Origin of the sequence: Vannielia litorea (assembly GCF_019801175.1) — a bacterium.
Classification (GTDB): Bacteria; Pseudomonadota; Alphaproteobacteria; order Rhodobacterales; family Rhodobacteraceae; genus Vannielia; species Vannielia litorea_B.
The window spans coordinates 1-51,186 of the sequence record NZ_JAHVJR010000003.1 but is presented as its reverse complement, the minus strand read 5'-3'; the positions used below and the strand labels follow the sequence as shown (position 1 = coordinate 51,186).

Below are 51,186 nucleotides of genomic sequence, written 5' to 3'. Positions count from 1 at the left end.
ACGCAGGCGTGGATCTTTGCGCTGGAGGCCGGTGTGCCGGAGGCGGAGAGTTACGGCGCGCGGCTGCGAGAACAGGGGCTGGCCTGAACGAAAAGGCCCCTGCCGGGGAGGGGGCAGGGGCCTTAAGACCTTTGAGGGAACAAGGTCCGGCGCCGCGAGGTTCAGGCGCGGTCGCCTCTCTAACGCACGAAGCGTCGATTTGGTTCAACCGAATTATGCACGGTCGTCGATCACGAGGGTCACATTGCCCTCGCCTTCGCTTTCAAAGCCCACCACGTCATCGGCGGTGAAGCCCTCGGCATCGAGCGCGGCGGTCAGGCTGGTGTTGGCTTCGATGGCATCATGGAAGCCCGCCATCGCATCGGCTTGGGTGTTCAGCGCGTTGTCGAGCGCCTGAGCCTGCTCGGCTCCTTCGACTTCGCTCAGCAGAACGGTGTCGATGGTGATCTCGGCATCCAGCGCCTCGATCTCGGCGGCAGCACCAGCGGTCGAGCCGTTGTTGAGGCCGGAGATGACGGTGCCGTAATTCACCGAGGCATCGGCGCTGGCGCCGCCTTCGGTGGCATCGGCAAGGTCGCTCGCGCCATCTTGCACGGCCTTGGCGGTGCTGTTGACCGCGTCGTTGACCTGATCGGCAGTGCCTTGGGCGGTTTCGACTGCGCCGCTCACGCCGGCCTCGACATCGGCGCTGGCATCGACCCCGAGGGAGCCGGCTGCGGCAGCGGTGCCAAGGGAGCCAGCCAGAAGAGCGGCGACAGCGGTTTTGGTGAACATGTTGGTCATGTGGTCCTCCTGAGAGTTCTACGCGGCAGGATCGCCGCTGTGTGGGGCCACAACGGCGCGGCGGCGGGGCTGTTCCCGCCTCGGGCGGCGCGCCGAAATCTCGCAAATTCCTGCCGAAATTCAGCTCGGCGGCCCGCGGCGATCCGCACCTTCACGGGGGCTTGCGTTGAACGTGTGCGCCCGCTTCCCCAAGGCCGCGGTTTCTGGCATATGCAGCGCCATGCTCGACGAGAATGACGATATTCATCCGCTGTTTCATGGCGCGCCGGCGACGACGGAGTTCAAGAAGCTCCGCAAGCGGATCGTGCGCGATTGCCGGGAGGCGATCGAGCAATACGGGATGATTGAGCGGGGCGCCCGCTGGCTGGTCTGCCTGAGTGGCGGGAAGGACAGCTACACGCTGCTCGCCGTGCTGCACGAGTTGCAATGGCGCGGGCTGCTGCCGGTGGAGCTGCTGGCCTGCAACCTCGATCAGGGGCAGCCGGGCTTTCCGGCGACCGTGCTGCCGGAGTTCCTCGAGCGGATGGGGGTGCCGCACCGGATCGAGTATCAGGACACCTACTCCATCGTGAAGGAGAAGGTGCCGGCGAACCGCACCTATTGCGCGCTCTGCTCGCGGCTGCGGCGTGGCAACCTCTACCGGATCGCGCGGGAGGAGGGCTGCTCGGCGGTTGTGCTGGGCCACCACCGCGACGACATTCTGGAAACCTTCTTCATGAACCTCTTCCACGGCTCCCGCCTGGCCACCATGCCGCCGAAGCTGGTGAACGAGGAGGGCGACCTCTTCGTCTATCGCCCGCTGGCCCATGTGGCCGAGGCGGATTGCGAGAAGTTCGCGCGCGACATGAACTACCCGATTATTCCCTGCGATCTTTGCGGCAGTCAGGACGGGCTGCAACGGCAGCAGGTGAAAGGGCTGCTCGACCAGTGGGAGGCGAACCATCCGGGGCGGCGGCAGAAGATGTTCCGCGCCCTGATGAACACCCGGCCCTCGCACCTGCTCGACCCGGCGATCTTTGATTTCGTCGGGCTGGAGCGGCGCAGCGCGGCTGACATGCCGGGCGATGTTCAAGGCGATAGCGAAAATTCGACAGAAACTCCGCCGCCGCTCTTAAGAAACTGATCACGCCAATTGCCTAGCTTGCCCGCGTGGCGGCTCCGACCGGGCCGCAAAGGGCAAGAGGCATCGGGATGCAAGGGCTCAAGGCCAGCTATGTGAGACTGCGGCGGATATTGCGGCAGGGGTTTTTCCGGCCACAAACCATCACCTTTCTGCCTGCGCTGCTGCTGGCGGGCTACTGGTTTGGCGGCGAGGGGGTGATTCTCATCGCCGCGCTGCTGTTTCCGGTGCTGGCGATCATGGGCGGGCTGTTTGACACCCACGGCGCCACCCGGCGCGACGGGGCGACGGACCTGCTGCTGCGCGAGGATTTTCTCGACCTGCTGGGCGAGGCGATTCCGCGCGCAGAGGCCCAGAACTGGACGACCGCCTGCTTCGTGCTGGAGATCGACGACTGGCAGACCCTGATGGAGCGCGTCGGCAAAACGGCGGCGGAGACTGTGCTGCGCCGCACCGGAGAGCGGATCGAGAGCGCGATGCGCGGGGCCGATTTTGCCGCAAGGCTCGATGGGCCGCGCTTTGCCGTGGGGCTGGACCCGGTGCGCCGGATCGATCTGGATACTGCACTGGGCATTGCCGAGCGGCTGCAAGGCACCGCGGGGCAGGCGGTGAGCATTGATGCAACATCGGTACATGTGAGCGTGTCGGTGGGCTTTTGCCTGAATACCCGCGCCCCCAAACGCACCGCCGAGGGGCTGCTGGGCGCGGCGGAGGTGGCCGCGGACGAGGCCCGCACCAACGGGCCGGGCGGCACCCGCGCCTACTCGCGCGAAATGCAGGCCCAGATCAGCGCGCGGCACGCGCTGGTCGACGATCTGCTCAGCGCCTTCACCGAAGGCCAGATCAAGCCGTGGTTTCAGCCGCAAATCTCCACCGATACAGGCCGGATTACCGGGATGGAGGCGCTGGCCCGCTGGCTGCACCCGGAGCGCGGCATGATCGCCCCCGGAGACTTTTTGCCCGCCATCGAGCAGGCCGGGCTGATGGAAAAGCTCGGCGAGGTGATGCTGCACCGGAGCTGCGCCGCGCTGAAGGCCTGGGACAGGGCTGGGGTGGAGGTGCCGACCGTGGGCGTCAACTTCTCCGCTGCAGAGCTGCGCAACCCCAAGCTGGGCGACAGAGTGAAATGGGAGCTCGACCGGTTCGACCTTGCGCCGGAGCGGATCACCGTGGAGGTGCTGGAGTCGGTGGTGGCAGAATCCGATGACGATACGATCACCCGCAACATCGCCAATCTCGCCACCATGGGCTGCCCAGTGGACCTTGACGATTTTGGGACCGGCCACGCCTCGATCAGCTCGATCCGGCGTTTCGCGGTAAGCCGCCTGAAGATCGACCGTAGCTTCGTGATGCGGGTGCATGAGGACCGCGAGCAGCAAAAGCTGGTGTCCGCAATCCTGCTGATGGCCGAGCAGCTCGACCTCGACACGCTGGCCGAGGGGGTGGAGAGCATTGGCGAGCACGCGATGCTGGCGCAGCTTGGCTGCGGCCATATCCAGGGGTTCGGCCTTGCCCGGCCGATGCCGTTTGAAGACACAGTAAGCTGGATCGAGAAGCACAATGCCAAGATCGTGGAGACCCCGATCCTGAAAGGCATCGGGCGAGACTGACGGGCTCTGACGCCGGAGGCCATTGCCGCCCTGCCCGCTCAGCGCCCCGCGCGGGCCATGCCGCGCCATAACTGCGATGGGCCTCGGAGGGGCGAAGAGCACCCCCGCGGAATCGCCTTACTCGCCGCGGCAAAGGTAACATTTCCGCCCTTTCGTCTTGACCTTTCGGCCCTTGAACGATTGAACCCTCGCAACCTGAAACGAGCGAGCGGTGCCCCTGCATGGACGACCAGAACAAGAACCTCATTCTCGCCACGGCGCTGAGCTTTCTGGTGATCCTCGCGTGGTTCATCATCTTCCCGCCCGAGCAGCAGGTGACGCCCGAGGCGCCCGCCGCCGAGCAGGCGGCTGACGGCACCCCGACCACTGCCGATGGCACCACCGCGCCCGGCGCGGCCGATGGCTCCGCCCCCGCGACCGGCAACGGCGCTGCGCCCGAGGCCGTGGCCGATGCCCCGCGCCTGACCATCGACACGCCCAACCTCGACGGCTCGATCAACCTGATCGGCGGCCGTATCGATGACGTGAGCCTCAAGCGCTACACCGTGTCGGTCGACAACGATGAGACCGTGCGCCTGCTCTCCCCGGTGGGCGAGACCAACCCCTATTACGCGCTCTACGGCTGGGCCCCCGGCGCTGGCCTGACCCCTGCCGACGTGCCGGGCGATGACACCGAATGGTCGGTCGAAGAGGGCGAGGCGCTGACGCCTGCCACCCCCGTTACCCTGCGCTGGGACAGCCCCGCGGGCCTGATCTTCCGCCGCGTGATGAGCGTGGACGAGGAGTTCCTGATCACCATCGAGCAATCGGTCGAGAACCCGACCGAGACCGCCGTGCGCGCCCAGCCCTACGCGCTGATCAACCGCCACGGCCTGCCCGAGCTGACCAACTTCTTCGTGATCCACGAGGGGGTCATCGGCCAGCACGAGGGCGAGCTGGTGATCGAGGATTACGACAACGTCACCGACTTTGCCGGCAAACCCGAGACCTTCACCGATGTCACCAACGGCTGGATCGGCTTTACCGACCACTACTGGATGACCAACCTGATCCCCGACCCGGGCGAGCCGGCCACACTCTCTGTCAGCTACCTCGCGCGCGGCGACATCTACCAAACGCTCACCAAACAGCCGACGCAGGACATTGCCGCCGGTGCCACCGTGACCAATCGCAGCCACCTCTTCGCCGGGGCGAAGGAGTGGGAGGTGATCAAGCACTACCAGGACGATCTGGGCTTCGTCGATTTCGTGAACACGGTCGACTGGGGCTGGTTCTGGATGCTGACCAAGCCGATCTTCCGCGGTCTGCACTTCCTGAACGGCCTCATCGGCAACATGGGCCTCGCGATCATCGCGCTGACCTTCATCATCAAGGCGATCCTCTTCCCGCTGGCCTACAAGAGCTACGTCTCTATGGCCAAGATGAAGGAGCTTCAGCCCGAGATGGAGAAGCTCAAGGAGAAGGCGGGCGACGACCGGCAGAAGCTGCAGCGCGAGATGATGGCGCTCTACAAGAAGGAAAAGGTGAACCCCGCCTCGGGCTGTCTGCCGATACTCTTGCAGATCCCGATCTTCTTCAGCCTCTACAAGGTGATCTTCGTCACGCTCGAACTGCGGCAGGCGGCTTTCTTCGGCCCGTTCCGCGACCTCTCGCAGCCTGACCCGACCTCGCTGTTCAACCTCTACGGGCTGCTGCCCTGGGCCAACCCCGAGCCGGGCACGATCCTTGCGCTGATCTTCATCGGCATCCTGCCGCTGCTGCTCGGCATCTCGATGTGGCTCCAGCAGAAGCTGAACCCGGCGCCCACCGACCCGACCCAGCAGATGATCTTTGCCTGGATGCCTTGGGTGTTCATGTTCATGCTTGGCGGCTTCGCCTCCGGCCTCGTGGTCTACTGGATCGCGAACAACACGATCACCTTCATCCAGCAGTACACGATCATGCGCAGCCACGGGCACAAGCCCGATGTGTTTGGCAACATCAAGAAGAGCTTCAAGAAGAAGCCCAAGGGTGATGCGGCGAAGGCGGCCAACTCGACGGCCAAGCCGGGCGGCAAGAAGTGACGGCGCGACTGGCCGAAATCTGGCGCTATCCCATCAAGAGCCATGGCCGCGAGCGGCTGGGCGGGGTGGTGCTGGAGGCCGGTCAGGCGCTGCCGGGCGACCGGAAATGGGCACTGGCGCTGGACGGCGCCGAGGCCGAGGCGGGCGCGTGGGCGCCCTGCTCCAACTTCGCCCGCACCTCGCGCAACCCCGCCCTCGCACCTTTCTGGGCGCAGACGGGCGCGGATGACACGTTGGTGCTGACCCACGACAAGCTGGGCGAGGCGGCGTTCCGCATGGATGACCCCACCGATCAGGCGCGCCTGCTGGACTGGATCGCGCCGCTCCGCCCCGAGGGCCAGCCCGCCGCAACGCGGGTGCTGAAGCTCGCGGGCCGGGGCTATACCGACAGCGACTTTCCATCCGTCACCCTCTGCAACCTAGCCAGCCATGCGGCGGTGGAGCAGCAGCTTGGCCAGAAGATCTCGCCCCTGCGCTGGCGCGGCAACCTCTGGGTCGAGGGGCTGGAGCCTTGGGCCGAGTGGGATTGGGTCGGCAAGGAGATTCGCGTGGGCGACTCCCTGCTGCGCGGCGTGGAGCGGACAGACCGGTGCCCGGCCACGATGGCCAACCCGGAGACCGGCGCGCGTGACGTGCCCACGGTGATGGCGCTGCGCGAGGGCTGGGGGCACAAGGATTTCTCGATCCGCTGCGAGGTGATCGAAGGCGGCGAGATCAGCGAAGGTAGCGAGGTGGCCCCGGCATGAGCACGCCCCTGCCCTTTCCGCTGGCCGAAGCCCCCGATGAGGTGAGCGAAGAGGCCGCCCGCAAGCTTTTTGCCGGTGAGATCGACTTTGTGAAGGGCGTGGTGGCGATGGACGGCCTGCCGCCCGCCGACCGCCCCGAGGTATGCTTTGCCGGACGCTCGAACGTGGGCAAGTCCACGCTGATCAATGCGCTGACCGGCCGCAAAGCGCTGGCCCGCGCCTCCAACACGCCGGGCCGGACGCAGGAGATCAACTACTTCGACCTCGCCGCGCAGGCCTATCTCGTCGACCTGCCGGGCTACGGCTTTGCCAAGGCGCCGATCCCGGTGGTCGAAAAATGGCAGCGGCTGCTCAAGGCCTACCTTCAGGGCCGCGTCACCCTGCGCCGGGCCTTCGTGCTGATCGACTCGCGGCACGGCGTGAAGGCGGTGGACGACGAGATCATGAGCTTGCTCGATACCGCCGCCGTGACCTTTCAGGTGGTGATGACCAAGGCCGACAAGGTGAAGGAGAAGGACCGCGAGAAGATGCTCACGCAGACCCGCGCGGCCCTGCAAAAGCACCCGGCGGCCTTCCCCGAGATTGTCTCGACGAGCTCCGAGAAGGGCGACGGCATTGCCACGCTCCGTGCCATCGTTCGGCGGATCACGCTCGAAGGCTAGGCACCGCCCCTGTTCATTTTCTTGCTCCAAATATCTCCGGGGGTCGCCACTGTGGCGCCACTGGTTCGAGCCCCGTGGCGACTGGGGCTGCCCCCCCCAATCCGACGCGCGGGCTTGGCACTGCCGCCGCGGCAGCATAGGAATGTGGCACCCCGCATAGGCCCAAAGAGATGAAGACCCAAAGCATGAACCGCGACTGGATCGCCACCGCCCGGACCCTCTCCGAGGCCCTGCCCTACCTCAAGCGCTACGTCGGCGCGACCGTTGTGATCAAGCTCGGAGGCCATGCGATGGGCTCCGACGAGGGCATGCAGAGCTTTGCCCGCGACGTGGTGCTGATGAACCTCGTTGGCGTGCACCCGGTCGTGGTGCATGGCGGCGGGCCGATGATCAACGACATGTTGAAGCGCCTTGGCGTGGAAAGCACCTTTATCAAGGGCAAGCGCGTCACCGACGAGGCCACGATGGAGGTGGTCGAGATGGTTCTGTCGGGCACCGTGAACAAGCGGATCGTGCAGGCGATCAACGCGCAAGGGGGCCGGGCCGTGGGCCTCTCTGGCAAGGATGCCAACATGATGGTCTGCGACCCGACCGACCCGGAACTGGGCCTGGTGGGCGAGCCGGTGGAAGTGGTGCCCGACGTGATCCGCCAGTTGCATGAGGACGGGTATATTCCGGTCGTCGCGCCGCTGGGCGCAGGGCGCGATGGCGAGACCTTCAACGTGAACGGCGATACCGCAGCGGGCGCGATTGCCGCCGCGCTGAAAGCCGACCGGCTGCTGCTGCTCACCGATGTTTCCGGCGTGAAGAACGCCGAGGGTGAGGTGATGACCCAGCTCACCCCGGAGAACGTGAAGGAGCTGACCGAGAGCGGCGTGATCGCGGGCGGAATGATCCCGAAGACGCAGACCGCGCTCGATGCGATCAGCGGCGGGGTGCGCGCGGTGGTCATCCTTGACGGGCGGGCGCCCAATGCCACTCTGCTGGAGCTGTTCACAGACCACGGGGCAGGCTCGCTCATTCGCCGCGAGGTGAAGTGACCTACAAGGCAGCGGCCCGTCTGGCGGCGCAGCATCACCTTGAAATCTATGGCGGGTTCCACCCCGAAGGCGGCGGCACGCTGCTGCTGCTCGGCCCTGGTGCGGGCGTTTGGGAGCATGTCACCGCCGCGCCCGAGTTCGCCCATGGCGATGACCCGATGGACCGTTGGTCGCGCCGGGTGATCGGCAGCATGGCCGAGGCGCTTGGCGCGGAGCCGCTCTTTCCCTTCGACGGGCCGCCTTGGCACCCGTTTCAGAGCTGGGCGCAGGCCACGGGCCGCTGCTGGGAGAGCCCGGTGCGGCTGCTGGTGCATGACCGGGCAGGGCTTTGGGCGAGCTTTCGGGGCGCGCTGCGCTTTGCCGAGACGCTGGCCTTGCCGGAGGCAGACGCCCCCCGCCCCTGCGAGGCCTGCGCCGCGCCCTGTCTGAGTGCCTGCCCGGTTGGCGCGCTCTCACCCGAGGGCTACGACACCGCCGCCTGCCACGCCTATCTCGACACCGCTGAAGGGGCCGATTGCCTTGGCCGGGGCTGCAAGGTCAGAAGGGCTTGCCCTGTCTCCGCGACCTTCCCTAGGGTGGAGGCGCAATCGGCATTTCACATGGCTCATTTTCACAGACCCGGGACGAATTGATGCGTCAGCTCATGCTTCTCCGCCACGCAAAATCTAGCTGGGATGACCCGCTTGCCGATGACTTCGACCGCGCGTTGAACGACCGCGGGCGGCGCGGGGCGCAGGCGATGGGCGACTGGATTCGCGCCAAGGATCTTGCCCCTGATGTGGTGCTCTGTTCCGCCGCCGCACGGACGGTAGAAACATGGGAGCGGATGATGCTGGAGGCGGATGTGAAGTATTCGCCCGGGCTCTACCACGCCGGGCCGGACAGGATGCTGACTGCGCTGCAGGGGGCCAAGGGCAAGCGGCTGATGATGGTGGGCCACAACCCCGGCATGGGCGCGCTGGCGGCGATGATGGTGCGCAATGCGCCGGTTCACAGCCGGTTTGGCGATTATCCGACCTGCGCGCTCACCGTAGCGGAGTTCGACATCGACGACTGGGCCGATCTGGCGCCGCGGCAGGGCCGGGTGCTGCACTTTCTGACCCCGCACGACATCGAGAACTCCAGCCCCCACGCCTGAGGGCAGAGGTCAGCCGAAGATCCTCTGCCAGAGGCCGAGCGGCAGAGCGCGCCCTGCGGTGAAGAGCCATGCGAAGGGCGCGGGGAAGCTGGTGGAGAAGCGGCCGGATTTCATTGCGGCGACGACCCGCTCGGCGGCGGCCTCGGGCGACATGATCTGCGGCATGTCGAACTCGTTCTTCTCCGTGAGCCGGGTGGCGATGAAGCCGGGGTTTACCCGCTGCACGGTGAGGCCGGTGCCCTTGAGGTCGGCGCGCAGATTCTCGGCGAGGTGCATCAGCCCGGCCTTGGAGGCGCCGTAGCCAACCGCGCCGGGCAGGCCGCGAAAGCCCGAGAGGGAGCCGATGAGGGTGATCTGGCCGGAGCCGCGGGCGAGCATGGCGGGCAGGGCCGCCCCCAGCACGCGGAGCGCGCCGGTGAAGTTGGTATCGGCCATCTTCACCACCGCCTCGCTTTGCCAGTCGGTGGCCTCGACGGGCTCGTAGAAACCCGCGCAATAGACCAGCACATCGGGGGCACCCGCTGCCTCGGCGGCCTTGGCGGTTGCGGCGGCATCGGTCACGTCGAAGGGGATGACCCGCGCCTCGCCCAACTCGCCTGCCAGCTCCTGCAGTGGCTCTTCGCTGCGGGCGGAGAGCAACAGGCTGGCGCCTTCGGCAGAGAGGGCGCGGGCCAGCGCGGCGCCTAGGCCGGAGCTGGCGCCGATGATCCAGATACGTTCGCCGGAAAGGCTCATGCTGCGGCCTCGGCTTTGGCCTGCCTGGGCTCGACGGCACGTTCTTCCGCGCGGGCGGGGCGCATGGTGGCGGTCAGCTCGGCGACCTTGAGGCCGAACTTGCGCATCTCGGAGCGGTTGAGGATGACGCCGCTGGGCGTGAGGTAGAGCCAGTCGGTCACGTTCAGCACATGGCCGCCGGCATCCTCGGGCAGGCGCAGGCGGTAGCGCATGAGCAGCGCGCCACCAGAGATGCGGCCCTCGGCGGCGCCGATGATGTCGTCGGCGGTGGCTTCGAACCTCTCATCGTCGATCATGTTGATCGCCCATTCGCGCTCCTGTGTGGAGCCGTCTGCATAGGTGAAGTGCTCGCGGAGGGTGCCGGCGCGGCCAGTCCAGCTGCCTTCCATCCGGGCGGTGAAACGGCTCACCACGCGGCCGCGCGGGCCGTGAATGAGGCCCTCGCATTCCATCGCGCCGCCGAGGTGGCGGGTGATCTTGAAGGCGGGGGTGGTCTCGGCATAATCCTCGACCCGCTGGGCGCGGAAGCTGGTGAGGCGGCCCAGCACGAAGCGGACGAGGAGGGCGACTGCGAGGCCGATGAGGATGCCCCAGACGAGATCAGGCATGGGCCAGCTCCACCTGTGACACGCTGGTTTGCCCGGCGGTGAAGGCCCCGGCGCAGATGGCGAGGTAGTAGTGCCACGTGCGCAGGAAGCGCTCGCCGTGGCCGAGCTGCATGATCTTGCCTCGGTTCTCCTGCATCCGATCGGCCCAAGTGGCACAGGTGCGGGCGTAGTCGGTGCCGAAATCGAAGCTTTCGACCACCCGCAGCCCCGCCGCCTGCGCCTGCTTGGCGATTTGCCCGGGGGAGAGCAGCATGCCGCCGGGGAAGGTGTAGTGGCGGATGTAGTCGGAGCTCTTGCGGTAGATGTCGAAGTAGCTGTCGGGCACGGTGATGGCCTGGATCACAGCGCGGCCCTGTTCGGAGAGGCTCTGCTTTAGAGTGGCGAAGTACTGCGGCCAGTAGCGCTGGCCCACGGCCTCGATCATCTCGATGGAAACGATGTTGTCATAGGTGCCGCGCTCGTGGCGGTAATCTTGCAGCACGATCTCGGCGCGGCCATCGAGCCGGGCGTCGGCGTAGCCTTTTTGCGCGGGCGAGATGGTGAGCCCCTTCACGTTATGGCCCCGGTCGGCGGCGCGTTCGGCAAAGCCGCCCCAGCCGCAGCCGATCTCGAGCACGCGGTCGCCGTGGCCGGAGAGACGGTCGAGAATACGATCATACTTGCGATGCTGGGCGCGCTGGAGGTCAGTTTCGCCCTCGGCGTAGAGGGCGGAGCTGTAGGTCATGCTTTCGTCCAGCCAGAGCTGGTAGAACTCGTTGCCCACGTCGTAGTGCGAGCGGATGTTGCGGGCGGCCTGCCGGGGCGTGTTGGCGCGCAGGAGCGTGTCGACGAGGCGGTAACGCAGGGTGGCCCAGAAGGACGGGTAGGCGAAGGCCTCGACCTCGGTGAGATTGAGGCAGGCGAAGTGGATGAAAGCAGCGATGTCGGGGCTGTCCCACAGGCCCTCGACGTAGGTTTCGCCAAATCCGATATCGCCCCGTGCGGCCAGCGCGGTGACCACGGACCAGTCGTGCAGGTGCAGCTCGGCCTCGGGCTGGCCGGAGCCGAAGTGCAGCACTTCGCCCTCGGGCGTGCGCAGTGTCAGCGACCCGCGCGCGATGCTTTCGCAGGTGTCCAGAAATTCGCGCTTCACGCGGTTGGTCAGGAAGAGCATGGGGTGATTTCCTTTTCGGGCGGCAAGGGGCGGCGACGGTAGGGTGCGCCTTTCAGCCGGAGTTTGAGGGCCTGCCAATGGATCAGCGCCATGGTCCGGGCGGCGCCGAACGGGCGGCGCAGGGTGGCGGCGGCAATGGCGCGGCTGGTCAAGGGGGCACGGGGGCCGCTGAGGGTGGCCGTGAGGCCGCGGTTGCCGTTGGTGTGGATGATACGAATGGTGAGGCGGTCGGGGCGGAAGGCAAACTCGAAGGCGTAGCCGCCTTTGACCTCTTGGAACGGCGAGACGTGCAGCGCCTTGGGCGTGGTGATCCGGTCGCCGGGGGTGATTGGCGCGAAGTCAGGGCGGTGGCAGAGGTAGCTGTGGCGGTCGCCAAAGGGCGTTTCGACCTCGGCGATGACGGCGCGGAGGTGCTCGCCCTCCAGCGCCAGCCAGAAGCTCACCGGGTTGAAGCCATAGCCCAGCCAGCGCGGCTGGGTCAGGAGGCGGAGAGCAAGGCCCTCGGGTGCCCCGGCCTCGGCCAGCCGGGAGCGCACCCATGCCGGGCCGTGGCCCCTGCCCCGCTCGGTGCCGCCGCCATGATCGGCCCGGCGCACGGACCACAGGTTGAAGCGATCGCGCGAGAACAGCCGGGGACCGGGCGCCTCGCCCTTGGGGTCGATCAGCACGTAGTCGACGCCGTAGGTAAAGCGATGCTCCGGCCCGCCGTGGCGGATGTGCGTGGTGGAACCGCGCAGGTGTTCGGGTGCCGTCATGCGGCCACCAGAGCGCGGCTACGCTCCATCTCGCGGGCGATGCGCACGGCGGAGGCGAAACCGTCTTCGTGGAAGCCGTGACGCGTCCATGCTCCGGCGAACCATGTGCGGTTGCGGCCCTGCATCCGGCGGAGTTGCTGCTGGGCATTGAGCGCCGGGCCGTCGAAAACAGGGTGGCGGAAGGTCTTTTGATCGTAGATCAGGTGCTCGGCCACCGAGCGGGCGGGGTTGAGCGAGACGAAGAGCGGATCGGCAGGGTCGATGTTTTGCAGCCGATTCATCCAGTAGGTCACGCCGATGGCAGGCTCGTCGCGGCCGGTTTCGGCCTTGTAGACCCAGGACGACCACACGGCACGGCGCTGGGGCATCTGCGATGTGTCAGCGTGCAGAGTCATCTCGTTATCCTGGAAGCGGATGGCGGAGAGGGCGGCCTGCTCGGCGGCATCGGGCTGGGCGAGCAGTTTGAGCGCCACGTCGGAATGGGTGGCGAGGATCACCTCGTCATAGCGGGCGGGGTCGCAGCCCTCGGCGTGAATGGTCACGCCTGCCGGGTCGCGCTGCACGCTGGTGACGGGGGTGCCGGGGCGCAGCGCCACGCCCTGCGCGGTGAGATGCTCGGTGACCCGCTCGACATAGCTGCGGGAGCCGCCCGAGACGGTGTACCACTGGTGCTGGCCCGACGCGGAGAGCAGCGCGTGGTTGCGGAAGAACTGGAGCAGGGCGCGCGCCGGAAAGTTGACGATCTCGGAGGGCGGGGTGGACCAGATCGCGCCGCATAGCGGCGTCAGGTAGTAGCGGCGGAACCAGTCGCCCAGCGCGAGATCATCCATCAGATCGGCCACAGTGGCGGCCTCATCCTTGGCGGTGGCTTCGGCGCGGGAATTGAAGCGCAGGATATCGCGGATCATCTGCCAATAGGCGGGCCGGGCGAGGTTGCGCTTTTGCGCGGTCAGCGCAGAGAGGTCGCGCAGGCCATATTCGATGCGCCCGCCGTCGATGGTAGCGCCGAAGGACATGTCGGACGGTTCAACCGGAACCTCGAGATCGCGGAACATTGCGGTGAGGTGCGGGTAGGTCACGTAGTTGAACACGATGAAGCCGGTATCGACCGGTTGGGTGCCGTGCCGCCCGGCGTTCACGGTGCGGGCATGGCCACCGAGGCGCGGCGCGGCCTCGTAGAGCGTGACGTGATGGTCGCGGGCGAGCAGGTAGGCGGAGGCGAGCCCCGAGATGCCGCCGCCGACGATGGCGATGCGGCGGGCTGGCTGGCGTGTGGCGTCGAGCGACATGGGGCTCCCCGGTTTCTGCTGTTGTCCAAAGGGTTACGCAGAAGTCACGGGGTTGGTTCAGAAATAGTTTCGGCCCGTGCTCAACCCGCGCCCCATGTGTCGGTCAGGCGGTAACCCTCGGGCCATGGATCGGTTGGATCGATGAAGTGTTGGTGTGTGCCGGTGACCCAGCCGCGCCCCGAAATCTCGGGCCGGATGGCAGGTGTGCCGCCGAGGGTGGTGGTGCCGAGGATGCGGCCGGAAAAGGTGCTATCGATCACCGAGGAGACGGTGAGGCGCTCGCCCTCCTTCATCTCGCCGCGGGCATGGAGCAGGGCCATGCGGGCGGAGAGCGCGGTGCCGGTGGGCGAACGGTCGATCTTGCCGGGACGGATGGCCACGGCGGCGCGGGAGGTGAGCGCACTGCCCTCACGCGCGACCGGCGCGGCGAAGAGGCAGAAGGAAATGTGCTGCCAGTCGGGCAGCGTGGGGTGGGTGAAGCCGAGCTGCTCGGTGGCGGCGTCGGAGAGCTTTGTGCCAAGGCGGGCAAGGTCGCGAGCCTCATCGGGGGTGAGCGCGAAACCGAGGGCCTTTGCATCGACCACCACGAAGCTGTCGCCGCCGAAGGCGGTATCGACGGTGAGGGTGCCCATGCCCTCGACCTCCAGCGGCGCATCGAGCCGGGCGGCAAAGCTGGGCAGGTTCTCGACAAAGATGCGCCGGGCTTTTCCGCCGGAACACTCGGCCCGCACGCGGACAAGCCCGCCCGGAGCCTCCAACGTGATATGGGTTTCGGGCTCGGTCATTGGAAGGATGCCGGTATCGAGCAGCACGGTGGAGACGCAGATGGAGTTGGAGCCGGACATCGGCGGCGTATCCTCCGGCTCCATGATGATGAAGGCGGCGTCAGCCTCAGGGTGCTTGGGCGGGACCAGCAGGTTGACGTGGCGAAATACCCCGCCGCGCGGCTCGTTCAGCATGAGGTTGCGCAGGGTGCCATCCGCCGCGATCCAGCGGGACTGCTCCCAGAGCGTCTCGCCCGGTGGCGGGGATACGCCGCCGGTGATGACATCGCCCACCTCGCCCTCGGCGTGGGCGGAAACGGTGTGGATGATCCGTCTGGTCTGCATGGGCCGACCGTGAGGCCGCCCGGGCCGAGGTGCAAGTTTTTTTGATCCGGGAGGCGAGGTAGTGCGTAGACGGTGCATGTTGAATGCCTTGCCCGATCTTGCAGAGCCATGTGAGCCTGCGATGATGCCCCCACAGAACCGGGGACGTAACGGGGCGCGGGTGGAAACGATTGGAGAAGAGACACGGCTGATGCTTGCGGTGCGCGACCAGCGCGACCGGGCTGCCTTTGCCGCGCTTTTCCGGCGGTTCGCGCCGCGGGTGAAGGGCCTCGTGATCAAGGGCGGGTGCAGCCCGGCCATGGCCGACGAGGTGGTGCAGGAGGTGATGCTGCGGGTCTGGCACAAGGCGCGGCTGTTCGATCCGCACCGGGCCGGGGTGGCGGCGTGGATCTTTACCATCGCGCGCAATGCGCGGATCGACATGCTCCGGCGCGAGGCGCGGCCGATGCCGGAGGAGTTGAAGGAAGAGCCCGGGACCGAGCCTGATGCAGGGCAGGTCGTGGCGCTGGAACAGGAGGCCCGCAAGCTGAGGGTGGCGCTGGAAACGCTGGCCCCGGCGCAGCGGGAAGCGATTGAGCGCGCCTATTTGGGCGAGCTGACGCATCAGGAGTTGTCGGAGGCCACCGGGCTTCCGATGGGAACGATCAAGAGCCGCATCCGGCTGGGACTGGAGCGGTTGAGGCATGAACTGAGGGGGCTTAGGAGCCCGGACGATGGACAAGATTGAGCATCACCTGACGGAGCCGCTGATCGCGGCCTATGCGGCGGGCACCCTGCCCGAGCCGTTTGCGCTGGTAGTGGCCACACATATCTCGATGTGCGACGACTGCCGCGCGGCGGTGGAGGCCCATGAAGCGATGGGTGGCGCAGTGCTGGAAACCAGCGCCAATGTGGCGGTGGACGACGCGGTGCTGGAGGCCACCCTTGCGGGGCTGGATCTTCCGCGCAATGAGGCGCCTGCGGCTGTGCGCAACGGCTGCTACCCCGGCCCGGTGATGGAGGCCCTGAAGGGCCGCGCGCCGCGCTGGCGGTTTGGCAATGCGATGGTGCGGCAGCGGATCTTGCACGCGGGGCCAGAAGGCTCGGTGCGGCTGCTGCACATTCCGGCGGGCGTGGCGGTGCCGGACCACGGGCACAATGGGCTGGAGCTGACGCTGGTGCTCTCGGGCAGCTTCTCGGACGAGACGGGGCGGTTTGGCCCCGGTGATGTGGAAGTGGCCGATGATAGCCTCGAGCATACGCCGGTGGCTGACGCGGGCGCGCCCTGCATCTGCCTTGCCGCCACCGATGCGCCGCTGCGGTTTTCCGGCTGGATGCCGCGGGTGGCTCAGAGGTTCCTGCGGATTTGAAGCTGCGGGCGGCGAGACGTGTGCTGCCCTAGAGGGTTTCGACCGAAAGAATGGTGGGCAGGTGGCGGGCGATCTCCTGCCATGTGTCGCCCTCGTCGGTGGAGGCAAAGACCGAGCCGCTGTTGGTGCCGAAGTAGACACCGGCCCGCTCTTCGGTATCGCCCGCCATCGCCTGCCGCAACACGGTGAAGAAACAGCCCTCCTGCGGCAGCCCCTCCCGCATCGCCTGCCAGCTTTGCCCACCATCGCGCGAGCGCCAGACGGCGCAGGCGGCATCGGGCGGGAAGCGGCCCTGGCTGTCGCCGTTGAGCGGCAGCGTCCAGAGCGTTTGCGGGTCGGCCGGATGCACGCGTATCGGGAAGCCGAAGGTGGAGGGGAGGCCGGAGGTGATATCATCCCAGCTACGCCCGCCATCCGTTGAGCGCCAGACGCCGTGGTGGTTTTGCTGGTAAAGCAGATCGCCGCCACCGGGCGCGCGCATCATGTTGTGAACGCAGTGGCCCACGTCGCCGTCGCGCGGCGCTGCGGGGTGCTGATGGCCCTCGCAGGCCTCGGCGTTGGAGAGGCGGTTGCGCCGCTCCCAAGTGGCCCCACCATCCTCGGTGGCAAAGACCCCGGCGGCGGAGATGCCGACCCATGCGCGCTTGGCGTCTTCCGGGTGGCTGACGATGGTGTGCAGCACGAGGCCTGCGGCGCCGGGGTTCCAGCTGTCGGCGGAAGGGTGGTTGGTGAGGCCCTCGATGCGGGAGAAGCTCGCGCCCTTGTCGCTGCTGGCAAGCAGTTGCGCAGGCTTGGTGCCGGCGTGGAGCGTGCCGTGGGCGTGGTTCAGGCTCCAGATTTGCTGGAAGTCGCTCTCGAAGGGCAACGGCTCGCCGGTGATGCCGAAGAAGGCGGCGGTGTCGGGGTCGTTTTCGGCCCAATCATCCATTTCGCCCTTGGTCAGGCGGGTGAGCTGCCAGCTCTCGCCGCCATCCTCCGAGCGCCAGACGCCCGCACCGGTGAAGGCGTTGCCGCCCCCGGCCCAGATGGTGCCGCTGGCCGGGTCGCCAATGGCGTGGTTGATGCACCAGCCGTCACAATGCGGGCCGGAGACCTTCCACCCCATCCGGTTTGCGCCGCCGTCGAGAATAAACGCGCCTTTGGTGGTGCCGAGCAGAACTTTGACCATGGAATCGCCCTCCCTGTTGGAGCGAGGGTATCACTGCAAGGCGGCCACGGGAAGTTAAGTTGATATGCACCTATATGTCGGCGGTGGGCTGCCCATAGAGGTAGCGCGGCGAATATGCCTGCCTTGAAATGACAAAGGAGGGGCAAGGTTGCCCCTCCTTCCAATCGGTCATCAAAGAGTTTAGTGCCCGAGGATCTGGCTGAGGAACAGCTTGGTCCGCTCGCTCTTGGGGTTGTTGAAGAACTCTTCGGGCTCGTTCTGCTCCACAATCTGGCCGGCATCCATGAAGATGACGCGGTTCGCGACCTGGCGGGCGAAGCCCATCTCGTGGGTCACGCAGAGCATGGTCATGCCCTCTTCGGCCAGCTCGATCATGGTGTCGAGCACCTCCTTGATCATCTCCGGGTCGAGCGCCGAGGTGGGCTCGTCAAAGAGCATGATCCGGGGCTTCATGCAGAGCGAGCGGGCGATGGCCACGCGCTGCTGCTGGCCGCCCGAGAGCTGGCCCGGATACTTGAGCGCCTGATCGGGGATCTTCACCTTCTCGAGGAAGTGCATCGCCGTGGCCTCGGCCTCTTTCTTCGGCACCTTGCGGACCCAGATGGGCGCGAGGGTGCAGTTTTCGAGGATGGTGAGGTGCGGAAAGAGGTTGAAGTGCTGAAAGCACATGCCGACTTCGGAGCGGATCTTGTCGATGTTCTTGAGGTCCGAAGTCAGCTCGGTGCCGTCGACGATGATCTGCCCTTCCTGATGCTCTTCCAGCCGGTTGATGCACCGGATGAGAGTGGATTTACCCGAGCCCGAAGGCCCGGCGATTACGATCCGCTCGCCGCGATAGACCGTCAGGTCAATGTCGCGCAGCACGTGGAAGGTGCCATACCACTTGTTCATCTTGTTGATTTCGATGGCGACCTCGTCGCTCACCTGCATCTTGGAGCGGTCGATTTCGCGGTCTGTAGCAAGGTCAGACATTGTGAGGTCTCCTTAGCGGTGGCCAGTCTGAAGCTTGCGCTCCAGATACATGGAATAGCGGGACATGCCGAAGCAGAAGAGGAAGAACAGCGCGGCGATGAACATGTAGAGTTCCCAGACGATGCCGTTCCAGGCCTGGTCGGCGCGGATCGAGTTGGAGAGGCCCAGCGGGTCCAGAAGGCCGATGACCGAGACCAGCGTGGTATCCTTGAACAGCCCGATGAAGGTGGAGACGATCCCGGGGATCGAGATCTTCAGGGCCTGGGGCATGATGATCAGCCGCTGCGCCTGCCAGTAATCCAGACCGAGCGAGTCGGCCCCCTCGTACTGGCCCTTCGGCAGGGCGGCGAGACCACCCCGGATCACCTCGGCCATGTAGGCGGCCGAGAACAGCGTGGCCATGATGATGACCCGCAGGATGATGTCGAAGTTGGTGCCCGGCGGAAGGAAAATGTTCAGCAGGGTCGAGGCCACGAAGAGCAGGGTGATCAGCGGCACGCCGCGAATGAACTCGATGAATCCGACGCAGAGCGACTTGACGATCAGCAGGTCGGATTGCCGGCCCAGCGCCAGAACGATGCCAAGTGGCAGCGAGCAGGCGATGGCGACGACGCCGATGGTGATCGAGAGCATCATGCCACCGAAGTCGCGCGAGGCGACCGGCTCGATGGCCAGCGGGATGACCGAGGCCAGCCCGTCCTGCACATAGCCGGACAGGAAGAGCCACCAGACCATTGCTGCGACCACGGCAGCGATGATCGCGCCCAGTTGGCCGATTGCCTCGGAGCCGTATTTGACCACGGCGTATAGGATCACGAAGCCCAGCGCGGCGCAGATCGGCGACCAGATGGTGCCGCCCCAGAGCAGCCACGGAAAGAGGAAGGGGTAGATCGCGCTGAAAATCAGCAGCTTGCTCGGCACCTTGTCGGAGAACAGCACCGGGGCCAGCGCGGGTGCCAGCAGCACGAAAGCGAGGATTGGGCGCCAGTAGAGCTCGGCGGGGTAGAACCCGAAGAGCAGCTGGATCCAGCGTTCGCGGATCACGCCCCAGCAGGCACCGGAGGTGCCGTGCTCGCCCACTTTGCCAGCGGCTGTGAGCATCTCGCGGCATTCGCCCAGCGAGGTGGCATTCCACGTGGGCGAGAAGAACCACGGGATCAGCATCCAAAGCACATACGCGATGAAGGCCGTGCAGAGGATAGTGACGATGGTGTTGAACGGCCCGGTGAAGAGGTTCTTCTTGCCCCAGCCGAGGAGGCCGACGGTCGAGGCCGGCGGCTCCTTTTGCGGGAGCATGGTATCGCGCACGAAGGCGACGGTATCGGCGTGCAGGTTGCTCATCTTACCTCTCCACCAGTTTGACGCGGTTGTTGTACCAGTTCATCAGCGCCGAGATGCTCAGCGAGATGATGAGGTAGATCAGCATGCCCAGCAGGAGCGTTTCGAGCTCCTTGCCGGTCTGGTTGAGGGTGATCCCCATCAGCGTGCCGGTGATGTCCATGTAGCCCACGGCGATGGCCAGCGAGCTGTTCTTGGTCAGGTTCAGATACTGCGAGATCAGCGGCGGGATGATGACCCGCAGCGCCTGCGGCAGCACCACCAGCCGCATGATGCGGTTTGGGCGCAGGCCCAGCGCACCGGCGGCCTCGGTCTGGCCTGCGGAAATGGCGAGGATGCCGGCCCGCACGTTCTCGGCGATGAAGGCCGCGGTGTAGAGCGAAAGCGCCAGCCAGAGGGCGATGAGCGAGTTCCGCAGGTAGGTGCCGCCCTGGAAGTTGAAGCCCTTCAGCTCCGGGTAGCCGAGGTGGAAGCCGAGCGCGACCAGCACCACGAGCAGCGGCACCACGAGGGTGCCGAGGGTCAGATACCATGTGGTGGGGCGCTTGCCGGTCTTCTCCTGCGTGGCATCGGCGTTGCGCTTGATCGCGCGGACGCCGAAGATCGAGGCCACCACGACGGCGATGATCAGCAGCAGGTCGAGGCTGATATCGAAGTTCATTGAGCTGGTGCCGAAGAGGTGAATGTCACCCAGCGAGCGCGAGAAAAGCGGCTCGGGCACGTAGACGCCGCGGTTGGTGATAGCGACGGTGTCGAAGATCTTCATCGTCGCTTCTGGATCGTCGCCGCGGAAGGCGCGGGGCGCGGGCAGCGTTTCGATCAGGATCGCCATGGCGAAGACGATCCAGAGCAGCACCGGCACGTTGCGGAACATCTCGACGTAAACCGTGGTGAGCCGGGCGATCAGCCAGTTGGGCGAGAGCCGGAGCACACCGATGATCACCCCGATCACCGTGGCGGTGATGCAGCCCAGAACCGCGACCAGCAACGTGTTCAGCAGGCCGACGAAGGCGGCGCGGAGGTGGCTGTTTTGGTTGTTGTATTCGATCAGGACCTGGTTGATGTCGTATCCCGCAGGCTCGGTGAGAAAGCCGAAGCCCACTGTCTTGCCGCTGGTGGCAAGGTTCTGCACCGTGTTGCTGATCAGGAAGCCGACAAGCAGCAGGAACCCGATCAGTGCCACCACCTGAATCGTCATCGACCGGTAGCGGGTGTCGTAGATGAGCATGGAAAGCCGGAATTCGGCCTTCGGCGGATCCGTGACAGTTGCCATTGTGGCGCTCCCCCGAGCTGTGAGTTGCTACACCTTCCCCGTTTGCGGACGCGGGTCCGCAAGCCACTGGGTGCAGCTATTTTGAAATTTCATATCCCCGATTGCGAAGGGGCGCGGCCTTGCGGTCGCGCCCCCTGCTTTGATCTTACCGGAACGGCGGTGCGTAGAGCAGGCCGCCTTCGGTCCACTGGGCGTTGAGCCCGCGGCTCAGGCCGATCGGAGTGGCCGAACCGATGTTGCTTTCGAACACTTCGCCGTAGTTGCCGACGCTCTCGATGACCATCTTGGCCCAGCCAGCGTCGAGGCCGAGCATCTCGCCGAGGTTGCCCTCGGTGCCGAGCAGGCGGTTCACTTCCGGGTTGTCACCGGCAGCGGCCGACATCTCGCCGACGTTGGCGGAGGTCACGCCATACTCTTCGGCAGCGATCATCGCGTTGAGCGACCAGCGGACGATATCGCCCCACTCGTCATCACCGTGCCGCACGAGCGGGCCGAGCGGCTCTTTCGAGATGATTTCGGGCAGGATCACGTGATCGGCCGCGTTCTCGAAGGTGGAGCGCGTCGCGGCGAGGCCGGAGGCGTCGGTGGTGTACACGTCGCAGGCGCCAGCGAGATACTGCTGCTGGGCTTCGGCGTTGGTTTCGATCGGCACCGGCTCGTAGCTGATGTTGTTCACGCGGAAGAAGTCCGCGAGGTTCAGCTCGGTGGTGGTGCCGGTCTGGATGCAGACGGTGGCGCCATCAAGCTCTTTGGCCGAGGACACGCCCAGCTCTTTGGGGACCATGAAGCCCTGACCGTCGTAGTAGTTCACGCCGACGAAGGTGAACTTGAGGTCCACGTCGCGCGAGAAGGTCCAGGTGGTGTTCCGGGCCAGCATGTCGATCTCGCCGGAAGCGAGCGCGGTGAAGCGGGTTTTACCGGTGGTGGGCACGAACTCGACAGCGGTCGGGTCGCCAAGCACGGCAGCGGCAACGCCACGGCACACGGCCACGTCGAAACCTTCCCATTCGCCCGAAGCGTTCGGCGCCGCAAAGCCCGGCACGCCGGTCGCAACGCCGCAGTTCAGCTTGCCGCGCGCTTTCACGTCGTCAAGCGTCGCCGCAGCGCCGGCGGTGGCGGCAAGGCCAGCGACGGTCAGTGCGCCGAGAAATACGGATTTTTTCATGTTTACCTCTTCCTGATCGTCCGGTGCCGTTTTGTTACGGCTTTCCGGAGTGAATACCGGCAGGGTGTGCCGATGTGCGTGAGTGCGATGCCCAACCCTCAGGACACCGCAGAAGTGCGTCAAGTTGGCCGAATTCGTCAGGGGACGTCAAGGGCGCGAGGGCGTGCTTCCTTGGCGTAAAACAGTTTTTTGCCCGTTTTTTGGGCGAAAGCCCGGCGGCGTTCGCCCTGAGGGCGAAGCGGCGCGATTCACTTGGCAAGTCTGGAAAGCCGGAAGAGCTCTGCCGCGTGCAAGAAATCGCCACGTTTGCGGGCGGCCACTTCGGCGGCCTCTTCATCCTCGCCCCATTGCTCGATCTGCCAAGCCTCATCGACCCGGCTACGCTCCCAAAGATCCTCAGGCGCGGCGTGGCCTGCCTGCACGGCAAGTCCCATGATCAGCGAGCCGGAGAGAGCGGTGAGATCGTGCAGCGCGGTGAGCGCGAAGGCATCCTGACGCTGGACCAGCGCCCGCAGCGCCTCGATGGAGGTGGCGGGCTGGGGCACATGCATTACCCCGGTGGCGATGACGAGGGGCGCATCGAGTGCGTCACTGGCCCAATCCACCAGCGGATCCCACGCCACGGCCTGACGTTCGACCAGTGCAGTGGGGCTTTCGGCCCGGTAGCAGATGAGATCGCTCTCGCCATAGGCGGCCACGATCTCTGCCACGTCGGCGTGCTGCGGCGCAACCCGGTCGAGCGCGGAGTTGGCGGAGCGGGTGAAGGGCATGGAGAGCGGATCGATCTTTTCGCCCTGTGCTTGCCACTCGGCAGCCACGGCGCGGGCAAGCGCCTCGGTGGGCAGCAGCAGCGGGGCCTTGGCCGGGGTCTTCACCGGGCGGCCATCGAGATGCACGGCGAAGCCCGCGCCCTCGGGCACGGCCTGTGCCTCGGTCCAGAACCGTTTTGCCGCCCATTCCGCCATTTGCGTCAGCCTCCTGTTGCCCGGAAAATCGCCCGGCCCAACGCGGCAGCGTCCTGCACCACCTCTGCGGCCCCGGCCTCTGCCAGCGCGGCGGGCGCATGATAGCCCCAGCTCACACCGATCCCGGTGATGCCCGCGTTGCGGGCCATGTCCATGTCATAGCTCGTGTCGCCAATCATCACGGCCTGATGCGCCTCGCAGCCGGTCTCCCGCAGGGCCGCCTCGAGCATCGAGGGGTGCGGCTTGGAGGGGTGATGGTCAGACACCTGCTCGGAGATGAACATTCCCTCGAGGCCGGAGGATTTGACCAGCGCATCGAGCCCCCGCCGGGACTTGCCGGTGGCAACGCAGAGCAGGTTCTCAGGTGTTTGGGCCAGCTCATCGAGCAGCTCGCGCATGCCGGGATAAAAGATCGCCGCCGGGGAGGTTTTGCGAATCTCGACGAAGCTGTCCTTGTAGGCGGCGGTCATGGTCGCGACCTCGCCGGCATCGGCCTCGGGGCAGAGTCGGGCGATACCCACCTCGAGCGAGAGGCCGACGATGGAGAGCACCTGCGCGCGCGGCGGGGCCGTGCGGCCGGTGGCGGCAAAGCCCGCGGTCATCGCGGCGACGATCTCGTTCTGGCTGTCGATGAGCGTGCCATCCACGTCGAAGATGATGCAGCGCAGCTGGCTCAATGGTAGTCCTCGAAGGGGTCGTCGGCGGCGAGATCCTCTGTCCAACCGAAGGTGTCAAAGGTCTCGGCCATATGCTGGGGCAGCGGGGCGGTCACGGTGACGGGCTGCTTGGTGACCGGGTGCAGGAAGGTCATCGAGCGGGCGTGCAGATGCAGCTTGCCCGATATGATGCCGCCCATTCCAGCGCCCCATCCGTCGCCCATGTTCTCCTGTGCCGAGCCGCCGTATTTGCCGTCGCCCGCGATCGGATGGCCGATCTCGGCCATGTGGGCGCGGAGCTGGTGAGTGCGGCCTGTGATCGGCTCCAGAGCAACCCATGTGGCGCGGCCCGCCACGCGGTAGAGTGCGGAATAGAGCGTGTGCGCCCGTTTGGCGCCCTCGGTGCTCTCGACTTCGCGGGGGTGGACACAGAGCATCTTCTCCCCTGCCCCCTTGCCACCCGGCGCTTTGACGAGGCCAAATTTGATCTCGCCGTTGTAGGGCGAGGGCACACCGGCCACCACGGCCCAGTAGATCTTGCGGGTTTCCTTGTGGCGGATGGCTGCAGTCAGGTCGGCCGCGATCTTGCGGGAGCGGGCGAGCAGCAGGACGCCGGAGGTGTCCTTGTCGAGCCGATGGACGAGGCGGGGCTTGTCCTCGGTGCCGAAGGTCAGCGCCTCGGCCAGCCCGTCGACGTGGCGCGTTTGGCCGGAGCCGCCTTGCGTGGGCAGGCCCGGGGGCTTGTTGAGGGCGATGATGTAATCGTCCTTCCAGATGACCGCATCGCGGATCATCTTGGCATCGGCGTCGGAGACCGTGCTGCGCTTGGTGGGCGTGGGCGCGGCCCCCTCGGGGAGCGGCGGGATGCGCACCTCCTGCCCTTCTTCCAGCCGGGTCGAGGCCTTCACCCGCCCGCCATCGACGCGAATCTCGCCCTTGCGGCACATCTTCTCGATCCGGCCCTGAGGGACGTGCGGGAAGATGCGGCGGAACCAGCGATCCAGCCGCTGGCCAGCATCGTCGGCGGAGACGGGAAGGGTTTGCACGCGGCTCATGCGAAGACTCCCCGGCCCAGCGCCAGCCCTGCGATGAGTGCGAGGATGGAGAGGGTGACCGAGGCCACCACGTAGAGCGCCGCCGTGCCCATCTGCCCACGCTCGAAGAGGGTGACCGCATCGAGCGAGAAGGCGGAGAAGGTGGTGAAGCCACCGAGCAGGCCGGTCATCACGAAGGGCGAGAGGGCGTGACCGCCGCGCAGGCCCACGAGGGCAGCAAAGAGGCCCATCAGCAGCGAGCCGGCCACGTTGACCGTGAGCGTGCCCCAAGGAAAGCCCGGCCCCATCACGCGGATCGCCGCCACCCCTGTCAGGTAGCGGGCCGAGGCCCCGAGGGCGCCACCGAGGGCGACTTGTGCCAGCGTTGAAATCATGGGCGGCGTGTTGCGCCGGAGGCGGGGGAGAGTCAAGCGGAGTGGCCGGGCGTGACACGGCGGCAAGGGCACGACATTGCGGCACGGCGAAGGGCCTTGAGCCTCCGCGAAGGATTGTTTCTTCGCTGCTTCAAACTTACCGAAAATGCCGCCTAAAGATGGCGAAAATGGAGCGGGAGCCTTGGCTGAACCTCGATTCAGGCCAGATTTTTCAGGCAATTAGGCATTTTCTTCAACGGTCGTAAAAACCCAATTATCCGGATGATCCGGCCCGATTATTGTCACGAACGGGGAACAAATCATTGAGCATCGACACCTTTCCTGGAGAAACGAAATCATGAGCACTGACCTTTCCAACCTCACAAATCTCGACGGTTTCATCGGCGCCTGCCTAGTGGACAGCGAGTCCGGCATGATGCTGGCTTCCGAAGACGGCAACGGCATCCTCGATCTCGAAACCGCTGGCGCGGCCAACATGGAAGTCGTTCGCGCGAAGAACGCGGCGATGCAGTCGCTCGGTCTTGAGGACCGCATTGAAGACATCATGATCTCGCTGGGCAGCCAGATCCACCTGATCCGCCCGCTGGCGTCCAACCCCGATGTGTTCATCTATGTCGCGCTGGATCGCGCCAAGGCCAACCTCGGCATGGCGCGCCTGAAGGTGCGTGAGACCGAAGGCACGCTCAAGGTCTGACGACGTCAGCAGCCGGGGCAACCCTTGGCAGAGGGTATGCCCCGGCTGGCATCGTGCCATCGCCGTCGGCGCGCCAGCCGGGTCGTGGGGATGCTTTCCTGGAGCGGTCCCACGGCCCGGCGTGTCGCCGTCGGCGACGACAGATCACTTTTGGGGAAGACTCTCGAACGGCGGCTGGTAGCCGTTGGCCTCGTACCGCTCACGCGGGATGCCGATTTGAGTGCCCACACCCTTGTCAATGAATGCGATCTCCATGCCGCTGGTACGCACGGTACGATAGACCCCGGTTGCTTCACTCATTTACGTTAGTCCTTCCTGTTCTCTCCGCCCCTCACTGTGGCAAAATGATCCGGAAAATGTGTCGTGAATTGGAACGGCAAAGGGTTTTGTCCCGGCATTATGCGGGCCTGATTGTGCGCTGCTGCGCAGGAATGTGGTGCGGCCCACGGCTCCGCTCGGAGCGCCGCAAGCCTCAGCCCTTGTTCCGCTTGGCCCTGAGGCCTGCGAACCACTCCACCCGCTTTTTCAGCTCGCGCTCGAAGCCGCGCTCGACCGGCTGATACCAGACCGGGCGCTTCATCCCGTCGGGGAAGTAGTTTTGCCCTGAGAAGCCATCTTCGGCGTCGTGGTCATACTGGTAGCCGTCGCCATAGCCCTGCTCGCTCATCAGCTTGGTGGGCGCGTTGAGGATGTGTTTGGGCGGCGGTTCGGAGCCTGTCTTCTTGGCCGCCGCGCGCGCGGCCTTGTAGGCAACGTAGACCGCGTTCGACTTGGGCGCGAGCGCGATGTAGGTGAGCGCCTGCGCAAGGGCCAACTCGCCCTCGGGGCTGCCGAGCCGCTCGTAGACCTCCCAGGCGTGGAGGCAGTGGGTTTGCGCGGAAGGGTCGGCGAGGCCGATATCCTCCACCGCCATGCGGGTGATCCGGCGGGCCAGAAAGCGCGGGTCTTCGCCGCCTTCGAGCATCCGGGCGAACCAGTAGAGGGCGGCGTCAGGGTCGGAGCCTCTGACAGATTTGTGCAGGGCGGAGATGAGGTTGTAGTGGCCGTCGCCCGACTTGTCGTATTGTGCGGCGCGGCGCTGCAGGCGGGCGGCAAGGGCCTTTGGGTCGAGCTTGGCCTCGGCCTTCCAGCCAGCGACCTGCTCGACGAGGTTGAGAAGCGCACGGCCATCGCCATCGGCCATGCCGAGCAGGGTCTCGCGGGCCTCTCCGGTGAGCGGCAGGGCGGCGCCAAGTTCCTTTTCGGCCCGGAGCAGCAGCTTCTCGAGCGCCTTGCCGTCAAGCCGGTTGAGCACCAGCACCTGCGCGCGGCTCAGGATAGCGGCGTTCAGCTCGAAGCTGGGGTTCTCGGTGGTGGCGCCGACGAGCACGATGGTGCCGTCTTCCATATGCGGCAGGAAGCCATCCTGCTGGGCCTTGTTGAAGCGGTGGATCTCATCGACGAAGAGCAGCGTGCCCTGCCCGTTGGTGCGGCGCAGCTTGGCGGCCTCGAAGACCTTCCGCAGTTCGGGCACGCCGGTGAAGATCGCGCTGATCTGAACGAATGCGAGATCGGTCTCATGGGCCAAGAGACGGGCGATGGTGGTTTTGCCGACGCCGGGCGGACCCCAGAGAACGAGCGACGACAGACTGCCGGAGGCGAGCATGGCCCCGAGAGGCGCATCGGGGGCCAGAAGGTGCTCTTGCCCGATCACATCGGCCAGCTTTGCCGGGCGCAGCCGGTCGGCCAGCGGGCGCGGGGCATTGCCGCCAGCGGCGGGCTCTGTAGCAGCGGTGTCGAAGAGATCGGCCATGGGGCAGATGTAGGGCCTCGGGGGACCGAGGGGAAGCGTTTCGCCCAGGGCGGCGCGGGGCCGCCCCGGGCGGGGCACCGGTCAGTGCATGTTGTCGCGCAGGTCGATCGAGACGCACTGGTTGAGATGGCCGTCAAAGTCCATCACCCGGCCCGCCGCCTTGGCCTTCAGCCCGCAGCGCCCGGCCCAGCGGGGCCAGTTGGCGGGAATCAGGCCCAGCACCTCGGAGGCGCCAAGCTCGCGGGCGGAGCGGGTCATCTCCATGATCAGGTAGGCATGGACCCGGCGCCGGATGTTCATCGGCGTGGTGTGGCTCACGAAGACGCGGCTCGATTCCCAGATCGTGTCGGAGATCGGGGCCTCGTAATCCAGCAGGTCTGCGGGAATCGTATCAAGCAGGTGCCTTTGGGCGTCGCGGATCATGTAGCTGTAGATGCCGCAGCGCGCCGTGGTTGGCGTGAGCCGGATGCCCGCGAGAATCTCGGTGCCGTCATGCACCGCGACCCAGCGCGAGGCGGGGGTATCATACTGGTCGTACTCCATTCCCAATGCCTCGGGCAGATCCCAGTTGTTCTGCACGATGAAGCTCTGCCGCCGTGCGCGGAAGAGATTGGCAAAAAGTTCGCCGTGGTTGTGAAGGTTGGCGAAGGAAAGGGTGGTGGTTTGCATCGCAATTCTCCTGCTTGCTGGGGTGGTGTGAAAAGCAAGCCCTGCGCCCAGCAGGAGATCGGCACGCTAAAGCAGTCTGTATTCCTTTGCCCGCTGAAGCGCTTCGGCCGTGGTTCGGGCGTGGAGCCTTTCCCTTGCGGCTGTCAGCCGTGCTTTGAGCGCACTTTCGGAGATGTTGAGTTTGGCAGCTGCAGCAGTGTGACGATCCCCCGCTGCAATCAGGCGCAGAGCATCTATCTGTGCCTGGGTGAGACTCTCCGGAGGTTCGGTCAGGTCGTGCAGCTTGCGGATGATATCGCCTATCGCGGCCATCTCATCTGCCTCGAATTCTCGGTCTGCCCGTGCTGCCCCTGCGATCGTGCGTGAAGAGATCGGACCGCAGGAGACCTGCATCCCGAACTTCAGGCCAAATTCCGCGGCTTCGTCGAGAATGCCGAACGGATCCGGCAATTCTATCTCGCTCCACCGCGTTTCCCCTTCTGTGGAAAACCCCCAGGCGATCATCGGATCACGCATGGCATAGGCCTGCGCTGTATAATGATCATTCCATGCCTTGTCATACGTCTGGAAGACGTGAAGCGGTGAGGCAAAGCGGATATGCAGCCCTGCGAAATATCCCGCAGGGGCCAGCTTCCCGAGGGCCTCGAGCTCCCTATCTATCCTCTGTTTGTCAGACATGTCTTTTTAGACAAGTTGCCACAAATCCAGTCAACCTTAAATTGAGCGCAATGAAACACACCGATTGGAGTGTCATTTCGTGCAACAAATGAGGCCGGAAACCTTTGCGCAGCTGATGCGCCTGCCGGTTCCGCTTCGGGCTGACCTGCTGGAATTCATCGGGTCGACCCCGGTGGCCGACGGAGAGATTCGCAGCTTGATCGAACGGTTGGCCGGGGGCGAGATCCCCGGGCTGGGCCGCGCCGCCTGAGGCGCCTACGGAGCCGGAGAATCGGTTTCGCCGCGCGTAGCGCGGACACAAGAAAAAGGCCCGCACGAGAACCGTGCGGGCCTTTTCTGTTCCACGAATCGGCACAGCTTACTCGGCTGCGGCCTCTTCGGCCTCAAGGCGGGCTTTGTCGCCAGCGCCTTTTGCGGCCGGGTCACGGTCGACCAGCTCGATGATGGCCATCGGGGCCATGTCACCGTAGCGGAAGCCGGCTTTCAGCACGCGGGTGTAGCCGCCGTTGCGCTCGGCGTAGCGCGGGCCCAGCACTTCGAAGAGCTTGGCGACGTAGGCATCCTGCTTCAGGCGCGAAGCGGCCTGACGGCGGGCGTGCAGATCGCCCTGGCGTTTGCCGAGAGTGATGAGCTTGTCCATGATGCGCTTGAGTTCTTTGGCCTTGGGCAGGGTCGTCTTGATCTGCTCGTGCTCGATCAGCGAGCCGGCCATGTTGGCGAAGAGCGCCTTGCGGTGCTCATGGGTGCGATTCAGGCGGCGGTATCCGCGGGCGTGACGCATGTTTCTTCTCCTAAAAGGTGCCCTCTACGGGCGGTTTTGCTTTGTCTGGCCGGCGTGCGTAGCGCCGACTCTCCTTGGGGCAGGATGCCCGGGTCTTATGCGGGGCGCACCGGAACGCGCCCCGCGAATTGATCAGAACTGGTCTTCGAACTTCTTGGCCAGGTCTTCGATGTTCTCCGGCGGCCACTCTTCGACATCCATGCCGAGGTGCAGGCCCATGCCCGACAGAACCTCTTTGATCTCGTTCAGCGACTTGCGGCCGAAGTTCGGGGTGCGGAGCATCTCGGCTTCGGTCTTCTGGATCAGGTCGCCGATGTAGACGATGTTGTCGTTCTTCAGGCAGTTCGCGGAGCGCACCGAAAGCTCCAGCTCGTCGACCTTCTTCAGCAGAAGCGGGTTGAACTCGAGGCCATCGTCCTCTTCCTGACGGCCAGCGGCTTCGGGCTCGTCGAAGTTGACGAAGATCGAGAGCTGGTCCTGCAGGATGCGGGCGGCGTAGGCCACGGCGTCATCCGGGGTCACGGACCCATCGGTTTCGAGCTTCAGGGTCAGCTTGTCGTAGTCCAGCACCTGGCCCTCACGGGTGGGCTGCACATCGTAGCTCACCTTCTTCACGGGCGAGTAGATCGCGTCGATCGGAATGAGGCCGATGGGGGCATCTTCGGGGCGGTTCTTGTCGGCCGCCACGTAGCCCTTGCCGGTGTTCACGGTCAGCTCCACGTAGAGATCGGCACCGTCATCGAGGTGGCAGATCACGTGGTCCTTGTTCAGGATCTCGATGCCAGCGCTTTCAGAGATGTCACCAGCGGTGACAACGCCCGGGCCCTTGGCGGAGATCGAGATGCGCTTGGGGCCGTCGACTTCCATGCGGATGGCGACGCCCTTGAGGTTCAGCACCACGTCGGTCACGTCTTCACGCACACCGGCGATGGAGGAGAACTCGTGCAGCACGTTGTCGATCTGGACGCTGGTGATGGCCGCGCCCTGCAGCGAGCTCAGCAGAACCCGGCGCAGCGCGTTGCCGAGGGTGAGGCCGAAGCCCCGCTCCAGCGGTTCCGCAACAACGGTGGCCTGACGCGCGGGATCATTGCCCGGCTTCACGTCAAGCTGCGTGGGTTTGATGAGTTCCTGCCAGTTTTTGTGGATCATGTGTATGTCGCCTCCATACCAGTTCGCGGCCCATGTCCGAGGCTTGCGAACGCCCGAGGATAAAATGACGGACCGGAGGGCGGTGAGGCCCTCCGGCTAATGCGTGGTGATCAGACCCGGCGACGCTTCGGCGGGCGGCAGCCGTTGTGGGCGATCGGGGTCACGTCGCGGATGGACGTGATGTTGAAGCCGATCGCGGCCAGCGCACGGAGCGCCGACTCACGGCCAGAACCGGGGCCCTGCACTTCGACCTCGAGGGTTTTCACCCCGTGGTCCTGTGCCTTGCGGCCGGCGTCTTCGGCGGCCATCTGGGCGGCGTAGGGCGTGGACTTACGGGAGCCCTTGAAGCCCATGGTGCCAGCCGAGGACCAGGCAATCGCGTTGCCCTGGACGTCGGAGATCAGGATCTTGGTGTTGTTGAACGAGGAGTTCACATGAGCAACGCCAGCGGCGATGTTCTTGGAAACCTTGCGCTTGGTCGCGCCACGACGGGTATCACGTGCCATTGGTCGAGCCCTCCCTTACTTCTTCTTGCCGGCAATGGCCTTTGCGGGGCCTTTGCGGGTGCGAGCGTTGGTGTGGGTCCGCTGGCCACGGACGGGCAGGTTGCGGCGATGACGCAGGCCACGGTAGCAGCCGAGGTCCATCAGGCGCTTGACGTTCATCTGCACGTCGCGGCGCAGGTCGCCTTCGACGGTGTAGTTGGCGTCGATGTGCTCACGAACGGCGAGCACTTCGGCGTCGGAGAGTTCGTTCACACGGCGGGTGACTTCGATGCCGACGGCTTCGCAGATCTTGCGTGCCGAATCCGGGCCGATGCCATGAATGTAGGTGAGCGCGATCGGAACGCGCTTTGCGGTCGGGATGTTTACCCCAGCGATACGGGCCAAAATGGTCTTCCTTCGGTTGCGGTTCCGTGTTGCCAGAACCTTTTTTCACAACAGAGGCCCGAAGGGTGGCTGCCCCCGGGCCGATGCATTCTCCGGCCGAGTCGCAAAAGGCGATTCCCGGTTGAGAAGCGCCCAAGTAAGGGGATTTGGACGGCGCGTCAAGGGCACGTTCAGGAATTGTCAATCCTGACGTGCCAGACATCGCGTCTCCGAGCAGGATGCCGCAAAATCCCCCCGGTGAAAAGCCTGCTCCGCCCGATGTGATGACTGCGCCGGGTTGTCGGCGGGTCGGGCGATACGTGCTCGCCTTATGATGCCCAAGGGTGCGGCGGTCTGCGGTGATCAGGGTTTTCGGGCAGCGGGGCCGTGGCGCCGCAGACCGGGCACGCCTCATCGACGGATTGCAGGACGAAGATCAGCTCGCCTTGCAGCGCTTCGGCGCTGCCCTCGAAGCCATTCTCGGAGAGGGCCTTTGCAAAACCCTCCCAAGCCGCTTGCTGGCGCTGCGCGAGAAGATCATCTCGGAGATCGTAAGCCAGCAGGCTCTTGGGATGGTCAGGGCAGCGGGCGAAGCAACCGGCCTCTTCGGCGGCGTGCTCGGCCAGCTGGCCCCAGTCGCTCAAGCCAGCCCCAGCTTCTCGCGGACGCCCTTGGAGACCTCTTCGATCGGGGCGAGGCCGTCGGTGCGCTGGTAGAGGCCCTTGGCGTAGTAGTAGCCAACCAGCGGCGAGGTCATTTTGTAGTAGGCCATGAGCCGGGTCTTGAGGCTCTCTTCGTTGTCGTCGGCGCGGGCTTCGCCGCCGGCGGCCACGGCCTCGCGGGCGCGGTTGAGGATGCGCTCGACGAGCGCCTCGTCGTTCACCCGCAACTCAAGCGCCAGATCGAGGCTCTGGCCCATCTCCTCGAGCAGCTCACCGAGGGCATCGGCTTGCTTCAGGGTGCGGGGGAAACCGTCGAAGATGTAGCTCTTCTCGGGGGCCTCTTCGAGTTTCTCGCGGATCAGGCCGATGACGATCTCGTCGGTCACGAGGTCGCCACGATCCATCACTTCGGCAACCTTGTTGCCCATCTCGGTGCCCGAGGTGCGCGCGGCGCGAAGCATGTCTCCGGTCGAGAGCTGCACCATGCCCTCGCTCTCGACGAGGATTTTGGCTTGCGTGCCTTTGCCCGCTCCGGGCGGTCCGAGAAGTATGATGTTCATCGCCGGGCTGTCCCCCTCCGGTTGCGACCTCCACGCTTTTTACCGCGAAGCTGCGAGCGCTCAATGAGATTTTCGTACTGGTGTGCCAGCAGATGCGACTGGACCTGCTGGATGGTGTCCATGCCGACCGACACGATGATCAGGATCGAGGTGCCGCCGAAGTAGGCGGTGATCCCGAGGCCGCCGCGCACCATTTCAGGCAGCAGGCAGACCAGCGCCAGATAGGCGGAGCCGAGCACGAGGATGCGGTTGACGACATACTCGAAGTATTCGGCGGTGCGCTTGCCAGGGCGGATGCCGGGCACGAAGCCGTTCTGGTTTTTCAGGTTGTCGGCCACGTCGTCTGTCTTGAACGAGACGTTGTGGGTGTAGAAGTAGGTGAAGAACACGATCATGGCCGCGAAGAACAGCAGGTAGAGCGGCTGTCCGGGGCCGAAGTAGGCGAGGATGGTGCTCATGACCGGGCCGGTCTGGTTGCCGGAGAAGGTGCTGACCGTGGTGGGTAGCAGCAACAGCGAGGAGGCGAAGATCGCCGGGATCACGCCCGCCGGGTTGACCTTGATCGGCAGGTGCGAGGAGCCGCCATCATAGACCTTCATGCCGACCTGACGGCGCGGGTACTGGATGTGGATCTTGCGCAGCGACCGCTCCATGAAGACCACAAAGGTCAGCACGGCGACGATCATCACCAGCACGCCGATCACCACCCCGCCCGAGATTGCCCCGGTCTGGCCTTGCACGAAAAACTGCGCCAGCGCGCCGGGCAGCTCGGCGACGATGCCGACGAAGATGATGAGCGAGATGCCGTTGCCGATGCCGCGTGCGGTGATCTGCTCACCCAGCCACATCAGGAACATGGTGCCGCCGACCAGCGTGATAACGCAGGAGGCGATGAAGAACAGGCCCGGATCGGCGACGAAGGGCACGCCGTCGGCGGAACCGTTCTGCAGCGACACGGCGAGGCCGTAGGCCTGGAAGGTTGCCAGCGCCACGGTGCCGTAGCGGGTGTATTGGTTGATCTTCTTGCGGCCCTGCTCGCCCTCTTTCTTCAGCTGCTCAAGCGCTGGCACCATCGCCGTGAGAAGCTGCACGATGATCGAGGCGGAGATGTAGGGCATGATGCCGAGGGCGAAGATGCCCATCCGGCCGATGGCGCCGCCGGTGAACATGTTGAGTACGCCGCCGAGGCCCTGCGTCGCCTGCTCCATGAAGGCCCGCAGCGCGGTGCCGTCGATGCCGGGGACGGGAATGTAGGTGCCGAGGCGATAGATGATCAGCAGCCCGATGGTGAAGAAGATCCGCTGCCGAAGCTCCGGGGCCTTGCCGATGGCCCCCCAGCTCATGTTGGCGGCCATTTGCTCTGCTGCTGATGCCATGGGGTGTGCTCTTTTCGTTATGCCGATGCGCCGCCGGGCCCTGTCAGGACCGGCGGCGCATGTGTGTCATTAGCCATGTAGGGGCCAGCGCCGCCTTGGGCAACCGTGTTACTCGGCGGCCTGCGCGGTCGTGACCGAAAGCGAGCCGCCGGCTTTTTCGACGGCCTCGATGGCCGACTTGGAAGCACCGGTGACAGAAAGCGCGACCTTGGCGGTCAGCTCGCCCTTGGCGAGGATGCGCACACCGTCGAGCTTGCGGCGCACGAGGCCGGAGGCCACCAGTGCGTCTTCGTCGATGGTGCCCTTGGCGTCGAGCTTCTTGGCGTCGATGAATTTCTGGATCAGGCCGAGGTTGATCACGGCGAACTTCTTGCGGTTCGGCTTGTTGAAGCCGCGCTTGGGAAGACGCTGGTAGATCGGCATCTGGCCGCCCTCGTAGCCATTGATGGCCACACCCGAACGCGACTTCTGACCTTTGATACCGCGGCCGGCAGTTTTGCCTTTGCCGGAGCCGGGGCCACGGCCCACGCGCTTTTTGTTGAAGGTCGAGCCGTCGGCGGGACGGAGTTCATTGAGTTTCATGTCGCTTCTCCTTGGCCGGACGCGCCCCCGAAGCGATATGGGCGGCCACGGCATTTTTGGTTTGGGTCTTGGGTCGTGAATCGGGCCCATTTCGGGCCACCGGGGGCGTATAGCGGCGGCGGGCGGGGCGTTCAAGCCTTTCCTCGCTGGGGTTCGGCCCGCCCGCGAGGGGCTTGTCGGCGCCCACCGCCGGGTTCTTTAAGGCTTGGCCACGTGCCAGACACCGCCCACGCCATCGCCGGTCATGTCGCCCGGCGCCGCGTCACCTGCCCAGAGGTAGAGCGGCGCGCCGTTGTAGGTGATCTGCTTGGTGCCGTCGCGGCGCTCGGTCAGGGCGAAGCCCTCGGGCAGAGACGCACCCTCTTCGGCCAGCACGGGCGGCCAGCTGCCAGCGCAGCCATCGTAGCAGTTGGAGGTCGAGCCCTCGTCGTTGTCGAAAGTGTAGAGGGTCATCTGCTCGGCATCGACCAGAACGGCCGTGCCGTCGATCTCGGCGCTGCCGACGGGCGCGCCACCGTGGCCGTCGGCCAGGGCGGCGCCGGGGATGAGGATGAGGGCGAGAAGGGAAAGCTTGGTCATTTGAATGTCTCCGTGTCTATGCCAAGTGGGCGCCTGCACTGTGCAGACACCTCCCTTACGTCCCGGCTTCGCGATTTATTCGGCAGGTTTGCGAATTTTCTTTTGGATCATTTTTTGTGCGCTTGACGCAATCACGGCCCAACAAGCGGGCAATGCGCGAACTGACGCATAAAATGGCAGCTTCCGAAAAGGTTGCCGCTTTTCTTTGCGCCTCTCCAAGGCTCTTTGCCCTGCAACCAAACCGAGGAGGGGACAGAGATGGTTGGTGCAGATACCGCTTGGATCATTGTGGCAACGGCTCTGGTGCTGCTGATGACGCTGCCGGGGCTGGCGCTGTTTTACGGCGGGCTGGTGCGCGCGCGGAACGTGCTCAGCGTGTTCATGCATTGCTACGCGATTGCTTGCCTGATGAGCGTGCTCTGGCTGGTGGCGGGCTACTCCATCGCCTTCGGCGAGGCCACGAGCTGGTGGGGCGGCTATGACAAGATGTTCCTCGCGGGCGTCACCACCGACAGCCTCGCAGGCACGCTGCCCGAGGTGTTGTTCTTCGCCTTCCAGATGACCTTTGCGATCATCACCCCGGCGTTGATCGTCGGCGCCTATGTGGAGCGGATCGGCTTTGGCTTCGTGCTCCTCTTTTCCGGCCTCTGGATGCTGCTCTGCTACGCGCCGGTAGTGCACTGGATCTGGGGCGGCGGGTTTCTGGCCGATGGCGGGATCTTCGGTGAGACCGGGGTTAAGGACTTTGCCGGCGGGATCGTGGTGCATGAGACGGCGGGCATAGCCGCGCTTATCCTCGCCGCGGTGCTGGGCCGCCGGAAGGATGACAACAAGCCGCCGCACAACCCCGGTTACGTGGTGATCGGTGCCTCGCTTCTCTGGGTCGGCTGGTTCGGCTTCAACGGTGGCTCGCAGCTCGCGGCGGACGGTGGCGCGGCGATGGCGCTAACCGTCACCCACCTGAGCGCCGCCACAGCAACGCTGACATGGGCCCTCTGGGAGAAGATCAAGTATGGCAAGGCCTCAGTTGTCGGAGCCGTAACCGGCACCATCGCGGGCCTCGCCTCGATCACCCCGGCTTCGGGCTTCGTGGGGCCAGTGGAGGCGCTGATCATCGGCGGCGTCGCGGGCATCCTCTGCCAAGAAGCGGTGGGGCTGATCCGCAACAAGATCCGCATCGACGATACGCTCGATGTGATGGCGGTGCACGGCGTGGGCGGCATCTTTGGCACCATCATGATAGCCGTGTTCGGCGCGGGCAGCTGGGCCGCGCAGCTGGGCAGCCTCGTGATCGTCGGCATTTTCACCACGGTCGTGACCTTTGCGCTGATCTACATCTGCCGCCTCGTCACCCCGCTGCGGGTGGATGAAGAGACCGAGTTCAACGGGCTCGACCTCGCGGTGCATGGAGAAAGCGCCTACGACCACGCCTCCTGAGGCCTCTGCAAATGCGCAACGCCCCGGCCGGATCGTGCCGGGGCGTTTGCCGTTCATTGACTTTCAACCCATTGCCCCTCATATGGCCCCCAGTGCCGCACCCGACGCGTGAGCGGGGCAGCGGGCGCCATAGCGGCCCGCACGGCAGTTTCTACCAACATGGTTCCCACATCACGCGGGGGGTCAGACGCCACGCGGTCCTTCGGGCAATCCGGCCCGGGAGAGACGCAGTTGGCGCAACCCGTGAGTGATCCCCGGCCGCAAGGGGCCGGGACGCTTTGCACGTGCGAGGGCAATAGGGCCCCCGCCGAAAGGACATTCTTTTGGATTTCGACATGCTGGGCCTTCCGCCCAAACTGCTCGCCAACCTGGCCGAGCTGAACATCACCAAGCCGACCCCGATCCAGACCAAGGCCATCCCCCACGCGCTCAACGGGCGCGACGTGATGGGCCTTGCCCAGACCGGCACCGGCAAGACCGCCGCCTTTGGCCTGCCGCTGCTGGCCACCCTGCTGCGGATGGAGGGGCGCCCTGCCCCCAAGACCACCCGTGGCCTGATTCTCGCGCCGACCCGCGAGCTTGCCACCCAGATCCTCGACAACCTGCGCGCATATGCCGATGGCACCCAGGTGCGGGTGCAGCTTGTCGTGGGGGGCAAATCGCTCAACGCGCAGGCCGACCGGCTGAGCCGTGGCTGTGACTTGCTGGTCGCCACGCCGGGCCGGCTCATCGACCTGATCGAGCGCAAGGCCATCCGCCTGAACGAGACCCGCTTTCTGGTGCTCGACGAGGCGGACCAGATGCTCGACATGGGCTTCATCCACGCGCTGCGCCAGATCGCGCCGCTGCTGAACCCCGAGCGCCAGACCATGCTTTTTTCGGCCACCATGCCGAAACTGATGGAAGAGCTCTCCAAGTCCTACCTCACCGACCCGGTGAAGGTGGAAACCGCGCCTCCGGGCAAGCCTGCCGAGAAGATCGAGCAATGCGTGCACTTCGTTCAGCAGGACGACAAGCTGCCGCTGTTGATCGAGCATCTGGCCGCCCACCCGAAGGAGGCGGCGCTGGTCTTTGCCCGCACCAAGCACGGTGCCGAGCGGCTGAAAAAGAAGCTGGAGCAGGCAGGCTTCGCTGCAGGCTCCATTCACGGCAACAAGAGCCAGGGCCAGCGTGACCGGGCGCTTACCGCTTTCCGCGAAGGCGAGCTTCTGGTGCTGGTCGCCACCGATGTGGCGGCGCGGGGCATCGACATTCCGGCAGTGCGCTACGTGTATAACTACGAGCTGCCGAACGTGCCGGACAACTACGTGCACCGCATCGGCCGGACCGCCCGTGCGGGCCGCGACGGCACTGCCGTGGCCTATTGCGCGCCGGTCGAGATGGGCGAGCTGAAGGACATTCAGAAGGTCATCGGCCGTGAGATCACCGTGGCCTCCGGCGAAAGCTGGGTGCCCGAGAAGCGCCCCGCCCGCTCCGGCAAGGGCGGCGGCGGTGGCCGACGTCGCGGTGGCGGCGGTGGTGGTGCCGGACGGGGCAAGCCCGCGCATGCTGCTGCCCCCTCGGCCAAGCCGCAGGGCCAGAAGCGCCGCAGGCCCCGGCGCCGGGGCAAAGCCGCCTCCTGAACAGCAAAACGCCCCGGGTCATCCCCGGGGCGTTTCGCGTTTCTGGGCCGTGAGGCGGCTCAGGTCTCCATCTCGTGGTACCAATCGCCAAACTTGACCTCGGAGGTGTCGGCCACGAGGGCGGCAAAGGCCTCGGGGTCCTGCGTTCCGTCATCCCGCCCGCGATAGTGGTAGGGATAGACGTAAGTCGGCGCGAACTCCTTCACCGCGGAGGCGGCCTGCTCGGCGGTCATGGTGAAGGGCAGGTTCATGCAAACGAAGGCGAGGTCGATATCTTCCAGCGCGCGCATCTCGGGGATGTCTTCGGTGTCGCCCGAGACATAGGTGCGGAACCCGTCGATGGTGAGCACGTAGCCGTTGTCGCGCCCCTCGGGATGAAAGTCGGTCCGGCCCTCGGTGATGTTGTAGGCCGGGATCGCGTCGATCGCGACGCCGTTCCACTCGGTGCTCTCGCCGTTGGCCAGCACTTCGTCGGGCGCCATGTCGGCCAGCTTTTCGGCGACCGCCGGGTTGGTGATCAGGTGGGCCTCGCCCTTGATCGCCGCCAGCGTCTCGGCGTTGAAGTGGTCGCCGTGCTCATGGGTGACGAGAATGAGATCGGGTGCGGGGAAGTCGGCGTAGGCGGCGGCATCGCCCACCGGGTCGACGTAGATGGTGCCTGCGGGGCTCTCCATCACGAAGCTGGCGTGATCAACCGGGTGGATGGTGATCGAACCGTTTGCGGTTTCGAACATGTCGCCGCCATGCGCCTCTGCGCGCAGGGCATAGGGCAGAACGGTGATGGCCCCGGCGCTGGCAGCGACGGTGGCCAGGAAGGTACGTCTGGTCTGGGTCATTTCGAGCTGTCCTCTCCTGTTGATGTCAGGAGAGATAGGGCGGCTGACCCTGCGGCAAATGACTTTTTCGTAAGTCAGGCGCAGCTTCTGTGCGGATAGGCGAAGATCAGCCGCGAGTCTGGCGCAGGTAATCGGACCAATGCGGGCAGGGCTGAGACTTGAGGCCACGGGTCATGAGGGCGACAAGAGCGAAGAGGCGGGACATGGGAGTCTCCAAAATGGTTGCTTTTCAGGCAGCCAGATACGCCGGATGCCAGCCGGGCGACCACAGTTGAAACCGCAATGCCGCATTGCAGAAAACGCAGGGCTGGACGGGATGCGCGGCCCCTACCGGAAGAGCGGAGAGTCCGTTTTCACCACGCCCTGATAGCACTCCAGCCCGCGCCGGGCGATCTCGCCCTCGACGGCGCGGCGCTCATAAGCGTTCTCGGTCTTCTCCTGCCCATGTTGGAGCTGGCAGAGATACTGGTCGGGGTAGGCCATCACAGCATCGGCGCCCCGGTCCTTGGAGCAGGCGGCGAGGGCGAGGGGGAGGAGAATGAGGAGGCGGGTCATGGTGCTGCTCGGTTTTGTTGGTTCGTTTTGGTCACCCTACAGCGAGCGTGAAACGAAAACACCCCGGCTCTTGCGAACCGGGGTGCTCTATTCTGGTCGGCGGTTGATCCGCCGGATCGCTTAGCCGCGCTCTTCGATGATCTCGACGAGGTGCGGGATCTTGGCGACCATGCCGCGGATCGAGGGGGTGTCCTCCAGCTCGCGGGTGCGGTGCATCTTGTTCAGGCCCAGACCGATCAGCGTTTTGCGCTGGATTTCGGGGCGGCGGATCGGGGAGCCGATCTGCTTGACGACGATCGTTTTTGCCATGTCTCGCTCTCCTTACGCTTCAGCGGCTTCTTCGGCCGGCGCGTCTTCGGGCTTCTTGAGGATGTCGGCCACCTTCTTGCCGCGACGCTGCGCGACCATGCGGGGGCTGTTTTCCTTCGTCAGGCCGTCGAGCGTGGCGCGGATCATGTTGTAGGGGTTCTGCGAACCGATCGACTTGGCGACCACGTCCTGCACACCGAGCATCTCGAAGACGGCACGCATCGGACCACCGGCGATGATACCGGTACCGGTCGGTGCGGTGCGCATCACGACGCGGCCAGCGCCCCAACGACCTTCGATGTCGTGGTGCAGGGTGCGGCCTTCACGGAGCGGCACGCGGATCATCTGGCGCTTGGCTTGCTCGGTGGCCTTGCGGATCGCCTCGGGCACCTCTTTGGCCTTGCCCTTGCCGAAGCCCACGCGGCCCTTCTGGTCGCCGACCACGACGAGCGCGGCGAAGCCGAAGTTCTTGCCGCCCTTGGTCGTCTTCGACACGCGGTTGATCGCCACGAGGCGATCGGCGAACTCGGGGGTTTCCTCACGGTCGCGGCGCGGGCCGCGGCGGTTGTTATCACGTTCTGCCATCTATGGCGTCCTTTTCATGGTCGGCGCTGGGCCGGTTGTCTCCGATCGCGGTGGACCTGACTTTCATCACGTGCCCCGGATCATCGGAGGGGCAAACGCGCTGCCCCTCGCAGGTCTTGTCGGATGGGCCTGAGCCCACCGCTTAGATCTTCAGACCACCCTCACGGGCAGCATCGGCGAGTGCCTTGACCTTGCCGTGGAACAGGAAGCCGCCACGGTCAAAATAGGCCTCTTCGACGCCGGCCTTCTTGGCACGCTCGGCAATCGCGGCGCCCACCTTGGTGGCGGCCTCCACGTTGTTCTTGCCGACCACGCCCAGATCCTTCTCCAGAGTGGAGGCGGAGGCCAGGGTCACGCCCTGCACGTCGTCGATCAGCTGCACGCTGATGTTCTTGTTCGAGCGGTGGACGGAGAGCCGCACGCGGCCCGCGTTCACCTTGCGAAGCTTGCTCCGGACGCGCATGCGGCGCTTCTGGAACAGTTGGCGTTTGGTGTTTGCCATGTGTCCGGTCCTTACCTCTTGCCTTCCTTGCGGAAGATGTACTCGTCTTTGTACTTGATGCCTTTGCCCTTATAGGGCTCCGGCTTGCGCCATTCGCGGATGTTAGCCGCGACCTGGCCGACGAGCTGCTGGTCTGCGCCTTCAACGATGATCTCGGTCTGCTTGGGGCAGGTCACGGTCACACCCTGGGGCACGTCGAAGTTGACTTCGTGCGAGTAGCCCAGCGACAGCTTCAGGGTGTTGCCCTGCATCTGCGCCCGGTAACCCACGCCGTTGATCTCCAGCTCCTTCTTGAAGCCGTCGGTCACGCCCTGGACGAGGTTGGCCACCATCGTGCGGCTCATGCCCCACTGCTGGCGGGCACGCTTGGAGCTGCCACGCGGCTGCACCGAAACGGCATTGTCCTCGACCGAAAGGGTCACGTCGTCAGTTGCGGTGAAGGTCCGGGCGCCCTTGGGGCCCTTCACTTCGATGGTCTGGCCGGACACCGCCGCGGAAACACCGCTGGGCAGCTCGACCGGTCGTTTACCAATACGAGACATTGCAGGGCCTCCTTAGAAGACGGTGCAAAGCACCTCTCCGCCAACATTGGCAGAGCGGGCATTTGCATCGGACATGACGCCGCGCGAGGTCGAGACGATGGAGACGCCAAGGCCCTGACGGACCGAGGGGATGTCGCCGACGCCCATGTAAACCCGACGACCGGGCTTGGACACGCGCTTGAGTTCACGGATCACCGGGGTGCCTTCGTAGTACTTCAGGCTGATCTCGATTTCCGGGTGGGCGGTGCCTTCAACCGGCTCGTAGCCGCGGATGAAGCCTTCGTCGGCCAGAACATCGAGAACCCAGGCACGCAGCTTGGAAGCGGGCGTGCGGACGGTGGACTTGCCACGCATCTGCGCGTTGCGGATGCGGGTCAGCATATCGCCGAGAGGATCGTTCATCTCATACCCTCCTTACCAGGACGACTTGACCATGCCGGGGATCTGGCCGTTGGAGGCCAGCTCGCGCAGCATGATACGAGACATCTTGAGTTTACGGTAATACGCCTTCGGACGACCGGTGAGCTGGCACCGGTTGTGCAGGCGGGTGGCCGAGGAGTTGCGGGGCAGTTTGGCCAGCTTCAGCCGGGCCTTGAACCGCTCTTCCATCGGTTTGCTCTCGTCATTCGCGATCTCTTTCAGAGCGGCACGCTTGGCGGCATATTTCTCCACCAGCTTCTGACGCTTCTTCTCGCGTTCGATCATTGCTTTCTTTGCCATGGTCGTTTCCTCAGCTGGTGAAGGGCATGTTGAATTGCTTCAACAGCGCCTTGGCTTCCGCATCCGTCTGAGCGGTGGTGCAGATGATGATGTCCATGCCCCAGACTTCGTCGACCTTGTCGAACTCGATCTCGGGGAAGACGATGTGCTCTTTCATGCCCATGGCGTAGTTGCCGCGGCCGTCAAAGCTTTTGCCCGACACGCCGCGGAAGTCGCGGATACGGGGCATGGCGATGGTGATGAGACGGTCGAGGAACTCGTACATCCGCTCACCGCGCAGGGTCACCTTGGCGCCCAGCGGCATCTCTTCACGCACACGGAAGCCGGCGATGGATTTCTTGGCCTTGGTCACCATGGCCTGCTGGCCGGCGATCTTGGTCAGGTCTTCCTGGGCCGACTTGGCCTTCTTGCTGTCGCGCACGGCTTCGGCACCACAGCCGATGTTGAGCACGATCTTGTCGAGACGCGGGATCTGCATGTCGTTCTTGTAGCCGAACTCTTCTTTCAGAGCGGCACGAACGGTGTCAGCGTAGAACGTCTTAAGACGGGGGGTGTAGCTGGCGGCATCAAGCATCGATCACGTCTCCCGTGGTCTTGGCGTAGCGCACTTTCTTGCCATCCTGATCCTTGAAGCCCACGCGCGTGGCTTTGCCGTTGGCATCCACGTAGGAGAGGTTCGAAAGATCGATCGGCATGGCGAGAGGCACGCGGCCGCCCTGGGTGTTCTGGCCCTGGCGCTGGTGACGGATGGCCATGTTCAGCCCTTCCACCACGGCCTTGCCGGCCTTCGGGTCAACCGACTGGATCTCGCCGGTCTTGCCCTTGTCCTTGCCGGTGAGCACGACAACCGTGTCACCCTTCTTCAGTTTCGCGGCCATCTTACAGCACCTCCGGGGCGAGCGAGATGATCTTCATGAAGTTCTTCGAGCGAAGCTCGCGAACGACTGGGCCGAAGATACGGGTCCCGACAGGCTCGTTGTTGTTGTTGAGGATGACGGCGGCGTTGCGATCGAAGCGGATCGCGGTGCCGTCTTCGCGACGCACTTCCTTGGCGGTGCGAACGACAACGGCTTTACGCACGTCGCCCTTCTTCACGCGGCCGCGCGGGATGGCTTCCTTCACGGAGACGACGATGATGTCGCCTACCGAAGCGTACTTACGCTTGGAACCACCCAGGACCTTGATGCACTGAACCCGGCGGGCGCCGGAGTTGTCAGCAACATCCAGATTGGTCTGCATCTGGATCATTAGGTTTCTCCCGACCTATGGGGGCTTTTCTTGTTAGCTCCCCCAGGGTTTCGCTCAAACCGGAAGGTCTGGCAGCTTAGGCTGTCAGAACCTCCCAGCGTTTCGTCTTCGACTTCGGCGCGCATTCCTGAATGCGCACGGTGTCGCCCACCTTGAAGGTGTTCTGCTCGTCATGAGCACGGTATTTCTTGGACTTCCGGACGGTCTTGTGCAGCAGCGGGTGCTTGAAGCGGCGCTCGACGAGCACGGTCACGGTCTGTTCGTTCTGGTCGCTGGTCACGACGCCTTGCAGGATACGCTTGGGCATCTGTTACGCCTCCGCCTTGGCTTTTTCGTTGAGGATCGTCTTCACACGGGCCACGTCACGACGGACGGTGCGCATGCGGGCGGTGTTTTCGATCGAGCCGCCAGCCTGCTGGAAACGCAGGTTGAAGGCTTCTTTCTTGAGGTCGACAAGAGCATCGCGGAGCTGGTCCGGCGTCTTGTCACGCAGTTCCTGGGCGTTCATCGCCTATTTCCTTTTTCAACATTCACCGGAGGGCCCCGCATCATGGGTGACCCCGCGCCCGGTGGAGTTCACGTGGTGAAGGCCCGCCCTATAGGGGGGAATCAACGGCGTGGCAAGGGGTTTTGGCCGTTACTGCCCGCGGCCGGCGAATATGGCGAGCAACGCGGGGCTCCGCAGCGCGATGCCAAGCCACATGAAAAGCCCGAGATAGACCCCGAAGAGGGTGTGGGAAGCAAGCGGCATTTCGGCCCGGAGCTGGCTGGCGATGGCACCTCCGAGCAGCCCCGTCATCAGGATGCCGCCTAGCAGGGCCGTGCGCGGGTAGAGCACCAGAAGCGTGAACGCCAGCTCCATCAGCCCGATCAGCAGGAGGTATTTGACCGGGTAGCCGATCTGCTCCAGCGGCGCGCGGGCAGCCTCCAGCCTGAGCAGCTTCGGCGCGACCGAGGCCCCAAGCATGAAGAGAGCGAAGAGGGCAAGGATGATCCAGCCAGCGAGTTTCATGAAGGGCCTCCGGTTTGTGGCATTGGCTACCATCCATTTGCGTTGATCTCAACCCTTATTGCAGTCGGTCCGGACTTCCCCCGCTGCGGGCCGGGTGCTAACCCAGCCTCAACCCCAACACCGGAGGCCCCCATGCCCGAAATCTCCTCCCTCTTCGTCACCCGCCTCTACCGTGCGGCCCTCTCAGAGCATGGTCCGAAGGTTGATCAGGACGAGCTGGAAGCGAGCTGCTTCACCATCGCCGAAGATGACGAGGCCGGGCAGGAATGGTGTGAGGAGAACGGCTATCCGGGCTACACCTCCTATGCCTCCCTCTCCGACCTCCCCTGGCGCTTTCCGATCTTCAAGGCGCTGGCCAAGTCGCTAGATGCCCACGTCGCCGCCTTTACTGAAGACCTGCAGCTGGACCTCGACGGGCGGGCGCTGGTGCTTGAAGACCTGTGGATCAACATCCTCCCCGAAGGCGGCTCCCACGGCTCCCACATCCACCCCCACGCCGTGATCTCGGGCACCACCTACGTGTCGATGCCCGAAGGCACCTCGGCGCTGAAGCTGGAAGATCCGCGCTCCGCCCGGATGATGGCCGCCCCGATGCGCCGGAAGGGATGCCGAGAGGAGTTGAAACGCTTCGTTTCGGTGGCGCCCGCGGTGGGGGACGTGTTGCTCTGGGAAAGCTGGCTGCGCCATGAGGTGCCGATGAACATGGCCGAGGAGGAGCGGGTCTCGGTGAGTTTCAATTATCGGTGGGAGTGAGAAGAAGGCACGCTACCGTTTTGACCACTCGTGTAGTGGCCCCGATCTCTCGGCGGTGGATTGCAGCTACATAATGGCGAGGGCCAAGGGTTAGTGTCAGTTCTCGAGTTCCCATATCTCGACGCACTGAAGCTCATAAATGGCGTACCAGAGCATCGTGGCGACGCCCGCGGTGACGATGGCGACACAAGCAATCAGAACCGAAAGACGTGCGCGGGACAGGCGGTTGCGCAGCACAATACCAGCAGCCAAGCACACAAAGGCGCCTAGGAGCAGTGTCACCACCACGGGCCAGTCGAGTGCGGCCTCAACGCATTCCACATAGGTCATTGGTTGGATCTTCCCAAATGCGAACCCCCGCCAGATCGCTCTGACGGGGGTTTGCTTGTTTCAATCATGATCGGTGCCGAAGTGGCCGATCACCAATCTTCGCGAACGATGGTCCGGGTCTTGATCGGCAGCTTCATCGCGGCGAGGCGCAGGGCTTCGCGGGCGACTTCATCGCTGACGCCGTCGATCTCGAACATCACGCGGCCGGGCTTGACCTTGGCGGCCCAGAAATCCACCGAGCCCTTACCTTTACCCATCCGGACTTCAACCGGCTTGGAGGTGACGGGCAGATCGGGGAAGATCCGGATCCAGACACGGCCCTGACGCTTCATGTGGCGCGTCATGGCACGGCGGGCGGCCTCGATCTGGCGCGCGGTGATGCGCTCGGGCTCGATCGCCTTCAGGCCGTAGGTGCCGAAGTTCAGGTCAGACCCGCCCTTCGCCTCGCCCTTGATGCGGCCCTTGTGCATCTTGCGGAATTTAGTGCGTTTGGGTTGCAGCATTCTTCCGTCTCCTTACCGGTCGCGGCGGGGGCGCGGGCCGCCGCCTTCCTGGAGCTCCTGGGCTTTGCGATCACGGGCCGAAGGATCGTGCTCCATGATCTCGCCTTTGAAGATCCAGACCTTGATGCCGATGATGCCGTAGGGCGTGGAGCCTTCGGCGTGGGCATAGTCGATGTCGGCGCGCAGGGTGTGAAGCGGCACGCGGCCCTCACGATACCACTCGGTCCGGGCGATCTCGGCGCCGCCAAGGCGGCCCGCGACGTTGACCCGGATGCCCAGGGCACCCATGCGCATGGCGTTTTGCACCGAGCGCTTCATGGCACGGCGGAACGACACCCGGCGCTCGAGCTGCTGCGCGATGCTTTCGGCCACCAGAGCAGCGTCCAGCTCGGGCTTGCGAACCTCAACGATGTTGAGGTGCAGCTCGCTGTCGGTCATGTTCGCCAGCTTCTTGCGCAGGGTTTCGATATCGGCGCCTTTCTTGCCGATGATCACGCCCGGACGCGCAGTGTGAACGGTCACCCGGCACTTGCGGTGCGGGCGCTCGATGATCACACGGCTGACGCCGGCCTGCTTGCACTCTTCCTCGATGAACTCGCGGATCGCGATGTCTTCGAGCAGAAGGTTGCCGTAGTCCTTGGTGTCGGCGTACCAGCGGCTGTCCCAGGTGCGGTTCACCTGAAGCCGCATGCCGATCGGATTGACTTTCTGACCCATCAGGCTTGCTCCTCGATCTGGCGGACCTTGATGGTCAGTTCAGCAAACGGCTTGACGATGCGGCCAAAGCGGCCACGGGCACGCGGGCGACCGCGCTTCATCGTCATGTTCTTGCCGACCCAGGCCTCAGCGACGATCAGCTCGTCGACGTCCAGGTTGTGGTTGTTCTCGGCGTTGGCGATGGCGGACTGAAGACATTTCTTCACGTCCACGGCGATCCGCTTCTTGGAGAAGGTGAGATCGGCCAGGGCCTTCTCGACCTTTTTGCCGCGGATCATCGCAGCGACGAGGTTCAGCTTTTGCGGCGAGGTCCGAAGCATGCGGGCCTTGGCCAGCGCCTCGTTGTCTTCCACGCGGCGGGGATTCTTGTCCTTGCCCATGGTTACTTCCTCTTCGCTTTCTTGTCTGCGGCGTGGCCGTAGTAGGTGCGAGTCGGCGAATACTCACCGAACTTCTGGCCGATCATGTCCTCGGTCACGTTGACCGGGATATGCTTTTTGCCGTTGTAGACGCCAAAGGTGAGCCCCACGAACTGGGGCAGGATGGTGGAGCGGCGCGACCAGATCTTGATGACCTCGTTGCGGCCCGACTCTCGGGATTTCTCGGCCTTCTTGAGGACATAGCTGTCGACAAACGGGCCTTTCCAAACAGAACGCGACATGTGTTAGCGACCCTTCTTCCTGGCGTGACGCGAGCGGATGATCAGCTTCTGCGACGCCTTGTTCTTGTCACGGGTGCGGCGACCCTTGGTGTCCTTGCCCCACGGGGTAACCGGGGTCCGGCCACCGGAGGTGCGGCCTTCACCACCACCATGGGGGTGGTCGATCGGGTTCATCGCGACACCGCGCACGGAGGGGCGCTTGCCCATGTGGCGGACGCGTCCGGCCTTGCCGAGGTTCTGGTTCGAGTTGTCGGGGTTCGACACGGCGCCAACGGTGGCCATGCATTCCTGACGCACGAGACGCAGTTCGCCGGAGCTGAGCCGGATCTGGGCGTAGCCACCGTCACGGCCGACGAACTGGGCGTAGGTGCCCGCGGCGCGTGCGATCTGGCCACCCTTGCCGGGCTTCAGCTCGATGTTGTGAATGATGGTGCCGATCGGCATGCCGATGAACTGCATCGCGTTGCCCGGCTTCACGTCGGCCTTGGCCGAAGAGACCACCTTGTCGCCAACGGCGAGGCGCTGGGGGGCAAGGATGTAGGCCTGCTCGCCGTCCTCATACTTGATGAGGGCGATGAAGGCGGTGCGGTTGGGATCGTATTCGATCCGCTCGACGGTCGCCGAAACGTCCATCTTGGTGCGCTTGAAATCAACGATGCGATAGAGACGCTTCGCCCCGCCGCCACGACGGCGGGCGGTGATCCGTCCGGTGTTGTTCCGGCCGCCCTTCTTGGTCAGGCCCTCGGTGAGGGACTTGACCGGACGTCCTTTCCACAGCTCCGAACGGTCGATCAGAACCAGCCCACGCTGGCCCGGCGTCGTCGGTTTGTACGACTTGAGTGCCATGTTAACTGTCTTCCGTTTTCTGTGCGGGCGGCGCAGGCGCTGCCCTGATGTTATAGGCCCCCGTAGGTGCCCGATGGGTGTGCCGTTTCCGGCAAAAGCGACGGCCCCGGACGAATCCGGGGCCGATCGGATGCGGTCTCTTATTAGAGCCCGGTGCTTACGTCAATCGTGTTGCCCTCTTCGAGCGTCACGTAGGCCTTCTTAACGTCCTTGCGCTTGCCGGGCTGGCCGCGGAAGCGCTTGGTCTTGCCCTTCGTGATGGTCGTGTTCACGGCCTTCACCTTCACACCGAAGAGCGCCTCGACGGCCTCCTTGATCTGGGGCTTGTTCGCGTCGATTGCGACCTCGAAGACCACGCCGTTCGCCTCGGAGGCCATGGTGGCCTTTTCGGTGATGACGGGCTTCACGATCACGTCGTAATGTTCTGCCTTGGCGCTCATTTCAGACGGGCCTCCAGGGCTTCGACACCGGCCTTGGTGAGGACCAGGGTGTCACGCTTCAGGATGTCGTAGACGTTGGCGCCCATCGAGGGGAGCACGTCCACGCCGGCGAGGTTGGCAGCGGCCTTGGTGAAGTTCTCGTTCAGCTCGGCGCCATCGATGATGAGCACCTTCTTCCAGCCGAGTTCTTTCACCTGCTTGGCGAGCAGCGAGGTCTTGGCTTCGGCCATCACGGCCTCGTCCAGCACCACCAGCTTGCCCTCTGCCGCCTTGGCGGAGAGTGCGTGCTTCAGGCCGAGCGCACGGATCTTCTTGGGAAGATCGTGGCCGTGGCTGCGCGGGGTCGGACCCTTGTAGATACCACCCTTGCGGAAGATCGGCGCGTTGCGGTCACCGTGGCGTGCGCCGCCGGTGCCCTTCTGGCGATAGATCTTCTTGGTCGAGTAGCTCGTCTCGGAGCGGGTCTTGACCTTGTGCGTACCGGCCTGCGCCTTGTTGCGCTGCCAGCGGACGACACGATGCAGGATGTCGGCGCGGGGCTCGAGGCCAAAGACCTCATCACCCAGATCGACCGACCCGGCCTTGCCGCCGTCCAGTTTGATCACGTCGAGTTTCATTCGTCACCGTCCTTCTTCTCGTCGGCTGCGGGGGCATCGCCCTCGTCGGCCTTGTCGGCTTCGATCGATGCTTCAGCCTCTTGCAGCGCAGCAGCTTCGGCGGCCGCAGCCTCCTCGGCCAGGCGCTTCTCTTCGGCTTCGGCCTCGGCGGCAGCAGCGGCGGCGGCTTCTTCAGCGGCCTTCGCGGCTTCCTCGGCGGCGGACTTCAGCGCGGCGGGAAGAATGGCGTTCTCGGGGAACGGCTTCTTCACCGCATCCTTGATCGTCACCCAGCCACCCTTGGAGCCCGGAACGGCGCCCTTGACCATGATCAGGCCACGGTCGCTGTCCGTGCGGACCACCTGAAGGTTCTGGGTGGTCACGCGGGCGGCGCCCATGTGACCGGCCATCTTCTTGCCCTTGAACACGCGGCCCGGGTCCTGACACTGGCCGGTGGAGCCGTGCGAACGGTGGGAGATCGACACACCGTGGGAGGCCCGCAGGCCACCGAAGTTGTGCCGCTTCATCGCACCGGCAAAGCCTTTACCGATCGAGGTGCCAGAGACATCGACGAACTGACCTTCAAAGTAGTGGTCGGCAGTGATTTCCTCGCCCACTTCGATCAAGTTCTCGGGGTCCACGCGGAACTCGGCCAGCTTGCGCTTGGGGGCCACCTTGGCCGCCGCGAATACACCGCGCATCGGCGCGGAGGTGCGCTTGGCCTTGGCCGTGCCAGCGCCGAGCTGAACGGCGGAGTAGCCGTCGGTCTCGGCGGTGCGCTTGGCCACCACCTGCAGGTTGTCGAGTTGCAGAACCGTCACCGGGATCTGCTTGCCATCTTCCATGAAGAGCCGGGTCATGCCGACCTTCTTTGCGATCACTCCAGAGCGCAACATACCAATGCCCTCCCTTAGACCGAGATCTGAACGTCCACGCCGGCGGCGAGGTCGAGCTTCATGAGCGCGTCCACGGTCTGCGGGGTGGGGTCGATGATGTCGAGCAGACGCTTATGGGTGCGGATCTCCCACTGGTCACGGCTCTTCTTGTCGATGTGCGGGCCGCGCAGAACGGTGAACTTCTCGATCTTGTTCGGCAGCGGGATGGGCCCGCGCACCTGCGCGCCGGTCCGCTTGGCGGTGTTGACGATTTCCTGGGTGCTGGCGTCCAGCACGCGGTAATCGAACGCCTTCAGGCGGATACGGATATTCTGGCTTTGAATGGCCATTTTTGCGTTCCTTTACGATTGAGAGGAGGGGCGAAAGACCCGCCCCTCTTCGAACCGGTTTCAAGTATTGCCGGCGGCCCAAACCGCCGGCGCTCTTATCTGATCGTCGAGATCACTCGATGATCTTGGAGACGACGCCTGCGCCGACGGTGCGGCCGCCTTCGCGGATGGCGAAGCGGAGGCCGTCTTCCATGGCGATCGGGGCGATCAGCTCAACGGTGAACGACACG

70 protein-coding genes (1 of these 70 only partly in view) are annotated in these 51,186 nt (G+C 65.0%); 16 read left to right on the top strand and 54 right to left on the bottom strand.

Going from position 1 to position 51,186, the window contains the following annotated elements; genetic code table 11:
* Positions 1-87: the end of a hypothetical protein gene (locus tag KUV38_RS18655; RefSeq protein WP_315898663.1), read on the top strand. It extends 114 nt beyond the left edge of the window; 87 of the gene's 201 nt are visible here — the last part of the coding sequence; its start codon lies off the left edge, out of view; its stop codon occupies positions 85-87.
* A gap of 126 nt (positions 88-213) precedes the next feature.
* On the opposite strand, the gene KUV38_RS18650 is transcribed toward KUV38_RS18655, so the two are convergent.
* On the bottom strand, positions 214-783 hold the full coding sequence (locus tag KUV38_RS18650; protein ID WP_222471735.1) for a hypothetical protein: 570 nt from the start codon (positions 781-783) through the stop codon (positions 214-216).
* A 220-nt stretch (positions 784-1,003) separates the two neighbouring features.
* On the opposite strand from KUV38_RS18650, the gene ttcA reads away from it, so the two are divergent.
* From ttcA to KUV38_RS18610, 8 genes are all read left to right on the top strand, one after another.
* Entirely contained in the window at positions 1,004-1,906 is a 903-nt protein-coding gene (gene ttcA, locus KUV38_RS18645; protein WP_222471734.1) for a tRNA 2-thiocytidine(32) synthetase TtcA, read from the top strand.
* 68 nt (positions 1,907-1,974) lie between these two features.
* A complete protein-coding gene (locus tag KUV38_RS18640) occupies positions 1,975-3,513 on the top strand; it encodes a putative bifunctional diguanylate cyclase/phosphodiesterase (RefSeq protein WP_222471733.1) in 1,539 nt (512 codons plus the stop codon).
* A 221-nt stretch (positions 3,514-3,734) separates the two neighbouring features.
* A complete protein-coding gene (gene yidC, locus KUV38_RS18635) occupies positions 3,735-5,576 on the top strand; it encodes a membrane protein insertase YidC (RefSeq protein ID WP_222471732.1) in 1,842 nt (613 codons plus the stop codon).
* Positions 5,573-6,322 (top strand): MOSC domain-containing protein, encoded by a 750-nt coding sequence (locus tag KUV38_RS18630; protein WP_222471731.1) that lies wholly within the window; start codon positions 5,573-5,575, stop codon positions 6,320-6,322. Before yidC ends, KUV38_RS18630 begins: the two co-directional genes overlap by 4 nt.
* The gene (gene yihA / locus KUV38_RS18625) at positions 6,319-6,984 is read left to right on the top strand and encodes a ribosome biogenesis GTP-binding protein YihA/YsxC (protein WP_222471730.1); all 666 of its coding nucleotides are present in this window, start codon (positions 6,319-6,321) and stop codon (positions 6,982-6,984) included. The genes KUV38_RS18630 and yihA overlap by 4 nt, the downstream gene beginning before the upstream one ends.
* 170 nt (positions 6,985-7,154) lie before the next feature.
* Positions 7,155-8,024, top strand: coding sequence for an acetylglutamate kinase (gene argB, locus KUV38_RS18620; protein WP_222471729.1), 870 nt, complete (start codon positions 7,155-7,157; stop codon positions 8,022-8,024).
* On the top strand, positions 8,021-8,656 hold the full coding sequence (locus KUV38_RS18615) for a ferredoxin (protein WP_222471728.1): 636 nt from the start codon (positions 8,021-8,023) through the stop codon (positions 8,654-8,656). Before argB ends, KUV38_RS18615 begins: the two co-directional genes overlap by 4 nt.
* 11 nt (positions 8,657-8,667) lie before the next feature.
* Positions 8,668-9,162: a SixA phosphatase family protein gene (locus KUV38_RS18610; protein ID WP_261385464.1), complete on the top strand. Its 495-nt coding sequence runs from the start codon at positions 8,668-8,670 to the stop codon at positions 9,160-9,162.
* Between the two features lie 9 nt (positions 9,163-9,171).
* On the opposite strand, the gene KUV38_RS18605 is transcribed toward KUV38_RS18610, so the two are convergent.
* The 6 genes from KUV38_RS18605 to KUV38_RS18580 form a co-directional block, all read right to left on the bottom strand.
* Positions 9,172-9,897 carry an SDR family NAD(P)-dependent oxidoreductase gene (locus KUV38_RS18605; protein ID WP_222471726.1) on the bottom strand — a complete coding sequence of 242 codons (726 nt, stop codon included), beginning with the start codon at positions 9,895-9,897 and terminating at the stop codon, positions 9,172-9,174.
* Positions 9,894-10,505, bottom strand: a complete 612-nt coding sequence (locus tag KUV38_RS18600; protein ID WP_222471725.1) for a DUF3833 domain-containing protein — start codon at positions 10,503-10,505, stop codon at positions 9,894-9,896. Before KUV38_RS18600 ends, KUV38_RS18605 begins: the two co-directional genes overlap by 4 nt.
* Complete coding sequence (locus KUV38_RS18595; protein ID WP_222471724.1) at positions 10,498-11,658, bottom strand: SAM-dependent methyltransferase; 1,161 nt, start codon at positions 11,656-11,658, stop codon at positions 10,498-10,500. The genes KUV38_RS18600 and KUV38_RS18595 overlap by 8 nt, the downstream gene beginning before the upstream one ends.
* A complete protein-coding gene (locus KUV38_RS18590; RefSeq protein WP_222471723.1) occupies positions 11,646-12,413 on the bottom strand; it encodes a DUF1365 domain-containing protein in 768 nt (255 codons plus the stop codon). The genes KUV38_RS18595 and KUV38_RS18590 overlap by 13 nt, the downstream gene beginning before the upstream one ends.
* On the bottom strand, positions 12,410-13,702 hold the full coding sequence (locus KUV38_RS18585) for an NAD(P)/FAD-dependent oxidoreductase (RefSeq protein WP_222471722.1): 1,293 nt from the start codon (positions 13,700-13,702) through the stop codon (positions 12,410-12,412). The genes KUV38_RS18590 and KUV38_RS18585 overlap by 4 nt, the downstream gene beginning before the upstream one ends.
* A gap of 80 nt (positions 13,703-13,782) precedes the next feature.
* The gene (locus tag KUV38_RS18580) at positions 13,783-14,811 is read right to left on the bottom strand and encodes a trans-3-hydroxy-L-proline dehydratase (protein ID WP_222471721.1); all 1,029 of its coding nucleotides are present in this window, start codon (positions 14,809-14,811) and stop codon (positions 13,783-13,785) included.
* 121 nt (positions 14,812-14,932) lie between these two features.
* On the opposite strand from KUV38_RS18580, the gene KUV38_RS18575 reads away from it, so the two are divergent.
* Positions 14,933-15,538, top strand: a complete 606-nt coding sequence (locus KUV38_RS18575) for a sigma-70 family RNA polymerase sigma factor (RefSeq protein ID WP_410001051.1) — start codon at positions 14,933-14,935, stop codon at positions 15,536-15,538.
* Complete coding sequence (locus KUV38_RS18570) at positions 15,525-16,160, top strand: ChrR family anti-sigma-E factor (protein ID WP_222471720.1); 636 nt, start codon at positions 15,525-15,527, stop codon at positions 16,158-16,160. The genes KUV38_RS18575 and KUV38_RS18570 overlap by 14 nt, the downstream gene beginning before the upstream one ends.
* A gap of 28 nt (positions 16,161-16,188) precedes the next feature.
* Here KUV38_RS18570 and KUV38_RS18565 read toward each other — a convergent pair whose 3' ends face one another.
* From KUV38_RS18565 to crcB, 9 genes are all read right to left on the bottom strand, one after another.
* Positions 16,189-17,328: a WD40/YVTN/BNR-like repeat-containing protein gene (locus KUV38_RS18565; RefSeq protein ID WP_222471719.1), complete on the bottom strand. Its 1,140-nt coding sequence runs from the start codon at positions 17,326-17,328 to the stop codon at positions 16,189-16,191.
* A 180-nt stretch (positions 17,329-17,508) separates the two neighbouring features.
* Positions 17,509-18,300 carry an amino acid ABC transporter ATP-binding protein gene (locus tag KUV38_RS18560; protein WP_315898572.1) on the bottom strand — a complete coding sequence of 264 codons (792 nt, stop codon included), beginning with the start codon at positions 18,298-18,300 and terminating at the stop codon, positions 17,509-17,511.
* Between the two features lie 12 nt (positions 18,301-18,312).
* Positions 18,313-19,641 (bottom strand): amino acid ABC transporter permease, encoded by a 1,329-nt coding sequence (locus KUV38_RS18555; RefSeq protein ID WP_222471718.1) that lies wholly within the window; start codon positions 19,639-19,641, stop codon positions 18,313-18,315.
* A gap of 1 nt (position 19,642) precedes the next feature.
* Complete coding sequence (locus KUV38_RS18550) at positions 19,643-20,911, bottom strand: amino acid ABC transporter permease (RefSeq protein ID WP_222471717.1); 1,269 nt, start codon at positions 20,909-20,911, stop codon at positions 19,643-19,645.
* 145 nt (positions 20,912-21,056) lie between these two features.
* Positions 21,057-22,076: an amino acid ABC transporter substrate-binding protein gene (locus tag KUV38_RS18545; protein WP_222471716.1), complete on the bottom strand. Its 1,020-nt coding sequence runs from the start codon at positions 22,074-22,076 to the stop codon at positions 21,057-21,059.
* A 248-nt stretch (positions 22,077-22,324) separates the two neighbouring features.
* Complete coding sequence (locus KUV38_RS18540) at positions 22,325-23,041, bottom strand: ATP12 family chaperone protein (protein WP_222471715.1); 717 nt, start codon at positions 23,039-23,041, stop codon at positions 22,325-22,327.
* Between the two features lie 5 nt (positions 23,042-23,046).
* The gene (locus KUV38_RS18535) at positions 23,047-23,718 is read right to left on the bottom strand and encodes an HAD-IA family hydrolase (RefSeq protein WP_222471714.1); all 672 of its coding nucleotides are present in this window, start codon (positions 23,716-23,718) and stop codon (positions 23,047-23,049) included.
* Positions 23,715-24,752, bottom strand: a complete 1,038-nt coding sequence (locus KUV38_RS18530; RefSeq protein WP_222471713.1) for an RluA family pseudouridine synthase — start codon at positions 24,750-24,752, stop codon at positions 23,715-23,717. Before KUV38_RS18530 ends, KUV38_RS18535 begins: the two co-directional genes overlap by 4 nt.
* Positions 24,749-25,126 (bottom strand): fluoride efflux transporter CrcB, encoded by a 378-nt coding sequence (gene crcB, locus KUV38_RS18525; RefSeq protein WP_222471712.1) that lies wholly within the window; start codon positions 25,124-25,126, stop codon positions 24,749-24,751. Before crcB ends, KUV38_RS18530 begins: the two co-directional genes overlap by 4 nt.
* 337 nt (positions 25,127-25,463) lie before the next feature.
* On the opposite strand from crcB, the gene KUV38_RS18520 reads away from it, so the two are divergent.
* On the top strand, positions 25,464-25,820 hold the full coding sequence (locus KUV38_RS18520; RefSeq protein WP_222471711.1) for a roadblock/LC7 domain-containing protein: 357 nt from the start codon (positions 25,464-25,466) through the stop codon (positions 25,818-25,820).
* Positions 25,821-25,964: 144 nt separating this feature from the next.
* Here the strand turns inward: KUV38_RS18520 and KUV38_RS18515 are convergent, their stop codons facing one another.
* The 4 genes from KUV38_RS18515 to KUV38_RS18500 all read right to left on the bottom strand — a co-directional run bounded on the left by KUV38_RS18515 (position 25,965) and on the right by KUV38_RS18500 (position 28,959).
* Positions 25,965-26,120 (bottom strand): hypothetical protein, encoded by a 156-nt coding sequence (locus tag KUV38_RS18515; RefSeq protein WP_222471710.1) that lies wholly within the window; start codon positions 26,118-26,120, stop codon positions 25,965-25,967.
* Positions 26,121-26,292: 172 nt separating this feature from the next.
* Complete coding sequence (locus KUV38_RS18510) at positions 26,293-27,612, bottom strand: replication-associated recombination protein A (RefSeq protein WP_222471709.1); 1,320 nt, start codon at positions 27,610-27,612, stop codon at positions 26,293-26,295.
* A gap of 81 nt (positions 27,613-27,693) precedes the next feature.
* Positions 27,694-28,281 (bottom strand): acyl-homoserine-lactone synthase, encoded by a 588-nt coding sequence (locus KUV38_RS18505; protein WP_222471708.1) that lies wholly within the window; start codon positions 28,279-28,281, stop codon positions 27,694-27,696.
* A 66-nt stretch (positions 28,282-28,347) separates the two neighbouring features.
* Complete coding sequence (locus tag KUV38_RS18500) at positions 28,348-28,959, bottom strand: autoinducer binding domain-containing protein (RefSeq protein ID WP_222471707.1); 612 nt, start codon at positions 28,957-28,959, stop codon at positions 28,348-28,350.
* 115 nt (positions 28,960-29,074) lie between these two features.
* Here KUV38_RS18500 and KUV38_RS21025 point away from each other — a divergent pair, with 115 nt between their 5' ends.
* Positions 29,075-29,209: a hypothetical protein gene (locus KUV38_RS21025; RefSeq protein ID WP_261385463.1), complete on the top strand. Its 135-nt coding sequence runs from the start codon at positions 29,075-29,077 to the stop codon at positions 29,207-29,209.
* Positions 29,210-29,317: 108 nt separating this feature from the next.
* On the opposite strand, the gene rplQ is transcribed toward KUV38_RS21025, so the two are convergent.
* From rplQ to KUV38_RS18455, 9 genes are all read right to left on the bottom strand, one after another.
* Positions 29,318-29,740, bottom strand: a complete 423-nt coding sequence (gene rplQ, locus KUV38_RS18495) for a 50S ribosomal protein L17 (protein WP_222471706.1) — start codon at positions 29,738-29,740, stop codon at positions 29,318-29,320.
* Between the two features lie 132 nt (positions 29,741-29,872).
* Entirely contained in the window at positions 29,873-30,889 is a 1,017-nt protein-coding gene (locus KUV38_RS18490; protein WP_222471705.1) for a DNA-directed RNA polymerase subunit alpha, read from the bottom strand.
* A 110-nt stretch (positions 30,890-30,999) separates the two neighbouring features.
* Positions 31,000-31,395 (bottom strand): 30S ribosomal protein S11, encoded by a 396-nt coding sequence (rpsK, locus tag KUV38_RS18485; protein ID WP_222471704.1) that lies wholly within the window; start codon positions 31,393-31,395, stop codon positions 31,000-31,002.
* 15 nt (positions 31,396-31,410) lie between these two features.
* Positions 31,411-31,779, bottom strand: a complete 369-nt coding sequence (rpsM, locus tag KUV38_RS18480; RefSeq protein ID WP_222471703.1) for a 30S ribosomal protein S13 — start codon at positions 31,777-31,779, stop codon at positions 31,411-31,413.
* Between the two features lie 308 nt (positions 31,780-32,087).
* Entirely contained in the window at positions 32,088-32,402 is a 315-nt protein-coding gene (locus KUV38_RS18475; protein WP_222471702.1) for a hypothetical protein, read from the bottom strand.
* On the bottom strand, positions 32,399-32,980 hold the full coding sequence (locus KUV38_RS18470) for an adenylate kinase (RefSeq protein WP_222471701.1): 582 nt from the start codon (positions 32,978-32,980) through the stop codon (positions 32,399-32,401). Before KUV38_RS18470 ends, KUV38_RS18475 begins: the two co-directional genes overlap by 4 nt.
* The gene (secY, locus tag KUV38_RS18465) at positions 32,977-34,356 is read right to left on the bottom strand and encodes a preprotein translocase subunit SecY (RefSeq protein ID WP_222471700.1); all 1,380 of its coding nucleotides are present in this window, start codon (positions 34,354-34,356) and stop codon (positions 32,977-32,979) included. The genes KUV38_RS18470 and secY overlap by 4 nt, the downstream gene beginning before the upstream one ends.
* A 108-nt stretch (positions 34,357-34,464) precedes the next feature.
* Positions 34,465-34,938, bottom strand: a complete 474-nt coding sequence (gene rplO / locus KUV38_RS18460) for a 50S ribosomal protein L15 (protein WP_222471699.1) — start codon at positions 34,936-34,938, stop codon at positions 34,465-34,467.
* 198 nt (positions 34,939-35,136) lie between these two features.
* Complete coding sequence (locus tag KUV38_RS18455; protein ID WP_222471698.1) at positions 35,137-35,517, bottom strand: hypothetical protein; 381 nt, start codon at positions 35,515-35,517, stop codon at positions 35,137-35,139.
* A gap of 258 nt (positions 35,518-35,775) precedes the next feature.
* Here KUV38_RS18455 and KUV38_RS18450 point away from each other — a divergent pair, with 258 nt between their 5' ends.
* Positions 35,776-36,954 carry an ammonium transporter gene (locus KUV38_RS18450; protein WP_222471697.1) on the top strand — a complete coding sequence of 393 codons (1,179 nt, stop codon included), beginning with the start codon at positions 35,776-35,778 and terminating at the stop codon, positions 36,952-36,954.
* 323 nt (positions 36,955-37,277) lie between these two features.
* Positions 37,278-38,576: a DEAD/DEAH box helicase gene (locus tag KUV38_RS18445; protein WP_261385462.1), complete on the top strand. Its 1,299-nt coding sequence runs from the start codon at positions 37,278-37,280 to the stop codon at positions 38,574-38,576.
* Positions 38,577-38,635: 59 nt separating this feature from the next.
* On the opposite strand, the gene KUV38_RS18440 is transcribed toward KUV38_RS18445, so the two are convergent.
* From KUV38_RS18440 to KUV38_RS18375, 14 genes are all read right to left on the bottom strand, one after another.
* A complete protein-coding gene (locus tag KUV38_RS18440) occupies positions 38,636-39,412 on the bottom strand; it encodes an MBL fold metallo-hydrolase (protein ID WP_222471696.1) in 777 nt (258 codons plus the stop codon).
* A 327-nt stretch (positions 39,413-39,739) separates the two neighbouring features.
* Positions 39,740-39,967 carry a hypothetical protein gene (locus tag KUV38_RS18435; RefSeq protein ID WP_222471695.1) on the bottom strand — a complete coding sequence of 76 codons (228 nt, stop codon included), beginning with the start codon at positions 39,965-39,967 and terminating at the stop codon, positions 39,740-39,742.
* 120 nt (positions 39,968-40,087) lie between these two features.
* A complete protein-coding gene (gene rpmD / locus KUV38_RS18430; protein WP_074257817.1) occupies positions 40,088-40,276 on the bottom strand; it encodes a 50S ribosomal protein L30 in 189 nt (62 codons plus the stop codon).
* A gap of 12 nt (positions 40,277-40,288) precedes the next feature.
* Positions 40,289-40,861 (bottom strand): 30S ribosomal protein S5, encoded by a 573-nt coding sequence (gene rpsE, locus KUV38_RS18425; RefSeq protein ID WP_222471694.1) that lies wholly within the window; start codon positions 40,859-40,861, stop codon positions 40,289-40,291.
* A gap of 142 nt (positions 40,862-41,003) precedes the next feature.
* Complete coding sequence (rplR, locus tag KUV38_RS18420; protein ID WP_222471693.1) at positions 41,004-41,363, bottom strand: 50S ribosomal protein L18; 360 nt, start codon at positions 41,361-41,363, stop codon at positions 41,004-41,006.
* Between the two features lie 11 nt (positions 41,364-41,374).
* Positions 41,375-41,905, bottom strand: a complete 531-nt coding sequence (rplF, locus tag KUV38_RS18415; protein WP_222471692.1) for a 50S ribosomal protein L6 — start codon at positions 41,903-41,905, stop codon at positions 41,375-41,377.
* Between the two features lie 12 nt (positions 41,906-41,917).
* Positions 41,918-42,307, bottom strand: coding sequence for a 30S ribosomal protein S8 (gene rpsH, locus KUV38_RS18410; RefSeq protein ID WP_222471691.1), 390 nt, complete (start codon positions 42,305-42,307; stop codon positions 41,918-41,920).
* Positions 42,308-42,319: 12 nt separating this feature from the next.
* Positions 42,320-42,625, bottom strand: coding sequence for a 30S ribosomal protein S14 (gene rpsN, locus KUV38_RS18405; RefSeq protein WP_222471690.1), 306 nt, complete (start codon positions 42,623-42,625; stop codon positions 42,320-42,322).
* Between the two features lie 10 nt (positions 42,626-42,635).
* Positions 42,636-43,199 carry a 50S ribosomal protein L5 gene (rplE, locus tag KUV38_RS18400; RefSeq protein WP_222471689.1) on the bottom strand — a complete coding sequence of 188 codons (564 nt, stop codon included), beginning with the start codon at positions 43,197-43,199 and terminating at the stop codon, positions 42,636-42,638.
* Positions 43,192-43,503: a 50S ribosomal protein L24 gene (gene rplX / locus KUV38_RS18395; RefSeq protein WP_222471688.1), complete on the bottom strand. Its 312-nt coding sequence runs from the start codon at positions 43,501-43,503 to the stop codon at positions 43,192-43,194. Before rplX ends, rplE begins: the two co-directional genes overlap by 8 nt.
* Position 43,504: 1 nt before the next feature.
* Complete coding sequence (rplN, locus tag KUV38_RS18390) at positions 43,505-43,873, bottom strand: 50S ribosomal protein L14 (protein WP_074257809.1); 369 nt, start codon at positions 43,871-43,873, stop codon at positions 43,505-43,507.
* A gap of 76 nt (positions 43,874-43,949) precedes the next feature.
* A complete protein-coding gene (gene rpsQ / locus KUV38_RS18385) occupies positions 43,950-44,180 on the bottom strand; it encodes a 30S ribosomal protein S17 (protein ID WP_074257808.1) in 231 nt (76 codons plus the stop codon).
* A 3-nt stretch (positions 44,181-44,183) separates the two neighbouring features.
* A complete protein-coding gene (gene rpmC, locus KUV38_RS18380; protein ID WP_140012679.1) occupies positions 44,184-44,381 on the bottom strand; it encodes a 50S ribosomal protein L29 in 198 nt (65 codons plus the stop codon).
* A gap of 129 nt (positions 44,382-44,510) precedes the next feature.
* Positions 44,511-44,885 (bottom strand): DoxX family protein, encoded by a 375-nt coding sequence (locus tag KUV38_RS18375; RefSeq protein WP_222471687.1) that lies wholly within the window; start codon positions 44,883-44,885, stop codon positions 44,511-44,513.
* 132 nt (positions 44,886-45,017) lie between these two features.
* On the opposite strand from KUV38_RS18375, the gene KUV38_RS18370 reads away from it, so the two are divergent.
* Positions 45,018-45,638 (top strand): TIGR02466 family protein, encoded by a 621-nt coding sequence (locus KUV38_RS18370; protein WP_222471686.1) that lies wholly within the window; start codon positions 45,018-45,020, stop codon positions 45,636-45,638.
* A 96-nt stretch (positions 45,639-45,734) separates the two neighbouring features.
* On the opposite strand, the gene KUV38_RS18365 is transcribed toward KUV38_RS18370, so the two are convergent.
* From KUV38_RS18365 to KUV38_RS18315, 11 genes are all read right to left on the bottom strand, one after another.
* Positions 45,735-45,968, bottom strand: a complete 234-nt coding sequence (locus KUV38_RS18365) for a hypothetical protein (protein ID WP_222471685.1) — start codon at positions 45,966-45,968, stop codon at positions 45,735-45,737.
* An 89-nt stretch (positions 45,969-46,057) separates the two neighbouring features.
* Positions 46,058-46,471 carry a 50S ribosomal protein L16 gene (gene rplP / locus KUV38_RS18360; RefSeq protein ID WP_222471684.1) on the bottom strand — a complete coding sequence of 138 codons (414 nt, stop codon included), beginning with the start codon at positions 46,469-46,471 and terminating at the stop codon, positions 46,058-46,060.
* A 12-nt stretch (positions 46,472-46,483) separates the two neighbouring features.
* On the bottom strand, positions 46,484-47,188 hold the full coding sequence (gene rpsC, locus KUV38_RS18355; protein WP_222471683.1) for a 30S ribosomal protein S3: 705 nt from the start codon (positions 47,186-47,188) through the stop codon (positions 46,484-46,486).
* Positions 47,188-47,568, bottom strand: a complete 381-nt coding sequence (gene rplV / locus KUV38_RS18350; protein WP_222471682.1) for a 50S ribosomal protein L22 — start codon at positions 47,566-47,568, stop codon at positions 47,188-47,190. Before rplV ends, rpsC begins: the two co-directional genes overlap by 1 nt.
* Before the next feature lie 2 nt (positions 47,569-47,570).
* Positions 47,571-47,849, bottom strand: coding sequence for a 30S ribosomal protein S19 (gene rpsS / locus KUV38_RS18345; protein ID WP_074257799.1), 279 nt, complete (start codon positions 47,847-47,849; stop codon positions 47,571-47,573).
* Between the two features lie 3 nt (positions 47,850-47,852).
* A complete protein-coding gene (gene rplB, locus KUV38_RS18340; RefSeq protein ID WP_222471681.1) occupies positions 47,853-48,695 on the bottom strand; it encodes a 50S ribosomal protein L2 in 843 nt (280 codons plus the stop codon).
* A 143-nt stretch (positions 48,696-48,838) separates the two neighbouring features.
* Positions 48,839-49,135: a 50S ribosomal protein L23 gene (locus KUV38_RS18335; protein WP_222471680.1), complete on the bottom strand. Its 297-nt coding sequence runs from the start codon at positions 49,133-49,135 to the stop codon at positions 48,839-48,841.
* A complete protein-coding gene (gene rplD / locus KUV38_RS18330) occupies positions 49,132-49,752 on the bottom strand; it encodes a 50S ribosomal protein L4 (protein ID WP_222471679.1) in 621 nt (206 codons plus the stop codon). Before rplD ends, KUV38_RS18335 begins: the two co-directional genes overlap by 4 nt.
* The gene (gene rplC / locus KUV38_RS18325) at positions 49,749-50,627 is read right to left on the bottom strand and encodes a 50S ribosomal protein L3 (RefSeq protein WP_222471678.1); all 879 of its coding nucleotides are present in this window, start codon (positions 50,625-50,627) and stop codon (positions 49,749-49,751) included. The genes rplD and rplC overlap by 4 nt, the downstream gene beginning before the upstream one ends.
* 14 nt (positions 50,628-50,641) lie before the next feature.
* Positions 50,642-50,950, bottom strand: a complete 309-nt coding sequence (gene rpsJ, locus KUV38_RS18320) for a 30S ribosomal protein S10 (RefSeq protein ID WP_074258233.1) — start codon at positions 50,948-50,950, stop codon at positions 50,642-50,644.
* 118 nt (positions 50,951-51,068) lie between these two features.
* Positions 51,069-51,186: hypothetical protein (locus tag KUV38_RS18315; RefSeq protein WP_222470894.1), on the bottom strand; the 118-nt coding region annotated here is incomplete at its 5' end.

What these genes read in the sequence shown, in the direction of transcription:
- KUV38_RS18650 (WP_222471735.1), bottom strand. Translation starts at nt 783, where the DNA reads ATGACCAACATGTTCACCAAAACCGCTGTCGCCGCTCTTCTGGCTGGC.
- ttcA (WP_222471734.1), top strand. Translation starts at nt 1,004, where the DNA reads ATGCTCGACGAGAATGACGATATTCATCCGCTGTTTCATGGCGCGCCG.
- KUV38_RS18640 (WP_222471733.1), top strand. Translation starts at nt 1,975, where the DNA reads ATGCAAGGGCTCAAGGCCAGCTATGTGAGACTGCGGCGGATATTGCGG.
- yidC (WP_222471732.1), top strand. Translation starts at nt 3,735, where the DNA reads ATGGACGACCAGAACAAGAACCTCATTCTCGCCACGGCGCTGAGCTTT.
- yihA (WP_222471730.1), top strand. Translation starts at nt 6,319, where the DNA reads ATGAGCACGCCCCTGCCCTTTCCGCTGGCCGAAGCCCCCGATGAGGTG.
- argB (WP_222471729.1), top strand. Translation starts at nt 7,155, where the DNA reads ATGAAGACCCAAAGCATGAACCGCGACTGGATCGCCACCGCCCGGACC.
- KUV38_RS18610 (WP_261385464.1), top strand. Translation starts at nt 8,668, where the DNA reads ATGCTTCTCCGCCACGCAAAATCTAGCTGGGATGACCCGCTTGCCGAT.
- KUV38_RS18605 (WP_222471726.1), bottom strand. Translation starts at nt 9,897, where the DNA reads ATGAGCCTTTCCGGCGAACGTATCTGGATCATCGGCGCCAGCTCCGGC.
- KUV38_RS18600 (WP_222471725.1), bottom strand. Translation starts at nt 10,505, where the DNA reads ATGCCTGATCTCGTCTGGGGCATCCTCATCGGCCTCGCAGTCGCCCTC.
- KUV38_RS18595 (WP_222471724.1), bottom strand. Translation starts at nt 11,658, where the DNA reads ATGCTCTTCCTGACCAACCGCGTGAAGCGCGAATTTCTGGACACCTGC.
- KUV38_RS18590 (WP_222471723.1), bottom strand. Translation starts at nt 12,413, where the DNA reads ATGACGGCACCCGAACACCTGCGCGGTTCCACCACGCACATCCGCCAC.
- KUV38_RS18585 (WP_222471722.1), bottom strand. Translation starts at nt 13,702, where the DNA reads ATGTCGCTCGACGCCACACGCCAGCCAGCCCGCCGCATCGCCATCGTC.
- KUV38_RS18580 (WP_222471721.1), bottom strand. Translation starts at nt 14,811, where the DNA reads ATGCAGACCAGACGGATCATCCACACCGTTTCCGCCCACGCCGAGGGC.
- KUV38_RS18575 (WP_410001051.1), top strand. Translation starts at nt 14,933, where the DNA reads ATGATGCCCCCACAGAACCGGGGACGTAACGGGGCGCGGGTGGAAACG.
- KUV38_RS18570 (WP_222471720.1), top strand. Translation starts at nt 15,525, where the DNA reads ATGGACAAGATTGAGCATCACCTGACGGAGCCGCTGATCGCGGCCTAT.
- KUV38_RS18565 (WP_222471719.1), bottom strand. Translation starts at nt 17,328, where the DNA reads ATGGTCAAAGTTCTGCTCGGCACCACCAAAGGCGCGTTTATTCTCGAC.
- KUV38_RS18560 (WP_315898572.1), bottom strand. Translation starts at nt 18,300, where the DNA reads ATGTCTGACCTTGCTACAGACCGCGAAATCGACCGCTCCAAGATGCAG.
- KUV38_RS18555 (WP_222471718.1), bottom strand. Translation starts at nt 19,641, where the DNA reads ATGAGCAACCTGCACGCCGATACCGTCGCCTTCGTGCGCGATACCATG.
- KUV38_RS18550 (WP_222471717.1), bottom strand. Translation starts at nt 20,911, where the DNA reads ATGGCAACTGTCACGGATCCGCCGAAGGCCGAATTCCGGCTTTCCATG.
- KUV38_RS18545 (WP_222471716.1), bottom strand. Translation starts at nt 22,076, where the DNA reads ATGAAAAAATCCGTATTTCTCGGCGCACTGACCGTCGCTGGCCTTGCC.
- KUV38_RS18540 (WP_222471715.1), bottom strand. Translation starts at nt 23,041, where the DNA reads ATGGCGGAATGGGCGGCAAAACGGTTCTGGACCGAGGCACAGGCCGTG.
- KUV38_RS18530 (WP_222471713.1), bottom strand. Translation starts at nt 24,752, where the DNA reads ATGAGCCGCGTGCAAACCCTTCCCGTCTCCGCCGACGATGCTGGCCAG.
- crcB (WP_222471712.1), bottom strand. Translation starts at nt 25,126, where the DNA reads ATGATTTCAACGCTGGCACAAGTCGCCCTCGGTGGCGCCCTCGGGGCC.
- KUV38_RS18520 (WP_222471711.1), top strand. Translation starts at nt 25,464, where the DNA reads ATGAGCACTGACCTTTCCAACCTCACAAATCTCGACGGTTTCATCGGC.
- KUV38_RS18515 (WP_222471710.1), bottom strand. Translation starts at nt 26,120, where the DNA reads ATGAGTGAAGCAACCGGGGTCTATCGTACCGTGCGTACCAGCGGCATG.
- KUV38_RS18510 (WP_222471709.1), bottom strand. Translation starts at nt 27,612, where the DNA reads ATGGCCGATCTCTTCGACACCGCTGCTACAGAGCCCGCCGCTGGCGGC.
- KUV38_RS18505 (WP_222471708.1), bottom strand. Translation starts at nt 28,281, where the DNA reads ATGCAAACCACCACCCTTTCCTTCGCCAACCTTCACAACCACGGCGAA.
- KUV38_RS18500 (WP_222471707.1), bottom strand. Translation starts at nt 28,959, where the DNA reads ATGTCTGACAAACAGAGGATAGATAGGGAGCTCGAGGCCCTCGGGAAG.
- KUV38_RS21025 (WP_261385463.1), top strand. Translation starts at nt 29,075, where the DNA reads ATGCGCCTGCCGGTTCCGCTTCGGGCTGACCTGCTGGAATTCATCGGG.
- rplQ (WP_222471706.1), bottom strand. Translation starts at nt 29,740, where the DNA reads ATGCGTCACGCCCGCGGATACCGCCGCCTGAATCGCACCCATGAGCAC.
- KUV38_RS18490 (WP_222471705.1), bottom strand. Translation starts at nt 30,889, where the DNA reads ATGATCCACAAAAACTGGCAGGAACTCATCAAACCCACGCAGCTTGAC.
- rpsK (WP_222471704.1), bottom strand. Translation starts at nt 31,395, where the DNA reads ATGGCACGTGATACCCGTCGTGGCGCGACCAAGCGCAAGGTTTCCAAG.
- KUV38_RS18470 (WP_222471701.1), bottom strand. Translation starts at nt 32,980, where the DNA reads ATGAACATCATACTTCTCGGACCGCCCGGAGCGGGCAAAGGCACGCAA.
- secY (WP_222471700.1), bottom strand. Translation starts at nt 34,356, where the DNA reads ATGGCATCAGCAGCAGAGCAAATGGCCGCCAACATGAGCTGGGGGGCC.
- rplO (WP_222471699.1), bottom strand. Translation starts at nt 34,938, where the DNA reads ATGAAACTCAATGAACTCCGTCCCGCCGACGGCTCGACCTTCAACAAA.
- KUV38_RS18455 (WP_222471698.1), bottom strand. Translation starts at nt 35,517, where the DNA reads ATGACCAAGCTTTCCCTTCTCGCCCTCATCCTCATCCCCGGCGCCGCC.
- KUV38_RS18450 (WP_222471697.1), top strand. Translation starts at nt 35,776, where the DNA reads ATGGTTGGTGCAGATACCGCTTGGATCATTGTGGCAACGGCTCTGGTG.
- KUV38_RS18440 (WP_222471696.1), bottom strand. Translation starts at nt 39,412, where the DNA reads ATGACCCAGACCAGACGTACCTTCCTGGCCACCGTCGCTGCCAGCGCC.
- KUV38_RS18435 (WP_222471695.1), bottom strand. Translation starts at nt 39,967, where the DNA reads ATGACCCGCCTCCTCATTCTCCTCCCCCTCGCCCTCGCCGCCTGCTCC.
- rpmD (WP_074257817.1), bottom strand. Translation starts at nt 40,276, where the DNA reads ATGGCAAAAACGATCGTCGTCAAGCAGATCGGCTCCCCGATCCGCCGC.
- rpsE (WP_222471694.1), bottom strand. Translation starts at nt 40,861, where the DNA reads ATGGCAGAACGTGATAACAACCGCCGCGGCCCGCGCCGCGACCGTGAG.
- rplR (WP_222471693.1), bottom strand. Translation starts at nt 41,363, where the DNA reads ATGGCAAACACCAAACGCCAACTGTTCCAGAAGCGCCGCATGCGCGTC.
- rplF (WP_222471692.1), bottom strand. Translation starts at nt 41,905, where the DNA reads ATGTCTCGTATTGGTAAACGACCGGTCGAGCTGCCCAGCGGTGTTTCC.
- rpsH (WP_222471691.1), bottom strand. Translation starts at nt 42,307, where the DNA reads ATGAACGATCCTCTCGGCGATATGCTGACCCGCATCCGCAACGCGCAG.
- rpsN (WP_222471690.1), bottom strand. Translation starts at nt 42,625, where the DNA reads ATGGCAAAGAAAGCAATGATCGAACGCGAGAAGAAGCGTCAGAAGCTG.
- rplE (WP_222471689.1), bottom strand. Translation starts at nt 43,199, where the DNA reads ATGCTTGATGCCGCCAGCTACACCCCCCGTCTTAAGACGTTCTACGCT.
- rplX (WP_222471688.1), bottom strand. Translation starts at nt 43,503, where the DNA reads ATGGCCGCGAAACTGAAGAAGGGTGACACGGTTGTCGTGCTCACCGGC.
- rplN (WP_074257809.1), bottom strand. Translation starts at nt 43,873, where the DNA reads ATGATCCAGATGCAGACCAATCTGGATGTTGCTGACAACTCCGGCGCC.
- rpsQ (WP_074257808.1), bottom strand. Translation starts at nt 44,180, where the DNA reads ATGCCCAAGCGTATCCTGCAAGGCGTCGTGACCAGCGACCAGAACGAA.
- rpmC (WP_140012679.1), bottom strand. Translation starts at nt 44,381, where the DNA reads ATGAACGCCCAGGAACTGCGTGACAAGACGCCGGACCAGCTCCGCGAT.
- KUV38_RS18375 (WP_222471687.1), bottom strand. Translation starts at nt 44,885, where the DNA reads ATGAAACTCGCTGGCTGGATCATCCTTGCCCTCTTCGCTCTCTTCATG.
- KUV38_RS18370 (WP_222471686.1), top strand. Translation starts at nt 45,018, where the DNA reads ATGCCCGAAATCTCCTCCCTCTTCGTCACCCGCCTCTACCGTGCGGCC.
- KUV38_RS18365 (WP_222471685.1), bottom strand. Translation starts at nt 45,968, where the DNA reads ATGACCTATGTGGAATGCGTTGAGGCCGCACTCGACTGGCCCGTGGTG.
- rplP (WP_222471684.1), bottom strand. Translation starts at nt 46,471, where the DNA reads ATGCTGCAACCCAAACGCACTAAATTCCGCAAGATGCACAAGGGCCGC.
- rpsC (WP_222471683.1), bottom strand. Translation starts at nt 47,188, where the DNA reads ATGGGTCAGAAAGTCAATCCGATCGGCATGCGGCTTCAGGTGAACCGC.
- rplV (WP_222471682.1), bottom strand. Translation starts at nt 47,568, where the DNA reads ATGGGCAAGGACAAGAATCCCCGCCGCGTGGAAGACAACGAGGCGCTG.
- rpsS (WP_074257799.1), bottom strand. Translation starts at nt 47,849, where the DNA reads ATGTCGCGTTCTGTTTGGAAAGGCCCGTTTGTCGACAGCTATGTCCTC.
- rplB (WP_222471681.1), bottom strand. Translation starts at nt 48,695, where the DNA reads ATGGCACTCAAGTCGTACAAACCGACGACGCCGGGCCAGCGTGGGCTG.
- KUV38_RS18335 (WP_222471680.1), bottom strand. Translation starts at nt 49,135, where the DNA reads ATGAGCGCCAAGGCAGAACATTACGACGTGATCGTGAAGCCCGTCATC.
- rplD (WP_222471679.1), bottom strand. Translation starts at nt 49,752, where the DNA reads ATGAAACTCGACGTGATCAAACTGGACGGCGGCAAGGCCGGGTCGGTC.
- rplC (WP_222471678.1), bottom strand. Translation starts at nt 50,627, where the DNA reads ATGTTGCGCTCTGGAGTGATCGCAAAGAAGGTCGGCATGACCCGGCTC.